The 57,196-nt window shown below is 58.7% G+C and carries 55 protein-coding genes (2 of these 55 only partly in view); 28 read left to right on the top strand and 27 right to left on the bottom strand.

Annotation, left to right across the window (positions count from 1 at the left end; genetic code table 11):
- The 3 genes in view from otsB to CKA81_RS16460 are tightly spaced (at most 40 nt apart) and all read left to right on the top strand, a layout consistent with a single transcriptional unit that may run on beyond the window.
- Window positions 1-614, top strand: partial view of a trehalose-phosphatase gene (otsB, locus tag CKA81_RS16470; RefSeq protein WP_164878433.1) — the 3' portion only. Its footprint begins 226 nt before the window's first position; 614 of the gene's 840 nt are visible here — the last part of the coding sequence; its start codon lies off the left edge, out of view; its stop codon occupies window positions 612-614.
- Between the two features lie 40 nt (window positions 615-654).
- Window positions 655-2,022 carry an alpha,alpha-trehalose-phosphate synthase (UDP-forming) gene (otsA, locus tag CKA81_RS16465; RefSeq protein WP_128356275.1) on the top strand — a complete coding sequence of 456 codons (1,368 nt, stop codon included), beginning with the start codon at window positions 655-657 and terminating at the stop codon, window positions 2,020-2,022.
- 18 nt (window positions 2,023-2,040) lie between these two features.
- A complete protein-coding gene (locus tag CKA81_RS16460; RefSeq protein WP_128356274.1) occupies window positions 2,041-2,544 on the top strand; it encodes a CinA family protein in 504 nt (167 codons plus the stop codon).
- Here CKA81_RS16460 and CKA81_RS16455 read toward each other — a convergent pair.
- Both CKA81_RS16455 and nadE read right to left on the bottom strand, forming a co-directional pair.
- A complete protein-coding gene (locus CKA81_RS16455) occupies window positions 2,541-3,284 on the bottom strand; it encodes a sulfite exporter TauE/SafE family protein (protein WP_199287553.1) in 744 nt (247 codons plus the stop codon). The two genes, CKA81_RS16460 and CKA81_RS16455, sit on opposite strands and share 4 nt — an antisense overlap.
- A gap of 5 nt (window positions 3,285-3,289) precedes the next feature.
- Entirely contained in the window at window positions 3,290-4,096 is an 807-nt protein-coding gene (gene nadE, locus CKA81_RS16450; RefSeq protein WP_128356904.1) for an ammonia-dependent NAD(+) synthetase, read from the bottom strand.
- 99 nt (window positions 4,097-4,195) lie between these two features.
- Between nadE and CKA81_RS16445 the strand changes: the two genes are divergently transcribed.
- Window positions 4,196-5,398: an MFS transporter gene (locus CKA81_RS16445; protein ID WP_128356273.1), complete on the top strand. Its 1,203-nt coding sequence runs from the start codon at window positions 4,196-4,198 to the stop codon at window positions 5,396-5,398.
- 7 nt (window positions 5,399-5,405) lie between these two features.
- Here the strand turns inward: CKA81_RS16445 and ilvD are convergent, their stop codons facing one another.
- Entirely contained in the window at window positions 5,406-7,091 is a 1,686-nt protein-coding gene (ilvD, locus tag CKA81_RS16440; protein ID WP_128356272.1) for a dihydroxy-acid dehydratase, read from the bottom strand.
- 187 nt (window positions 7,092-7,278) lie between these two features.
- Here ilvD and CKA81_RS16435 point away from each other — a divergent pair, with 187 nt between their 5' ends.
- From CKA81_RS16435 to ppc, 3 genes are all read left to right on the top strand, one after another.
- The gene (locus CKA81_RS16435; RefSeq protein ID WP_128356271.1) at window positions 7,279-8,028 is read left to right on the top strand and encodes an SDR family oxidoreductase; all 750 of its coding nucleotides are present in this window, start codon (window positions 7,279-7,281) and stop codon (window positions 8,026-8,028) included.
- 3 nt (window positions 8,029-8,031) lie between these two features.
- Window positions 8,032-8,397 carry a Rieske (2Fe-2S) protein gene (locus CKA81_RS16430; RefSeq protein ID WP_128356270.1) on the top strand — a complete coding sequence of 122 codons (366 nt, stop codon included), beginning with the start codon at window positions 8,032-8,034 and terminating at the stop codon, window positions 8,395-8,397.
- Between the two features lie 99 nt (window positions 8,398-8,496).
- A complete protein-coding gene (gene ppc, locus CKA81_RS16425; protein WP_128356902.1) occupies window positions 8,497-11,337 on the top strand; it encodes a phosphoenolpyruvate carboxylase in 2,841 nt (946 codons plus the stop codon).
- Between the two features lie 49 nt (window positions 11,338-11,386).
- On the opposite strand, the gene CKA81_RS17375 is transcribed toward ppc, so the two are convergent.
- The 3 genes from CKA81_RS17375 to CKA81_RS16415 all read right to left on the bottom strand — a co-directional run bounded on the left by CKA81_RS17375 (window position 11,387) and on the right by CKA81_RS16415 (window position 14,027).
- The gene (locus CKA81_RS17375; RefSeq protein ID WP_394342521.1) at window positions 11,387-11,518 is read right to left on the bottom strand and encodes a putative transporter small subunit; all 132 of its coding nucleotides are present in this window, start codon (window positions 11,516-11,518) and stop codon (window positions 11,387-11,389) included.
- Between the two features lie 12 nt (window positions 11,519-11,530).
- Window positions 11,531-13,225: a sodium:solute symporter family protein gene (locus tag CKA81_RS16420; RefSeq protein WP_128356269.1), complete on the bottom strand. Its 1,695-nt coding sequence runs from the start codon at window positions 13,223-13,225 to the stop codon at window positions 11,531-11,533.
- 373 nt (window positions 13,226-13,598) lie between these two features.
- Window positions 13,599-14,027, bottom strand: coding sequence for a hypothetical protein (locus CKA81_RS16415; protein WP_128356268.1), 429 nt, complete (start codon window positions 14,025-14,027; stop codon window positions 13,599-13,601).
- A 105-nt stretch (window positions 14,028-14,132) separates the two neighbouring features.
- Between CKA81_RS16415 and CKA81_RS16410 the strand changes: the two genes are divergently transcribed.
- Window positions 14,133-14,852, top strand: coding sequence for a DUF2238 domain-containing protein (locus CKA81_RS16410; protein WP_128356267.1), 720 nt, complete (start codon window positions 14,133-14,135; stop codon window positions 14,850-14,852).
- A 3-nt stretch (window positions 14,853-14,855) separates the two neighbouring features.
- Here the strand turns inward: CKA81_RS16410 and CKA81_RS16405 are convergent, their stop codons facing one another.
- Both CKA81_RS16405 and CKA81_RS16400 read right to left on the bottom strand, forming a co-directional pair.
- On the bottom strand, window positions 14,856-15,818 hold the full coding sequence (locus CKA81_RS16405; protein ID WP_128356266.1) for a C-terminal binding protein: 963 nt from the start codon (window positions 15,816-15,818) through the stop codon (window positions 14,856-14,858).
- Window positions 15,819-15,853: 35 nt separating this feature from the next.
- A complete protein-coding gene (locus tag CKA81_RS16400; RefSeq protein WP_228255865.1) occupies window positions 15,854-17,413 on the bottom strand; it encodes a UxaA family hydrolase in 1,560 nt (519 codons plus the stop codon).
- A 162-nt stretch (window positions 17,414-17,575) separates the two neighbouring features.
- Here CKA81_RS16400 and CKA81_RS16395 point away from each other — a divergent pair, with 162 nt between their 5' ends.
- The 7 genes from CKA81_RS16395 to CKA81_RS16365 are packed head-to-tail and all read left to right on the top strand — an operon-like array spanning window position 17,576 to window position 23,968.
- Window positions 17,576-18,544 carry a tripartite tricarboxylate transporter substrate binding protein gene (locus tag CKA81_RS16395; RefSeq protein ID WP_128356265.1) on the top strand — a complete coding sequence of 323 codons (969 nt, stop codon included), beginning with the start codon at window positions 17,576-17,578 and terminating at the stop codon, window positions 18,542-18,544.
- Between the two features lie 51 nt (window positions 18,545-18,595).
- Window positions 18,596-19,069 (top strand): tripartite tricarboxylate transporter TctB family protein, encoded by a 474-nt coding sequence (locus CKA81_RS16390; protein WP_128356264.1) that lies wholly within the window; start codon window positions 18,596-18,598, stop codon window positions 19,067-19,069.
- Between the two features lie 15 nt (window positions 19,070-19,084).
- Window positions 19,085-20,581: a tripartite tricarboxylate transporter permease gene (locus tag CKA81_RS16385; protein WP_128356263.1), complete on the top strand. Its 1,497-nt coding sequence runs from the start codon at window positions 19,085-19,087 to the stop codon at window positions 20,579-20,581.
- Between the two features lie 44 nt (window positions 20,582-20,625).
- Window positions 20,626-21,384: an SDR family NAD(P)-dependent oxidoreductase gene (locus CKA81_RS16380; RefSeq protein WP_128356262.1), complete on the top strand. Its 759-nt coding sequence runs from the start codon at window positions 20,626-20,628 to the stop codon at window positions 21,382-21,384.
- Complete coding sequence (locus CKA81_RS16375) at window positions 21,384-22,439, top strand: Ldh family oxidoreductase (RefSeq protein ID WP_128356261.1); 1,056 nt, start codon at window positions 21,384-21,386, stop codon at window positions 22,437-22,439. The genes CKA81_RS16380 and CKA81_RS16375 overlap by 1 nt, the downstream gene beginning before the upstream one ends.
- Window positions 22,440-22,442: 3 nt before the next feature.
- A complete protein-coding gene (locus tag CKA81_RS16370) occupies window positions 22,443-23,213 on the top strand; it encodes a FadR/GntR family transcriptional regulator (protein WP_128356260.1) in 771 nt (256 codons plus the stop codon).
- Complete coding sequence (locus CKA81_RS16365) at window positions 23,213-23,968, top strand: SDR family oxidoreductase (RefSeq protein WP_128356259.1); 756 nt, start codon at window positions 23,213-23,215, stop codon at window positions 23,966-23,968. The genes CKA81_RS16370 and CKA81_RS16365 overlap by 1 nt, the downstream gene beginning before the upstream one ends.
- 5 nt (window positions 23,969-23,973) lie before the next feature.
- Here the strand turns inward: CKA81_RS16365 and CKA81_RS16360 are convergent, their stop codons facing one another.
- From CKA81_RS16360 to CKA81_RS16335, 6 genes are all read right to left on the bottom strand, one after another.
- The gene (locus CKA81_RS16360) at window positions 23,974-25,305 is read right to left on the bottom strand and encodes a four-carbon acid sugar kinase family protein (RefSeq protein ID WP_128356258.1); all 1,332 of its coding nucleotides are present in this window, start codon (window positions 25,303-25,305) and stop codon (window positions 23,974-23,976) included.
- A gap of 1 nt (window position 25,306) precedes the next feature.
- A complete protein-coding gene (locus CKA81_RS16355; protein ID WP_128356257.1) occupies window positions 25,307-26,575 on the bottom strand; it encodes a ribulose-bisphosphate carboxylase large subunit family protein in 1,269 nt (422 codons plus the stop codon).
- Window positions 26,576-26,616: 41 nt separating this feature from the next.
- Window positions 26,617-27,156 carry a VOC family protein gene (locus CKA81_RS16350; protein WP_128356256.1) on the bottom strand — a complete coding sequence of 180 codons (540 nt, stop codon included), beginning with the start codon at window positions 27,154-27,156 and terminating at the stop codon, window positions 26,617-26,619.
- Window positions 27,157-27,181: 25 nt separating this feature from the next.
- Window positions 27,182-28,462: a TRAP transporter large permease gene (locus tag CKA81_RS16345; protein WP_199287552.1), complete on the bottom strand. Its 1,281-nt coding sequence runs from the start codon at window positions 28,460-28,462 to the stop codon at window positions 27,182-27,184.
- Window positions 28,459-28,992, bottom strand: coding sequence for a TRAP transporter small permease (locus tag CKA81_RS16340; protein WP_128356255.1), 534 nt, complete (start codon window positions 28,990-28,992; stop codon window positions 28,459-28,461). The genes CKA81_RS16345 and CKA81_RS16340 overlap by 4 nt, the downstream gene beginning before the upstream one ends.
- Window positions 28,993-29,057: 65 nt before the next feature.
- A complete protein-coding gene (locus CKA81_RS16335) occupies window positions 29,058-30,074 on the bottom strand; it encodes a TRAP transporter substrate-binding protein (protein WP_128356254.1) in 1,017 nt (338 codons plus the stop codon).
- Between the two features lie 126 nt (window positions 30,075-30,200).
- On the opposite strand from CKA81_RS16335, the gene CKA81_RS16330 reads away from it, so the two are divergent.
- Entirely contained in the window at window positions 30,201-31,241 is a 1,041-nt protein-coding gene (locus tag CKA81_RS16330) for a LacI family DNA-binding transcriptional regulator (protein ID WP_128356253.1), read from the top strand.
- A gap of 253 nt (window positions 31,242-31,494) precedes the next feature.
- Window positions 31,495-32,457 (top strand): hypothetical protein, encoded by a 963-nt coding sequence (locus tag CKA81_RS16325; protein WP_128356252.1) that lies wholly within the window; start codon window positions 31,495-31,497, stop codon window positions 32,455-32,457.
- A 5-nt stretch (window positions 32,458-32,462) separates the two neighbouring features.
- Here the strand turns inward: CKA81_RS16325 and CKA81_RS16320 are convergent, their stop codons facing one another.
- The 11 genes from CKA81_RS16320 to CKA81_RS16270 form a co-directional block, all read right to left on the bottom strand.
- Window positions 32,463-33,806 (bottom strand): amidase, encoded by a 1,344-nt coding sequence (locus CKA81_RS16320; RefSeq protein WP_128356251.1) that lies wholly within the window; start codon window positions 33,804-33,806, stop codon window positions 32,463-32,465.
- Between the two features lie 28 nt (window positions 33,807-33,834).
- A complete protein-coding gene (locus tag CKA81_RS16315; protein WP_128356250.1) occupies window positions 33,835-34,524 on the bottom strand; it encodes a DUF2848 domain-containing protein in 690 nt (229 codons plus the stop codon).
- A gap of 32 nt (window positions 34,525-34,556) precedes the next feature.
- Window positions 34,557-35,840, bottom strand: coding sequence for a TRAP transporter large permease (locus tag CKA81_RS16310; protein WP_128356249.1), 1,284 nt, complete (start codon window positions 35,838-35,840; stop codon window positions 34,557-34,559).
- The gene (locus CKA81_RS16305; protein ID WP_128356248.1) at window positions 35,837-36,460 is read right to left on the bottom strand and encodes a TRAP transporter small permease subunit; all 624 of its coding nucleotides are present in this window, start codon (window positions 36,458-36,460) and stop codon (window positions 35,837-35,839) included. The genes CKA81_RS16310 and CKA81_RS16305 overlap by 4 nt, the downstream gene beginning before the upstream one ends.
- Window positions 36,461-36,527: 67 nt before the next feature.
- The gene (locus CKA81_RS16300) at window positions 36,528-37,586 is read right to left on the bottom strand and encodes a TRAP transporter substrate-binding protein (protein WP_128356247.1); all 1,059 of its coding nucleotides are present in this window, start codon (window positions 37,584-37,586) and stop codon (window positions 36,528-36,530) included.
- A gap of 27 nt (window positions 37,587-37,613) precedes the next feature.
- Entirely contained in the window at window positions 37,614-38,423 is an 810-nt protein-coding gene (locus CKA81_RS16295; RefSeq protein WP_128356246.1) for a putative hydro-lyase, read from the bottom strand.
- A 94-nt stretch (window positions 38,424-38,517) separates the two neighbouring features.
- Complete coding sequence (locus CKA81_RS16290) at window positions 38,518-39,423, bottom strand: LysR family transcriptional regulator (protein WP_128356245.1); 906 nt, start codon at window positions 39,421-39,423, stop codon at window positions 38,518-38,520.
- Complete coding sequence (locus tag CKA81_RS16285; RefSeq protein WP_128356244.1) at window positions 39,401-41,482, bottom strand: putative bifunctional diguanylate cyclase/phosphodiesterase; 2,082 nt, start codon at window positions 41,480-41,482, stop codon at window positions 39,401-39,403. The genes CKA81_RS16290 and CKA81_RS16285 overlap by 23 nt, the downstream gene beginning before the upstream one ends.
- A gap of 288 nt (window positions 41,483-41,770) precedes the next feature.
- A complete protein-coding gene (locus tag CKA81_RS16280; protein ID WP_128356243.1) occupies window positions 41,771-43,066 on the bottom strand; it encodes a PQQ-dependent sugar dehydrogenase in 1,296 nt (431 codons plus the stop codon).
- Complete coding sequence (locus CKA81_RS16275; protein ID WP_128356242.1) at window positions 43,053-43,490, bottom strand: DUF2231 domain-containing protein; 438 nt, start codon at window positions 43,488-43,490, stop codon at window positions 43,053-43,055. Before CKA81_RS16275 ends, CKA81_RS16280 begins: the two co-directional genes overlap by 14 nt.
- 83 nt (window positions 43,491-43,573) lie before the next feature.
- Window positions 43,574-43,996: a winged helix-turn-helix transcriptional regulator gene (locus CKA81_RS16270; RefSeq protein ID WP_128356241.1), complete on the bottom strand. Its 423-nt coding sequence runs from the start codon at window positions 43,994-43,996 to the stop codon at window positions 43,574-43,576.
- A gap of 151 nt (window positions 43,997-44,147) precedes the next feature.
- Between CKA81_RS16270 and CKA81_RS16265 the strand changes: the two genes are divergently transcribed.
- Window positions 44,148-45,503, top strand: coding sequence for an NTP/NDP exchange transporter (locus CKA81_RS16265; RefSeq protein WP_128356240.1), 1,356 nt, complete (start codon window positions 44,148-44,150; stop codon window positions 45,501-45,503).
- Between the two features lie 2 nt (window positions 45,504-45,505).
- Complete coding sequence (locus tag CKA81_RS16260; protein ID WP_228255747.1) at window positions 45,506-46,438, top strand: SDR family oxidoreductase; 933 nt, start codon at window positions 45,506-45,508, stop codon at window positions 46,436-46,438.
- Between the two features lie 21 nt (window positions 46,439-46,459).
- Here CKA81_RS16260 and CKA81_RS16255 read toward each other — a convergent pair whose 3' ends face one another.
- On the bottom strand, window positions 46,460-47,617 hold the full coding sequence (locus CKA81_RS16255; protein ID WP_128356239.1) for a baeRF3 domain-containing protein: 1,158 nt from the start codon (window positions 47,615-47,617) through the stop codon (window positions 46,460-46,462).
- Window positions 47,618-47,661: 44 nt separating this feature from the next.
- A complete protein-coding gene (locus CKA81_RS16250; RefSeq protein ID WP_128356238.1) occupies window positions 47,662-48,018 on the bottom strand; it encodes an HPF/RaiA family ribosome-associated protein in 357 nt (118 codons plus the stop codon).
- Window positions 48,019-48,171: 153 nt separating this feature from the next.
- Between CKA81_RS16250 and CKA81_RS17130 the strand changes: the two genes are divergently transcribed.
- The 9 genes from CKA81_RS17130 to CKA81_RS16210 all read left to right on the top strand — a co-directional run.
- Entirely contained in the window at window positions 48,172-48,360 is a 189-nt protein-coding gene (locus CKA81_RS17130; protein WP_164878432.1) for a hypothetical protein, read from the top strand.
- Window positions 48,332-49,903: a sensor domain-containing diguanylate cyclase gene (locus CKA81_RS16245; protein ID WP_128356237.1), complete on the top strand. Its 1,572-nt coding sequence runs from the start codon at window positions 48,332-48,334 to the stop codon at window positions 49,901-49,903. Before CKA81_RS17130 ends, CKA81_RS16245 begins: the two co-directional genes overlap by 29 nt.
- 17 nt (window positions 49,904-49,920) lie before the next feature.
- Entirely contained in the window at window positions 49,921-50,481 is a 561-nt protein-coding gene (locus CKA81_RS16240; RefSeq protein ID WP_228255746.1) for an SDR family NAD(P)-dependent oxidoreductase, read from the top strand.
- A gap of 266 nt (window positions 50,482-50,747) precedes the next feature.
- Window positions 50,748-52,493 carry an FAD-dependent oxidoreductase gene (locus tag CKA81_RS16235; RefSeq protein WP_199287550.1) on the top strand — a complete coding sequence of 582 codons (1,746 nt, stop codon included), beginning with the start codon at window positions 50,748-50,750 and terminating at the stop codon, window positions 52,491-52,493.
- Window positions 52,494-52,530: 37 nt separating this feature from the next.
- Entirely contained in the window at window positions 52,531-54,252 is a 1,722-nt protein-coding gene (locus tag CKA81_RS16230) for an FAD-dependent oxidoreductase (protein ID WP_128356236.1), read from the top strand.
- Complete coding sequence (locus CKA81_RS16225; RefSeq protein ID WP_128356235.1) at window positions 54,249-54,440, top strand: hypothetical protein; 192 nt, start codon at window positions 54,249-54,251, stop codon at window positions 54,438-54,440. Before CKA81_RS16230 ends, CKA81_RS16225 begins: the two co-directional genes overlap by 4 nt.
- Window positions 54,441-54,613: 173 nt before the next feature.
- Entirely contained in the window at window positions 54,614-55,858 is a 1,245-nt protein-coding gene (locus CKA81_RS16220) for an ABC transporter substrate-binding protein (RefSeq protein ID WP_128356234.1), read from the top strand.
- A 106-nt stretch (window positions 55,859-55,964) separates the two neighbouring features.
- Window positions 55,965-56,906, top strand: a complete 942-nt coding sequence (locus CKA81_RS16215) for a branched-chain amino acid ABC transporter permease (RefSeq protein WP_128356233.1) — start codon at window positions 55,965-55,967, stop codon at window positions 56,904-56,906.
- A 2-nt stretch (window positions 56,907-56,908) separates the two neighbouring features.
- Window positions 56,909-57,196, top strand: the start of a protein-coding gene (locus CKA81_RS16210) for a branched-chain amino acid ABC transporter permease (RefSeq protein ID WP_128356232.1). 960 nt of this gene lie beyond the right edge of the window; 288 of the gene's 1,248 nt are visible here — the first part of the coding sequence; it begins with the start codon at window positions 56,909-56,911; its stop codon lies off the right edge, out of view.

The raw sequence follows: 57,196 nt of genomic DNA, 5'->3' as shown, positions 1-57,196 counted from the left end.
TGCTCCGACATCTGCATAACGCCTGCAACGGTGCCGTAGCAATCATTTCAGGCCGGGACGCCCCCGACATCGACCGCATGCTGTCCCCGCTGACGCTGCCTTGCGCTGCCCTGCACGGGGCGCACGTCAGAAACACGCAAGGCCAGGTCAAGCGCGTGGCCATCGACCATGACGCCTTGACGGGGATTGCCAGCGCGCTGGCGCGCGATGCCGCATCCATGCCCGGAACCCTGCTTGAACGCAAGGCCTTATCCGTGGCGTTCCACTATCGCAACGCGCCGCATCTGGCCGCTCAGGTCCAGGCGTCGGTCCTGCGCGCCCTCGCGCACCACGGCCATAGCTTCGATCTTCAAAAGGGAAAGATGGTGGTAGAGATAAAGCCGCGGGGCGTCAGCAAGGGCACAGCGGTAAGCGCATTTATGAGCACGCCACCGTTTAGCGGCCGCATGGCGCTGATGGCCGGTGACGATCTGACCGACGAATCGGCGTTTGCCGCCGTCAACGCCATGGACGGCATCACAATCAAGATCGGCGGCGGCCCGACACAAGCGCGCTCGCGTCTGCCCAACCCCGAAGCCCTACGCGCCTGGCTGGCCAGCCTACCGTCGGCATGACACAGCACGCCGGACCAGCCACCGGAAACAAGGACCAAGAATGAGCAGGTTGATCGTTGTATCGAATCGTGTGGCGCCCATCACTGAAGGCAAGAGCACGGCGGGCGGCCTGGTAGTCGGCGTGCTTGATGCGCTGCGCGAGACGGGCGGCATCTGGCTGGGCTGGAGCGGCGATATATCGGGCGAGCCTTCCACGGCGCCCGTCACCGAGACCGTAGATAACATCGACTTCTGCACCATACCGCTGACCCAACGCGATTACGACCGCTACTATCGGGGGTTTTCCAATGGCGTCTTGTGGCCCACATTTCATTACCGTATTGACCTTAGCCAGTACAACGGGGAAGACTACAAGGGCTATGTCGAAGTCAACCAACGGTTTGCCGCCTTGCTGGCGACGCTGGCCCAGCCCACGGACCGCCTTTGGGTGCACGATTACCATCTCATCCCTTTGGCTCAGGCCTGCCGCGAACAGGGCCTGGACAACCGCATCGGTTTCTTCCTGCACATTCCCTTCCCCAGCCCTTCGGTGCTGCGGACCATCCCGCGGCACCGCGAGCTGGTGCTGGCACTTTGCCAGTACGACCTGGTCGGCTTTCAGACCCAAGGCGATACCCAGGCCTTTGTCGATTACGCCACTCGCCATCTGGACGGCGTCCTCGAAGGAGACATACTGCAAGTGGGCGAGCGCCGTATCCGGGTGGGCAGCTACCCGATCGGCATTCATCCCGACCAGGTGAAAACACTGTCCAAGCAATCAGCGCGATCCAAGCAACTGGACGCCCTGAAGGCCGGCCTGCAGCATCGCAAGCTTATCGTGAGCGTTGATCGCCTTGATTACAGCAAAGGGCTGGTACAGCGCTTCGATGCCTTCGACTGCTTGCTGGAAACTGCGCCGCAACATCGCGGCAAAGTGACACTGGTGCAGATCGCCCCGCCGTCCCGCCAAGACGTACAGGGATACCGGCAAATTCGGCGCCAGCTGGAAAGTGCTGCCGGACGCATCAACGGCAAGTGGACCGAGCTTTCCTGGACACCCATACGCTACATGAACCGGTCTTACGAACGTAGCTTGCTGATGTCGTTTTTCCGCGCCTCTCAGGTGGGCCTGGTCACACCCATGCGTGACGGGATGAACCTCGTTGCCAAAGAGTACATTGCCTCGCAACCGGCCGATGATCCCGGGGTACTGGTGCTGTCCGAGTTTGCCGGTGCGGCCGCCGAAATGCAGGATGGCGCGATCATGGTGAACCCCTTCGATACCAAAGCCATGGCCGACGGCCTGGATCTTGCTCTGCGCATGCCTTTGCAACAGCGCAAGAAAAGATACGAGCACCTGATGGAAGTCTTGCGCGCCAATGATCTGTCGCGCTGGCGGGACCGCTTTCTTGGCGATCTGGAAAGCTAGCGGAACAAGGAGCACCCAATGAAAAACATGGAAGAGGTTGCCGGGTTCATGCGCGAACACGACCTGATGCTGGTGACGGCCGAGTCTTGCACTGGGGGGCTGATAGCCGCCACGCTGGCCGACATCCCGGGCGCGGGAAAATTGCTGGATTGCGCCTTTGTCACCTATTCGGTCCAGGCCAAGCAGCGTTGTCTGTCGGTCTCGGACCAGACACTGGAGCGCTACAACCTGACCAGCGAAGAAGTCGCGCGCGAGATGGCTCAAGGCGCATTGGGCAATAGCCGCGCCAATGTGGCTATCTCGAACACGGGGGTAACGGACGACGTCGACGACGACATCCCGGCCGGAACGCAGTGCTTTGCCTGGGCTTTTCGTCGTCATGATGGGGATAAGCCGGGCGATGCCGTCCTTTTCAGCGAGACACGCCGCTTTCCGGGCGACCGAACGGAAATCCGGCTCGCGAGCGCCGAATATGCCTTGCAACGGATACCCCACTACTTCGGGCTGCTCGACGCAAGCTAGCGGGTAGCCAGCACGTAGATGCCCTGGGTCAAATACACCGAGCCTATCACCATGACAAGGCCCTGGGTCCAGCGCCGGAACTGATGATCCGAAAGCTTCTCCAATACGAACTTGCTCAGGGTCGTACCGGCGATGGCCATGGCGACGGCAACGGCCATCGCTATGTATTCGACGCCGCTCTCGCCGCCCATGGCATAGCTGAAGTAAACCAGCTTGGCCGCGTGGGACAAGGTCTGGCACGCTGCCTTGGTTGCGACCACTGCCCTGCGATCCATCGGACTTCGTACGAAAAACACATCCAGCAAGGGCCCTGATACGCCGGCAATGAACTGCATGCATGTGTTCAGAAAGCCGCAGACCTCAGCGCCATAGCGCGTGCTGGCCTGAGGCACATAGCGCCCCGGGATCAACACCGCAAGAAACGGAATGATGCCCAGTGAGATCAGCACCAGAGCACGATCGGGAACAAAACCTATGAAGCTGAACAGCAGGCCTGCCGCAAGCAATCCCACTATATAGCGGGCGAATATGCGGTAGTCGGTATTGCGGCGCCACAACCAGGCGCGCCAGCCGTTGGATGTCATTTGCGCGGTGCCATGCAATACCATGGCAGCGGACACCGGCAAAAAGGCAACAAGGATGCCCATCAGGACCATGCCGCCGGCCATGCCGAACACACCAGACAGGAACGACGTGCCCAGGACGGACAGCGCCAGGAGAAACAGCAGTGCGACTTGCAAGGAAATCAGGGCGCTATGGGCAGCGAGCGTTTGTGTTCCGACCTGCGATACGTTAATAAGATGACGTCGGCTGCAGCGGCGGGGATGTCCTTGCCTTCGAGGAAGTCGTCGATCTGGCCGTAGGTAACCCCGAAAGCGTCCTCATCCGGCTTAAGCGGCGACAACGACTCCAGGTCGGCCGTCGGTATCTTCATGACCAGCGCTTCGGGGGCTCCCATGGCCGCCCCCAGCGCCCGTACGCGGCGCTTGTTCAGCCCAGCCAGTGGCGTGATGTCGGCCGCGCCATCGCCAAATTTAGTGAAAAAACCCATCAGGGCTTCTGCCGCATGATCGGTTCCCACCACCAGGCCGCCATAAGCGCCGGCCACGGCATATTGCGCGATCATGCGTTGACGCGCCTTGATGTTGCCCAATAAAAAATCTTGCTCGGTGGCGTCACGAAACGCCGTTCCGCCTTCGACCAGCGCCTGCAGCATGCTGTCGCTGGCTGCCTGGATATTGACCGCCAAGGTCTTGTCGGGACTGATCACCTGCAGGGCTGCCTGAGCGTCGGACTCGTCGCGTTGCTGGCCGTAAGGAAGCCGCATGGCAATGAAGGTGGCCTCACGCCCGCGGTTACGGACCACATCGACTGCCCGCTGCGCCAAACACCCTGCCACCAGCGAATCGACCCCGCCGCTGATACCCAGGACCAGGGCACGTGTATTGGTCTCGACCAGATAATCGGCCAGGAAGGCGACTCGGCGCCGGATCTCGCTTTCCGCATCGAAATCGGCCTTCACGTTAAGTTCATTGATGATGTCGCGCTGCATCGCGCGCTGTTCGTCAGTTAACACGGTATGTCCTGGTGTAGTGTGGCAGCTGGCTCAAAAGATTATGATACGCCAGGTAGCTAACGCAGAAAATAAAACATGAATCCTACTCCGTCGGCAGGCCTGGTGCTCGCGGCGACTCTGACCGTGCAGTCCTTGGTGGCGATGTCCCTGCTCACGCTGCCGGTCGTCGCGCCCGCTGTGGCTGCCACCCTGGAAATATCAGCCGCCTATGTCGGGCTTTACATCGCGCTGGCCTATGCCGGCGCAATGACTGCCAGCTTGCTGTCGGGCGGCGCAGTACGGCGCTTTGGCGCCATACGTGCCAGCCAGACCGGCTTGCTGCTCTGCGGCGTAGGCGTCGCGGTGTGCACCATCGAGTCACCCATCGCCACGGCTCTGGGCGCAGTCCTGGTCGGGCTGGGCTACGGCCCGATCACGCCATCCAGCTCCCACCTGCTGGTGCGTAGTACACCCGCTCACCGCATGTCTTTCGTATTCTCGATCAAGCAAACCGGGGTACCACTGGGCGGCGTGCTGGCCGGCTTGATCGTACCCGGTCTGGCCGACCTGATCGGCTGGCAAGCGGCATTCCTGACTGTCGCCGCCGCCAGCATCCTTTGCGCGGTAGCGATCCAGCCCTTATGTGCAACGCTGGACGCGGACAAGGACAAAACCCAGCGCCTGTCGTTCGGTAGCGGCCTGGCCGGACCCCTGCGCCTGGTGTTCAGCCATCGCAGCCTGACGGTACTGGCCGCGGTGTCCTTCATGTTCTCCATTGCCCAGTTGTCGCTGTCGACTTACCTGGTGACCTTTTTGCACCACGACTTGCTGATGGGACTGGTGCTTGCGGGCTTCGTCCTGGCGGTGGCCCAGGCGGCGGGGGTTGCCGGTCGCTTGCTGTGGGGCTACGTGGCCGATCGTTACCTGGGTTCGACCAACATGCTGATTGTGGTGGCGCTGCTGATCATCTTATGCGCCGTCATCACACCCTTTCTGGGCCGCATCGACTCGCACGTGGCCGTACTGATCGTCGTGGCGGTATTTGGCAGTTGTGCCGTAGGCTGGAATGGCGTTTATCTGGCTGAAGTGGCGCGCCAGGCGCCGCCCGGCCAAACCAGCATGGCAACGGCCGGCACGCTGTCCATGACATTTATGGGTGTCGTCGTCGGACCACCCCTCTTTGGTTTGATCGCTACCGCGCTGGGCAGCTATGGCCTGGCTTTCGCCTCGCTGGTGGTGCCGTCCGGTATTTGCCTGTGGCTGCTGTGGCGCTACCGGACGGCTTTCGACGCCGAATAAGAACGCGCTAGAAGTTATCCAGAACCGCCCCGGTGCTGGCCGTGGACGCATTGAAAGCGAACTTGGCCTGTACCCCACGGGTATAGCGTGGTGCCGGCGCAGTCCAGGACTGACGGCGCTGCTCCAGCTGGTCGTCCGATACGTGCAGCTGCAACAGCAACTGGTGCGCATCGATGGTGATCGAGTCGTTCTCTTGCACCAGGGCTATCGTGCCACCCACTGCCGCTTCCGGCGCCACATGCCCCACCACCATGCCCCAGGTACCACCCGAGAAGCGGCCATCGGTGATCAAACCTACCGAATCGCCCAGGCCGGCGCCGATGAGGGCGCCTGTAGGCGCCAGCATCTCGGGCATGCCGGGCCCACCCTTGGGTCCGAGGTAACGCAAAACCATGACATCGCCCGCCTTGATCTTGCCAGCCAGGATGGCCTGGAGGGCGGATTGCTCGTCGTCGAACACACGCGCAGGGCCGGTGATGACAGGATTTTTCAAGCCCGTTATTTTGGCGACAGCGCCTTCCGGCGACAGGTTGCCCTTCAGAATGGCCAAGTGGCCCTGCTTGTATAGCGCCTTGTCGACCGGGAAGATGACTTTCTGGTCGGCGCGTGGCGTATCGGGAATGTCCTTGAGCACTTCGGCTATGGTCTGACCGGTAATGGTCATGCAATCGCCATTGAGCAAACCAGCCGCAAGCAGCACCTTCATCACTTGCGGGATGCCGCCGGCCTGGTGCAGGTCGACCGCCAGATAATGCCCGCTGGGCTTCAGGTCGCAAATAACCGGAACACGCTGGCGCACGCGCTCGAAGTCGTCGATGGTCCACTCGACGCCTGCTGCATGGGCAATCGCCAGGATGTGCAGCACGGCGTTGGTCGAACCACCCGTGGCCATCACGACGCTGACTGCGTTCTCGATGGATGCGCGCGTGACGATGTCGCGCGGCTTGAGATCGAGCTCGATAGCCTTCAACAAGACCCGCGCCGACTCGGCCGCAGAGGCGGTTTTCTCGTCGTGCACGTTGGCCATGGTGGACGAATACGGCAGGCTCATGCCCAGTGCCTCGAAGGCGGAGCTCATGGTGTTGGCCGTGTACATGCCGCCGCAAGAGCCCGGCCCCGGTATGGCGTGCAATTCGATTTGCCGCAGTTCCTGATCGCTCATGCGGCCGGCGGCGTTCTCGCCCACGGCCTCAAACACGCTGACGATATTGAGGTCTTTGTTGTGCAGGCGGCCAGGAAGTATGGTGCCGCCATAGACGTAAATGGATGGCACATTGGCGCGCAGCATGCCCATCATGCCGCCTGGCATGTTCTTGTCGCAGCCGCCGATAACTACGACGCCGTCCATCCACTGGCCCTGCACGCAGGTTTCGACGCAATCGGCGATAACCTCGCGGGAGACCAGCGAGTACTTCATGCCTTCCGTGCCCATGGCCATGCCGTCGGAAATCGTTGGCGTACCAAATACCTGCGCATTGCCGCCTGACTCTTCGATTGCCGCAATGGCGGCGTCAGCCAGCTTCTGCAGACCGCTGTTACAGGGGGTGATGGTGCTATGCCCGTTGGCAACGCCCACCATGGGCTTGTTGAAATCTTCTTCCTTGTAACCGAGCGCGTAGTACATGGACCGGTTCGGTGCGCGGGCTGGACCCTGTGTAATGTTGGCGGATCGCAGGGGTTTGGTTTTGCTCATGTTGTTCCTTTCAGCTTTCAAGGGAGGCGGCCAGCGACGGGAAGGCTCGGTCGCCAAGCATTTTATAGAGTTTACCCCCGCCCGGCGCGAACGTCTTGATGACCCTGCAGACGCTACAGGCACCGACGCGGCGACAATTGTGCACTAGGGATAGAATGCAAAAATCGCTCAAGCTACAGGAAGCCGCATGTCACAGCTCACCCCCACCGTCTTCATTACCGGCGCCAGTCGCGGGATAGGCGCGGCCACCGCAGTTGCCGCTGCGCGACTGGGGTTCAATGTTGCTGTCAATTACAGGCAGGACCAGGCCGCCGCTCTCGAGGTGGTCAAAGCCATTCAGGCGGAAGGCCGCAAGGCTATCGCGCTGCAAGGCGATGTCGGCAAGCCCGCCGACATCGCTCCGATGTTCGAGCAGGCCGAGCGAGTGCTGGGCCCTCTGACTGCACTGGTAAACAACACCGGCATTACCGGTCCCATAGGACCTTTCTCGCAGACAACGGACGCCACCATAGAGCAAGTCTTCCAGGTGAATGTTTTTGGCACCATGCAGTGCACCCGCATGGCCCTGGCCTGCTTCGCCCGTAGCGGCCAACCCGGAGTCATCGTGAACGTATCGTCGGTGGCGGCGCGCACTGGCAGCCCGGGCGAGTACGTGCACTATGCAGCCAGCAAGGCGGCCATAGACGCCTTTACGATAGGCATGGCGCGCGAAGTCGCCGCAAGCGGCACCCGAATACTGGGCGTCGCGCCCGGCTCCACCTTGACGGAAATCCATGCCACGGCCGGTGAGCCGGGTCGGCCCGAACGCGTGGCGCCCAAGATCCCCATGGGGCGGCTGGCCCACCCTGAAGAAGTCGCCGCCACGATAGTGTGGGCGCTGTCCCCGGCCGCCTCATACGTTACCGGGACGGTCATCCAATGCGCGGGAGGCCTGTGACGCATGGTCGCTGAAGCCATAACAGTCTGCCCGTCGACAGCGCTCGTGGACGGGGGGCTGGCGCATAAGCTGGACGTGCTCCATGCCGGCGAGCCGGCCACCGCTTTCTTTATCCGCTATCGGGGCAAGGTGCACGGCTACCTGAATCGTTGTCCACACATGGGTGCGGAGCTCGACTGGGAAAACAGCGTGTTTACGCGTGCCGGAGACCAATTGATGTGCGCGCGCCACGGTGCCACCTTTGTCCCGGATACCGGGGTATGCACCGGCGGCCCATGCCAGCCGAGCAAACTGGTGGCGCTGCAGGTATCGGAATCCGCGGCCGGCGACGTACTGTGGTGGCCGGGCGGCAAGACTGCTCCAGCCTGACGCCATACGGATGCAAACTTTCGATAAAAACAGGTAGCGCCTTCTGAGCGCCCAAGCAATCTTCTGGGAGACTTTGTGAATCAAAAAGCAGCAGGCAGTATGGAACCCACCGCCCTACGCCAGGACATCCGGCAGTTGGGCAAGACCCTGGGCGATGTCATTCGAGAATGCGAAGGCAAGGCAATTTACGATGTCATCGAGAAGTTGCGCCGGGCAGCCGTGAAGTTTCGCCGGGAAGGCAATATTCGTGACAGCCAGATCCTGGAGCGCCAGATCGCACGCTTGGCCGATGCCGAGGCCAATTCGGTAGCGCGCGCGTTCAGCTACTTCCTGCACCTGTCCAATATTGCCGAGGACAGGGACCAGAACCGGCGGCAGCGTCAACACGAATTGCAGGCCGAGCTGCCCATGCGCGGCAGTCTGCAGCACGCGCTGGACTTGCTGCAGCAAAACGGCGTGGGCCGCCGGAAGGTGTTGCGCTACCTTGAACAAGCCTGCATCGTGCCGGTACTGACAGCGCACCCCACCGAAGTCCAGCGCAAAAGCACCCTGGACCTGCACCGGGAAATCGCCCGCCAACTGAATCAAAGCGACGCCACACTTACGCCATCCGAACAACGCTTGCTCGAGCAACGCCTGACGGGTCTGGTTGCGACCCTGTGGCAGACGCGTATGCTGCGCCGGCAAAAGCTGACGGTGCTGGACGAGATCGACAACGCGCTAAGCTACTACACCAGCACCTTCCTGACCGCCATTCCGCGTCTGTACCAGGATCTTGCCATGCGGCTGCATGCACCGGGACGCACGCTGTTCGATGTCTCGACACGACCGTTGCCCGCCTTCCTGCGCATGGGAAGTTGGATAGGCGGCGACCGCGACGGCAACCCCAACGTGGACGCCGCCACGCTCGAGCAGGCGCTGTTGCGCCAATCTACCCACGTGTTGCGTCATTACCTGCAGGAAGTCAAAGACCTGGGTACCGAGATATCGCTGTCCCGTACCCTGGGTAGCGCCAGCCCGGAGCTGCTGGCCCTGTCCATGGTCAGCGAAGACAGCTCGGCGCACCGCGTCGACGAGCCCTACCGGCGCGCCTTCATTCATTTGTATGCCCGGCTGGCGGCCACCGCACGCAAGCTGACAGGCAGGCAGTTGGCCCTGCGCCCTACTTACGACGCCCCCGCCTACGGCAGCCCGGATGCCTTTCAGCAAGACCTGCAAACCATTGCCGATTCGCTGGATCAGCATCATGGCAGCCTGATCGCCCAGTTGCGCCTGTCTGGCCTGGTGCAAGCGGTAAGCATTTTTGGCTTTCACCTGGCCACCGTCGATCTCCGCCAGAGCTCTGACGTACACGAACGTGTGCTGACCGAATTGTTCAAGGCGGCAGGCGTTCGCTTCAAGGGCAAGGCAGTTGATTATGGCCGCTTGTCCGAAGACGAGCGCGTCGCCTTGCTGCGCGAGGAAATTCAACAGGTTCGTCCGCTGGTTTCACCATGGATGAGCTACTCGGCCGAAACCCAGAAGGAACTTGCCATCCTGCGGATGGCCGCGAACTGCCGCGCAAAATACGGCTCGGCTGCCATCCAGCAAGTCATCGTCTCGCACACGGAAACGCTTAGCGATCTGCTGGAAGTGCTGGTGCTGCAGCAAGAGACCGGCCTGATAAGCCCGCCGGGACCGTCGGAGGGGAGCAGCCGGCCAGCCGACGGCCTGATGGTCGTGCCCTTGTTCGAGACCATACCTGACCTGGAACAGGGCTCGGCCATCATGGAGCAATGGCTGGGCTTGCCCGAAGTGGCCGCAAGGGTACGCCATGCGCAAGACGGCATACAGGAAGTGATGCTGGGTTACTCCGACAGCAACAAGGACGGCGGCTATCTGACCTCCAACTGGGCCTTGTATTGCGCCGAGCGCGAGCTGGTACAGGTTTTCAAAAAGAGCAAGGCCAGGCTGCGTTTGTTCCATGGCCGCGGCGGTTCGGTGGCACGCGGCGGCGGCTCGAGCTTTGATGCCATCCTGGCGCAGCCGCCCGGGACAGTCAACGGCCAAATCCGCCTTACAGAACAAGGCGAAGTCATACAGGGCAAGTACAAAGATGCGGAAGTCGGTCGCTGGCACCTGGAAAACTTCGTGGCCGCCACCCTCGAAAGCAGCCTGGCGGCCAATGCTGCGCAATCCCAGTCGGAAGACGACAACATGGCCCATTACGGCGCGGCCATGGATTTCATGTCCGGTGTCGCTCAGGAAAGCTATCGGGACCTGGTCTACGGCACAGCCGGTTTCAATGATTACTTCTTCGCTTCCACACCCATACTCGAGATCGCGGGACTGAACATCGGTTCTCGTCCTGCAGCACGCAAGGCCAGCCAGAAGATCGAAGACCTCAGGGCGATTCCGTGGGGATTTTCCTGGGCGCAATGCCGCCTGATGCTGACCGGCTGGTACGGCGTGGGTACCGCTATGCGCACCTACGTGGACCAGGGTTGCGAGGGAGCGCCGGCAACGCCGGATCAGCGCCTGCACCAGTTGTGCCAGATGGCGGAAGCCTGGCCGTTCTTCCGCATCCTGCTATCCAATATGGAGCAAGTATTGGCCAAGACCGACCTGGGCATTGCCCGTCGCTACGCCAGCCTGGTACCGAACAAGAAGCTGCGGGAAGAGGTGTTTGGTCGAATTCAGGCAGAGTTCGAACTTACCGTGGCGATGTTCCGGCAGGTAAGCGGCCACGAATTGTTGGCGCGCGATCCCTTGCTGGGGGCGGCCCTGAGCGAACGTTTTGCCTACATCGACCCGCTGAATCATCTGCAAGTTGAGCTGTTGCGCCGCCATCGTCTTGCACACAAAAAGGCCGGCAAGGCCGGCGATGAAGAAAGCCGCATCCAGCGCGCCATACACATGACGATCAATGGCATAGCGGCCGGATTGCGCAACTCGGGATAAACGGACCGGCCACGCTGACGCATCGGTCAGCGTGGCCCATCGTCACCCGTCAGACCATGGTTTCGCCTTCCTTGCTGGCAGCGCGCATGTCGCGCACCAGGGCCACAATGAGTACGAGCAGTACGGCGGCCGATAGCACCGGCCAAACCAGGATATAGAAAGTAAGCCAAATACTGGACATATGCAGTTCTCCTTAAGTGCGGGCGGTTGCAACGCCGCCTACAGGTATCGCGACGGACTCCTTGCCGGCGACAGGCTCCTGGTGGAACGAGGTAACACGCTCCGCCAGCAGATCGAAATCAAAGCGCTCTTTATTGCGCCAACTCATGGCCACACATACCGCCGCACTGACCCCATAGGCAGTCAGCGAGCTAAGCAATACGGTGTAATCGCGCAGGAAGCCCACAGCGAAGGGCATGCCCCCAATGGCGACGGCCAGGCCCATTGTGATGGCAGCCTTACGATTGAAGAAGGCGAACGTCATCAGCCCGATCACCACCCCTGCACCCACGGAGGCGCTAAGCTCGAAAAACACAGCCACGATGCCTTCCAGCGGCAGCAACTCGAAGCGTGCGACCGTAAACGCGGTCACCGCCGCGGCAACTGCCATCGTAAATGCCTTGTTGCTCACCTTGTCCCAGTAGAAGCTGATGATGACCGGGAAGACAATGGCGCCCCATAACGCTCCCACGAAGACCAGCATCACCAGAATATCCAGCCGCAAGGTGGCAAAGATTACGCCCATCATGGTGGCGACGATCATCGTTACGCGGCCCCACCACAGCATGCGTCGGGGGTTGGGCTTGCCTCGTGCCAGATTCTTGCCGTAGATGTCCGTCATCACGATGGCCGACAGCGCGGAAAGGTCAGAGTCCGCAGTCGATGACAAGGAGCCGACCACCAGTATGAAGAACAGCGCAATGCCAAAGGGCGGCAGGTATTGCAAGGCCATTTGCGGGATGATGTTGTTCATATTGCCGTCGACCGGTTGCAGCCCGGTGAATAGCGCCAGCAAGCCCAACATACCCAGACCAATCACCACGGCACCATAGCCAATGGTGGCGGTGATGAAGGTAGGCTTGATCAGGTCTTCGCGAACGGCAAAGAGGCGCTGCGCAATCGTCTGGTTGCCAATGGCGTAGGCCAGCACCGCCACGAAGTAAGGCGCGCCCTGCTCCAGTATGGCGGTCATCGAGAAGAAATTAAGCTGCTCGCTGCTCAGGTTGGACATATTGGCCACCAACATGTCCGTGCCCCCGGCGTTAAAGAAAATCAAGGGAATAATCACCACCGCCGCGAGTATCATCGCGATCAGTTGCGCGAAATCGGTCATGACCGACGCGCGAAATCCCGACCAAAGCGTGTAAGACAAAACCCCTAGTCCGGCAATCAGTACGCCCTGGATGAAGCTTAGCGGGCTTAGCACCGATACCAGCGCGCCGGCTGCCGTAAAGTTGACCATCAGGCTGATGCAGCTGCCTATCAGGTTGGACACCGCCATAATCATCTGGCTGGAGGTGCCGTGTCTGGCCTTGATGACTTCGGCCAGGGTATGCGCTTTGGGGGCCAGCTTGCGAAAGCGTCTACCGAACGGGTAGATAAAGAAAATCATCAAGGCGCCCCAGAAGCCGTAATGTATCGGCCCGGAAAGCCCATATCGATAGCCTGAGGTTGCACTGGCATAGAAGGATGCCGCCCATATCCAGGTGGCAATCATGCTGGCCGCCGCCAGTCCAAATCCCACGGCGTTGTTCGAGACCATATAGCCGTCGACGTTTTCTCGCTTCTTGCCGATCAATAAAGACAGCAGAAACGTCGCGCCGTAGAAGCCGATAAGCAGCACCAGCGCCATAGGCATCGACAATTGAAAAAAATCAGCGTTTTCCATCCTTTTTTGTCCTTGTATTTCCGCCGAAACGCGCACGCTACGCCCGGGCCATGCCCGGGCACAAAAGCGCCCCGGTTTACCCAGACAAGTTCACAAGACAGGCGTCTCGTTTCAGCGTACACAGGCAACGACTGCGCCCCTGGACAGGGGTAAGCGGGTAAGCCTGCGAAGCTTCGGTGTCGGCTACGTGTAGCCAACCTGATTGTTCCGCGACCCTAAGGGGTCGGGCATGGTGTTTCGGCTAAAAAGCCGGGCCACTGCGTAGCGGCCTTGTGACGGGGGAAACTCCCCCAAAGGAGGGTATTGTATGCTGATATGGTGCCTGAAGTCCAACCAGCCGCCGGGGCGGGCGGGCGGCCCACCCCGGTAAATACTAGGAATTGGGCGAAGTTGCTACTGCATTGCAGTCTTTTACCAGAACATTGCTGACTGTAGCGTTCTGGCCAGTGATCGTCTGGGTGTTGTCCTGGGTCAGCATTTTGCCGTGGGCCTCATGCACATTCCCATGGTTGAATTTATCGGTTGTCCAGGTGTAGCCGTTGCCACGGAAGGTATTACCCACCATGTCGGCATTGCTGGTCGTAGCCCGCGTCAGGTCCACAGCCTGATTGTTATAAATGACCTTGGCGGCCAAGGCTTCGTAGCCCTGGAAGGTATATTGCACCGTCACGGGTTGGTTGCTGGTTCCGCAGGTGTACTCCACGGTTTTCTGCGACAATTCCTGAGCGTCTTTAGGAGCCGTGCATGCCGCCAGGCCGACACACATCACGACACCCGCTATTGCTGTTAGTTTACGTTTCATGGAAAGTCCTTTTAGGTTCCAGGCCTAGGCCTGCTCTCAATTTTTTATACCACCGAGCCACAAGGCGGCCTGTAAGCAGCCGTGTCGAATTGAAAATGGAAAGCCATGTCTGAACAGGCGTTTGCCCCGCCGCCGCTGGCCCGGCCCGCGCTTGCCAAGGCGGTGCGCGTTGCGGCCGGCGCCTATGTGCTGTTGTGGCTTTTTCTGGCGATCAACCCGCACGACCGTCCGGCATGGGTGCTCGAAAACGCTTTGGTGATCGGGCTCTTCGGCTTGCTCTGGGCAGTTCGCCGACAGTTCCGGTTTTCGGATGCATCGCTGTTGCTAATCTTGTTTTTCCTGGCGCTGCACACCCTCGGGTCGCACTACACCTATTCGGAAGTCCCCTACAACGCCTGGTGGGAAGCACTTACCGGTCACACATTCAATAGCATGTTCGGCTGGGAACGTAACCACTACGATAGGCTGGTCCATTTTTCCTATGGACTCTTGCTGTTCTACCCGATAAGGGAGTTCTTCCTGCGCGTCGTCGAGGTCCGCGGCTTCTGGGCGTATGTTCTGCCGCTGGATGTCGCACTCAGTACGTCAGCGCTTTACGAGTTGATCGAATGGGGCGCGGCCATGCTGTTTGGGGGCGACCTGGGCATGCAATACCTGGGCACCCAGGGCGACATCTGGGATGCCCACAAAGACATGGCCTTGGCCGGCCTCGGGGCGCTGCTGGCCATGTTGATCACCATCGCGGTCAACCGACGCCTACGGCGCGATGTGGCCTGGGAGTGGGCACAGAATCTCAAACGACCGCCAGGAGCGGCCGCCGAGTAGCGGTCAGGGCTGGCGGCTGCCTTCCACCACTACGTAAGACGGCCTGCCCGTGCGCGCCCAGTCGATCAGGTTTTGGGCGGCTTTTCGGCGCAGCTCTTTCTCGGCCGTCTGCGAATAGAAAGCGGCATGAGGCGAGACCAGCACCCGGGGATGCTGGACAATGCGCGAGCTGAAGTCGGGCGGCTCGACAGGCAGCACATCAAGCCCAGCCCCTGCGACCCGACCGTCGTCCAGGGCCTGAACCAGGGCGTCGACATCGACGACCGGCCCGCGAGCGGTATTGACCAGCACACTGCCCTGCTTCATCAAGCCCAGCATGCGCGCATCGACTATGCCACGCGTTTGGGCAGTTAGCGGCACATGCAGGGATATCGCGTCACTGCGCTCAAACAAAGTTGGCATATCGACGCGCTGCACGTAGGCGGGAAAATCGCCATCAATAATGTGCGGGTCGCAAGCGATGACATCCTTGAAACTATTGCGGGCAATATGCGCCATGCGCTTGCCGATGCGGCCCAGTCCCAGAATACCCAGCGTCATGTCGGACACCCGCTGCAGCGGCCCTGACGAGGTGAAGTGCCAGGTGCCTGCCTTGATGTCCCTGTCGTAGAAGGTGATATGGCGCAATAGATCGAGCATCATGGCGAACGCGTGCGTAGCCACCTCGCCCACGCCGTAGTCGGGCGAATTGGCCACCCACACGCCGTGCGTGCCTGCATCGGCGACGTCTATGGTGTCGTATCCGGCGCCATAGCGGCTGGCGATGCGGATCTCGGGCCTGGCGGCAAACACCTTGGCATTGACCGGCGCGTACTGCACCAGCAAGCCCTGGCAGCCGGCGGACGCCTCGATAACGTCGTCCTCAGTGCGGCACTGGGCCGTAACGACTTCGATGCCGGCATCGCGATACAAAGCGAGCTCCAGCTCGAGATCAGGGAAATCGTAATCAGTGATCAACACCTTCATGCAAACGTATCCTTGTGATTATTTTTTGAACAGACTTACATTGTGGGGCCCAGCACCCACGGGGCGAACTCGTCTTCGCCGAACCCGTGAAGTTCGCTTTGGCTGCGCTCGCCGGACGCGATTTCAATAATGCGCCGGAAGATCTCTTCGCCAACCTGCTGCACCGACTTTCCGCCATCCAGGATGTCGCCACAGTTGATGTCCATGTCTTCGCTCATCCGGTGGTACATCAGCGAATTGGTTGCCAGTTTGAGCGATGGCGTGGGCTTGCAGCCGTAGACCGAACCCCGTCCGGTAGTGAAGCAAATGACGTTGGCGCCGCCTGCCACTTGTCCGGTGGCGGAAACGGGGTCGTAACCCGGGGTATCCATGAACACCAGCCCTGATTCGTTCACGGGCTGGGCATACTCGACCACATCGGCCAGGTTGCTGGCGCCAGCCTTGGCCACGGCGCCCAACGATTTTTCCAGGATGGTGGTCAGGCCCCCGGCCTTGTTGCCGGGAGAGGGGTTGTTGTTCATTTCGCCGCCCAGGCGCTGGGTATATGCTTCCCACCAATGGATGCGCTCGATCAGCTTTTCACCTACCTCGCGCGACACAGCGCGACGCGTCAACAGGTGTTCGGCCCCGTAGATCTCGGGTGTCTCGCTAAGGATGGCCGTACCGCCATGTTGAACCAGCAAATCCATGGCGGCGCCCAACGCGGGGTTAGCGGTTATGCCGGAGTAGCCGTCGGACCCACCGCATTGCAGGCCTACGGTGATATGACTGACGGGTACGGGCTGGCGGCTTACCTGGTTGGCTTGCGGCAGCAGGCTGCGCACTAGTTCGATGCCGTGCTCTATGGTCTTGCGGGTGCCGCCCATGTCCTGGATGGTCATGGTGCGCAGCCGGTCGGATTCCTGCAGGCCTTCCGCGCCCAGCAATGCAGAAATCTGATTCGACTCGCAGCCCAGCCCGATGAACACGACGGCGGCAAAATTGGGGTGCCGGATATACCCCGCAATGACACGCCGAAGCAGATCTATGCCTTCACCTTGCGATGCCATGCCGCAGCCGGTTTTGTGGGTGATGGACACTACGCCGTCGACGTTAGGGAAGTCGGCCAGCGCATCGCCGCGGAAGGCGTCCGAAATCTGGCGACAGACCGTTGCCGAGCAGTTGACACTGCTGATGACGCCTATGTAATTGCGGGTGGCAACCCGGCCATCGGGGCGCACGATGCCATTGAAGACCAATGCCTCGGCCGGCGGCTCTTGGAGTCTGGCGTCGGCACAGAAAGCGTAATCGCGCTCAAATTCGTGCATGGCCAAGTTATGCAGGTGCACATGACGGCCGGCGCCGATATCTTTGGTGGCAAAGCCAATAATCTGGTTGTAGCGCCGCACTGCCTCGCCAAGGGCGATGTCGCGCGCCGCCATCTTGTGCCCCGCCGGCACCGCCTCGGATGAGGTTAAAGATTCGGCCGGTATGACAGTACCGGGCTTGATGTCGCGGGTGGCGATCAGAACGTTGTCGTCCTGCCCCAGCCGTATGGCCAAGGGGGCCAGATCGGAACGGGTCACAGTACTGATCGGCACCAAGGTTTCGTGCACCACGCTGTCTCCTGCAAGAGGTTCGAAAGGATCAAGTATAGAGATTTAAACAGGTAAAGTGGTAATACCAAATGCTTGACACGCCGTAGTCGATGTGAAATTCTTGAGCCGCAGAACCGCCGTATACCAATAACACGTGACCACCATCCTGAGGACGACAACATGAAGCTCAAATCGCTGCTTAACGTCACCGCTGTCACTGTAGCCATACTTGCTTCGGGAACGGCATCTGCCGCCTGGCCCGAGCGCCCCATTACTCTGATTGTGCCGTGGGCGGCCGGTGGCGGTACCGATGCTACTGCCCGCATCGTCGGCTCGCTGTTGGAGAAGGAACTGGGCAACCCGGTCAATGTCGTGAACCGCGTGGGCGGCAACGGCGTCGTGGGGCACCAGGCCATTGCCAGCGCCAAACCCGATGGCTACACCCTGGGCATGCTTACCGTGGAAATTTCCATGATGCACCACCAGGGCCTTACCGAACTCACGCCCAAGGACTACACCGCCCTGGCCCTAATGAACGTCGGTCCTGCAGCGGTCACCGTCAGCGAATCCTCGCCCTACCAAAACATGGACCAACTGTTGTCAGCCATCAAGGCCGACCCCGGCAAGCTCAAGGCTTCGGGCACGGGCCAAGGCGGCATCTGGCACATCGCACTGGCGGGCATGCTGAAAAGCCTGAATATAGACATCAATGCCGTGCCGTGGGTCCCTTCCAACGGCGCAGCGCCAGCCATGCTCGAACTGGTCGCCGGCGGTGTGGACATTGTTCCGGCGGCACTGCCCGAGGCCCGCGCCATGATAGACGCCGGCAAGGCCCGACCCTTGGTGGTCATGGCCAAAGAGCCCGCAGCCCTATATCCAAAAGTGCCTACCTTGAAGTCGGCAACCGGCAGCGACTGGACCACAGGGGTATGGCGCGGCATTGCCGGCCCCAAGGGTCTGCCTGATGATGTCAGTGCGAAGCTTGAAGCAGCGCTCGAGAAGATCAACAAGAGCGACGAATACAAGCAGTTCATGGACAAGCGCGGCTTTGGCATCGCCTACGCCGATGGCGCCGGCTTTGCCAAGTTCATGGATGAAGGCGATGCCAATATGGGCGAAACCATGCGTGCACTGGGCCTGGCCAAGTAAACCCACCACCCCGTGAGCCGGCTGTCAGCCGGCTCACCATGGAGAGGCATCATGAAAATCAGCGACCTGCTGGCCGGGCTGATCGTGGGCGTTCTGGGCTTGGGCATGATCGCCTATGCGCTGACACTGCCGCTTATGCCGGGGCAAAACGTCGGGCCAGGCATGTTTCCGACGCTGATCGGCTCGGGCTTCGTCATTTGTGCAGTACTACTGGTGGCGCGCCATGTAAAAAACATGCCGCGTGATCCTTGGTTACGGCTGGATCCGGCACTACGCAACGGCCGCATCCTGACCGGATTTCTATTCATCCCCCTGACCCTGCTGCTATATATCGCTTTCTCGGAAAGCCTGGGGTTCCTGGTCTGTGCCTTCGTCTTCCTGCTGGCCTTGTTTCTGGTGTTTCGAGCCAAACTCAAGCTGGCCGTGCTGGTCGCCCTCATCGGGTCTCTGCTCATCCACTTTCTGTTCTACAGCTTGCTGGAGGTTCCGTTGCCTTGGGGTGTACTTGAATCCGTGGCGTGGTAAACGAAGGAAGCCCTCATGATAGACACCCTCGCCGCTGCATTCGAGCAGGTTTTTCAGCTGAACGTCATGCTGGTGGTGCTGTCCTCGGCCGCTTACGGCTTGTTTGTCGGAGCGATACCGGGGCTTAGCGCCACCATGGCTGTCGCACTCTTGGTGCCCGTCACCTTTTTTATGCAGCCGATACCCGCCATTGCCGCCATGGTGACAGCCACTGCGATGGCCATCTTCTCCGGCGACGTTCCCGGCTGCCTGTTGCGCATACCCGGCACACCGGCCTCGGCAGCCTATGCCGACGAAGCTCACCTGCTGACCAAAAAAGGCAAGGCCGAACTTGCCCTGGGCGGCGGCCTGGTGTGTTCGTGCATAGGCGGATTGTTCGGCACCGCTGTACTGATTATCGGTGCCCCCGCCCTTGCGGAATTGGCGCTGCGATTCTCATCGTACGAATACTTCTGGCTGGTGTTGCTGGGCCTGACCTGTGCGATCTTCATCGCTTCGGCCGACCCCCTGAAGGGTTTCGTATCGCTCTTCCTTGGCCTGGCCATAACAAGCGTCGGCATGGGCAACCCCACTGGGTATCCCCGCTTCACCTTCGGCAGCGACAATCTATTGGGCGGCCTCTCGTTAATACCCATCATGGTCGGCATGTTCGCCGTTTCCGAAGTCCTGCGCTACGCCATCGCGTCAGCCAAACCCATGCAAGCGGTGGACAGCGCCATAACCAGTGTATTTGGCGGCGTTTGGAAGCTGCTTGTCAAATACCCGAAGTCAGTACTGCGGGGCAGCGTGCTGGGCACCATCGTGGGTGCACTCCCCGGGGCAGGGGCGGATATTGCCGCGTATATGTCGTATGCCGTCAGCAAGAAGTTTTCCAGAGAACCCGAAAAATTCGGTACCGGCCACCCCGAAGGCATCGTCGAGGCCAGTGCCGCGAATAATGGTTCGTTGGCGGGCGCATGGATACCCGCACTGGTTTTCGGTATACCGGGCGATTCCATTACAGCCATCGTGATCGGCGTGTTGTACATGAAAGACCTGAACCCGGGTCCCATGATCTTCATCAACAACGCAGTGTCGATGTATTCGATTTTTATCGTCTTCATCGTGGCCAACCTGCTGATGCTGCCCTTGGGCTACGCGCTGATCAAGCTTGCCAAGCATATACTGCGCACCCCCCGCCAATTGCTCATGCCACTTATCCTGGTGTTCTGCATCGTCGGCTCATACGCCATCAACAACAGCATCTTCGACGTCGGGGTCATGCTTGCCTTCGGCGTGTTGGCATATCTGATGGAAGAGAACGGCTTTCCTATCGCTCCGACCATACTGGGCGTGGTGCTGGGCACCATGCTGGAAGAGAACTACATCAGCTCGGTCATCAAATCGGATGGCAATATTATTGCGTTCTTCGAGCGCCCTATTGCCGGAACACTCGGTGTCGTCACGATACTGATATGGACCGCCCCGCTGCTGCTGCGCTACCTGCGCAAGCGGAAAAGCACGGCCGGCTGAATGAACAACCCCAACCATTGCACCATCACGCATCAGGAGTAACCATGGCAGCACGCAATCATTACGACTTTTCGGGCCGCCACGCGGTCGTTACCGGCGGGGCTGCAGGCATCGGCCTGGCGATCGCCACCCGACTGCAACAAGGCGGCGCGCGCGTCACCTTGTGGGACCGCGACCCGGGCGCCCTGCAGCAGGCTGCCAAAGCCCTGGATAAAGAGCTGCTGCATACGCAACAAGTCGATATTTCGGATGAAGACGCCGTCAACGCCGCTGCCGACAGCACGATGGAAACAGGCGGCAAGATAGACATCCTGGTGACCAGCGCCGGCATCACCGGCCCGAATGTCTCCGTCTGCGACTACCCGGTGGCTGCCTGGGACCAGGTCATGAACGTGAATTTGCGTGGGCCATTCCTGTGCTGCCGCACGATCGCTCCGCGCATGCAAAAGCATGGGTATGGACGCATCGTTAATATTGCGTCGATCGCGGGCAAGGAAGGCAATCCCAATGCCTCGGCTTATAGTGCGTCCAAGGCGGGCGTGATTGCGCTGACCAAATCGCTGGGCAAGGAGCTCGCGCAAACCGGTATCACCGTAAACTGTGTGACGCCGGCTGCCGTGCGCACCGGCATATTTGCTCAGATGACACAGGAACATATCGACTACATGCTGTCCAAGATACCCATGAACCGATTCGGTACTACCGAAGAAATCGCCGCGCTGGTGGCCTGGCTGTGCTCCGAAGAATGCTCTTTTTCCACTGGCGCCGTGTTCGACGTTTCCGGTGGAAGGGCCACGTACTGATGGCCACACCACGCTACGACGCCGATGCGCTGCGCGACTATGCCGACCAGTTGCTGCAGGCCGCCGGCATGGAGTCCGACAAGGCTGCGACGGTTGCCGACATACTGGTCGAGGGAGACCTGCTGGGCCATGACACGCATGGCCTGGCATTGCTGGCTCCGTATATTGCACAGATCGAAAATCATGGCATGACCGTCAGCGGCTCGCCGCAGGTGTTATCCGACAGAGGTGCAGCCTTGCTATGGGACGGTCGCCGGCTGCCGGGCCCCTGGCTGGTCCGGCACGGCATCGAAACCCTCGCGCCACGCGCACGACAGTACGGCACTGCCAGCCTGGTCATCCAGCGCAGCCATCACATTGCCTGCCTGGCCGCCTACCTCTTGCAAGCCACGGACAGCGGCCTGCTGATCACCCTGGCCAGCTCCGATCCCGCGTCTGCCAGCGTCGCGCCGCATGGCGGCACCAAGGCCGTGTTCACGCCCAACCCGGTGGCCATGGGCATACCTACTTCCACCACCCCTTTCCTCGTCGACATCTCCGCGTCCATCGTCACCAACGGCATGAGCACCAGGCTGGACAAGGCCGGCCGCCAGTTCGACCATGAATGCCTGTACGACGCCCAGGGCAATCCCACCGCCGACCCACGCGTGCTGTCTGCAGATCCACCTGGAACCGTCATGCCGCTGGGCGGGCCGCGATCGGGCCACAAGGGCTACGGCCTGGCCCTGATGGTGGAAGCGATGACCGCGGGGCTGGCTGGCTACGGTCGAGCAGACCCGCCCGAGGGCTGGGGCGCCACGGTTTTCCTTGGCCTGCATGATCCAGCCGCATTCGGAGGCACCGACGCGTTTGCCCGGCAAATGGACCACATCGGCGACGCCTGCCGCAGCAGCCCACCGCGACCCGGTGGCGATCCCGTGCGCCTGCCCGGCGATCGCGGCCTGGCCTTGCGGCAAGAGCAACTTGGCAAGGGCGTGGCGCTGCATCCCACCATACCCGAGGCGCTTGCCGCTTGCGGTAAGCGCTATGGTGTCGGCTTTCCGCCCGCGCGCTAAAGCATGCCCATCAAGATCATCGAGCCGCAACGCCTGTATCGACAGATCAGTGAACAATTGCGCAAACTGATCCTCGCGGGCGAGTTCCCCGCAGGATCGCGGCTGCCTGCCGAGCGGGAACTTGCCGTCCAGTTAGGGGTCAGCCGGCCTTCTCTGCGGGAGGCGCTGATCGCCCTGGAAGTGCAAGGCTATATCGAAGTGCACATGGGGTCCGGCATCTACGTGTGCGATCCCCCTGCCCGCCCCCGCAAGAAATATGATCTCTCCCACGAGGAAGGTCCGCTTGAGGTCGTGCGCGCTCGCGCGTTACTGGAGGGTGAGGTCGCCGCCATGGCGGCCCGCGTGGGCACCCGCGCCCACTTCAACGCCATCGCGGAAGCCATCGACATCATGGAGGTCGAGGCGCAATCGGGTATTGTTCCCCTTGAGGCCGACCAGTTGTTCCATGTGCGCATTGCGGAAGCCACGGGAAACAGTGTGCTGATCGGCGTGGTCAAGCAGCTTTTCGAGTTTCGCATGGGCCCGCTGTTTGATCATTTGCATCGCCATTTTGAGTCAGCCGATATATGGTTGCAGGCAGTCGCCGAGCATCGCGACATTCTCAAGGCACTGCGGTCGCGCAACCCGGATCTGGCTCGCGAAGCCATGCAGCAGCACATGGGCGTGGCCTTCAAGCGGCTGACTTCCAGCCTGATCGCCCGCAAACCGCGTGCGGCTGCAGCCCGGGATCGCAAGCCAGGCAAAAAACCATTAACAACAAAGGACGGACAGTAATGAGTACACAGCAATACGCTTTAGTCACAGGTGCGGGATCAGGGATCGGGAAGAACATCGCGCTGGCTCTGGTGGAAAAGGGCTACGCCGTGGCGCTGGTAGGCCGGCGCAGAGAGGCTCTGGAAGCCACAGCGGCTGCGGCTGCGGGCTTGCCCGGCAAGTGCCTGGTGCTGCCTGCCGACGTCAGCGATCCCAATGCCGTTACACACCTGTTTGACGAGATTAAAAATCAATTCGGTCGCCTGGATTTGCTGTTCAACAACGCCGGCATCTTCGCTCGCTCAGCATCGCTGGAGGAACTCAGCTACGACGAATGGAAGGCTGCTGTCGACATCAACCTGACCGGCGCCTTCCTGTGCACACAAGGCGCGTTCCGGCTCATGAAAGACCAGCAGCCGCGCGGCGGCCGCATCATCAATAACGGCTCTATCTCGGCCCATGCGCCCCGGCCCAACGCCGTGTCGTATACCGCCACCAAACACGCCATAACGGGGCTGACAAAAGCCACCTCGCTGGATGGCAGAAAGTATGACATCGCCTGCGGTCAGATCGACATCGGCAACGCGGCCAGCGACATGACGGCAGTCATGAGCAAGGGGGTATTGCAAGCCGACGGCACAACGCGGCCGGAACCCGTGATGGACACATCGCACGTGACGCAGGCCTTGCTGTATATGGCCAGCCTTCCGCTTGATGCCAACGTGCAGTTCATGACGGTCATGGCTACCAAGATGCCTTTCGTGGGGCGTGGGTAGAGCGCTTATGAGGCGATCAGGCGCTCGAAGGCCTGATCGGATCCCATTTGGCCGCCCTTAAGCATGATCTCCACCCCCGCGAGCGCAGCGTTGTCAGCATGCGTGCGGCACAGGGCAATACCGGGCTCGATTTGCCTCAGGTAGCTCAGTCCCCAAACATCCAGGGCCTGCATGGCGTAGCTGGAAGTGTCTCCGCCGGCCACACCAACGCGGCCCACTTCAGACTGCTTCAGCACGCGGGCCAAAAAGTGACCGCAAGCGCGCGCCAGTGTCGCGGGCGCAATCCCGTGCTGTCGTTCGCCTGCTTCGCCGCGGGCCGTGTAGGCTAGAACATGACGTCCTCGACCAAGGCTGTCGCTTATGCGGGCCAGCAACGGCTCCAGTACCGTAAGCTGATTGCTTACCAGCGCATCGACGTCAATGGCGATGCGCTCGTACGAAACCGCCGCGTCGATCTGGCGTGCCGTCACGGGAGACATGCTGCCCGACAACACGAACACAGGGCCGCGCACAGCGGCCGACTCCGCTTGCAAGGCAGCAGCGGCGTTGGGCCTCGCAGCGATGACATCAGGAGTATCCCAGTGCGCCAGTAGCGCTTGGGCCACGCTGCTGGCACCCACCGCCAATACGGGGCCCTGACCGGCCCGCAGCCAGATTTGCCGTCCGATGACGGGAAGATGCGACGCATGACCCACATCGAAGAGCACCCCATCGGGCGCCGCCTCGATACAACTGTCCACCAGCGCGTCCAGTTCGTCTGCGGGCAAGTCGTAATGGGTGTAAGCAACGGACTCCATGCCGGGCAGCCCCTGTTGAGCCAAATGTAGACGCAAATCGGCTTCGCGCATGGGCGTCACGGGATGCCGGCTCATGGTGGGGTGCCTGTCCAGCCGAAAAACCGGCCCGCCGGTCTGGAAAGCGGCAAACAAATGGCCGAAGACGCAATAGCGTCCAAGATTGGGCTGGCCGCCAACGAAAGGCAGGAAGTTCGCCTGCAAGCTATCGCGCAGTATCCCGACAGCCCGCCCTATGCTGCCAATGTCAGGCGAACTATCAAAGGTCGAGCAAACTTTATAGTGGTTAACTGCAGCCCCCAGGCGCGCCATAAAGGCACCGATCGATGTCATCTCCGACTGCTGTTCTGCAGCACTCATCGAGCGAGCGGCTCCGGCAATACCCACGCAATCCAGCGCACCGGCAGAGGCCAGTTGAGCATCGTCGGGCACACGCAAAAAAAGCAAGGCGTTCTGACCAGCGCCCGCCAAGGTAGCCAGCGTATCGGTCGCGCCAGTGAAGTCGTCACCGTAGAACGCCAACCTGGGCCTTGATACTTGCATGCTAGCGAGCGCCGAAAAATTCCAGCGCGCGCCGCAGGGCCGGGGCTTGCGTCGCGAAAACAGGCAAAGCAATACCGTTCTTCGCCGCTTGCCAAGCTTCACGCAAGCTCGCCACGCCGGCTGCTGGTCCATCGGGATGTGCCAAAATGCCCCCGCCCGACATGAAAAGCAAGTCGTCGTGGCCGATGGCGGCGTAGGTCGCCGGTACGGTGCCCGCCCATTGGCCGGACGAAAAGGCGGGCATCACGACGTCATCGATATCTTCGGCAAGAGGCGTCAGGCAGTCACGCGCCGATTCCACAACTTCCTGGTCGGATTGCGAAAATTTGCCTTGCAAGCCATGCACGTGCATATGATCAACACCTGCCAAGCGCCATAAGGTTTGATACGCCTGAAACGACATGCCGAGCAGCGGGTGGCGCGACAAGGCGCCATAACCGTTGCGATGCCCATGCAGCGCCAGCGGTGTACTGCGCCGCAACGACTGGATGGCAGAGTACCCGCATGCATTGAGGCTCGCCATGACGCAACTGCCGCCTTCGCGCTCCACCAGATCGGCGTGCCGACGCATGGCGTCCGTTTCGTCGCTGATATTGAAGGCAACCATGACATGCTTGCCGGTTCGTTGCTCATGGTCGCGTATCACGGCCATGACCGCTGGCACGCGTGCCGCCAACGGTGCATACACGGGGTCGGCGCATATTTCATCGTCTTTAATGAAGTCGACGCCGGCCTCGCACAGTTGCCGCACCAGCGCGGCCGTCTGATCCACATCAAGGCCGACGTTGGGCTTGATAATGGTGCCTATCAAGGCGCCTGCCGCCACCCCCGTGGCTTTGCGGGTGCCCGGGATGCCGAAGGTCGGGATGTCGAAACGCCGTCGATACGCCGTTGACAACTGTAATGACTCCAGACGCATGCCGGTGGCTTCGCCCAGGTCGTACAGATTGCCCGCTACCGTTGACGCCAGCGTCGGCAAATTGGCGCCGATGTTGTCGCTGGGAAACGAGATGCGGATGCGAGCGCGTTGCCATGGCCCCGGGTTGCCCTGCCGAGCAAGCCAGGCGTTGGGCAACGAAGCCTGTTGCGCCTCTTCCAGCAGTTCGACGCTCTCCACCGTAGCTCGCGCCCGTTCCCGCAGCTCATCAGTTTCGCCCTGCACCCGCGTGAAGGTCCCGCAAGATTGTTCACCCGCCATGATGTCGGCCACGCGGGCCGGCTCGAGCGGTGTTTCAATCAAATAGGTGGCTTGGAATCGATCAGCGTTCATGGTGGCATAAAATCTTCAAATGGAGAGGCGGGGCAGCGCGTCTAAAGGCTGCCCAGATCGGGAAACTGGCGCACGGGATCGCTGCCGTCCCAATCAAGCGAAGCGTTGCGGATGAGGTCAAACATTTTGCCCTTGGGGCCAGCGACCTCCGACAGCTCGATAACCGTGCCCGGATGGTATTCAGTATCGAAGTACACGAAACGGCCGCGCTCGCCGACTTCGCCGCTCATGACAGGCCTGAAGCCTTGGCTGATTGCGCGGTGCAGGTCGGCGTCGTAATCTTCGGTCCAGTAGGCCACGTGCTGCAAGCCGGTACGCCCCTGCAGGAGAAAATCCCGATACATGGACGGTACGTCGTTGCGAGTCTGTATCAGCTCGACCTGCACAAAACCGGAGTTGGCCAAAGCCACCGAGTTATGGGGCTCGTATTGCTTGCCTTCGTAATGATAATTGCGGATGGGTACCTGCGGGTTGTAGAACCAGGGACCAACGCCCAGCGTACCGCTCCAGTACGCCATGGCCGCCTCGATATCGTGCACCACATAACCCAATTGGCGAATCTCGCCGAAAAAACGACTCATGTCTGTCCTTGAAAGCAGAAGTGAATTAGCCCAGGAATACGCCGGGCAGCCAAAGCGAGACGGCGGGAACCAGTGTGATCAGCAGCAAAGCCAGCATCAGCGGCACGAGAAACGGAACGGCACCGGCAATGACGCGATGTAGCGGCATCTTGCCCACAATGCTGACCATGTAAAGACTCATTCCTACCGGTGGTGTCAGCAGGCCTATCATCAGATTCAGGACCACCACCACGCCCAGTTGTATGGGGTCAACCCCAGCCGCCAACAACGCAGGCGTGAGGATCGGCGCAAGAATCAGAATGGCAGCGATGGACTCCATGAACATGCCCACTACCAGCAGTAGCCCATTAACGATCAGCAGCAATACGATGGGGTTGGCCGACAACGCCAGCAGAAGATCTGTAGCGATCATCGGCACTTGATCAATGGTCAGTACCCAGGCGAACAAGGCAGCGGCGCCTACAATGAACAACACACTGGCGGTCGAATGCACTGTCTCGCGAGCGGCATCGATTACCGCCCGAACGGTCAGTTGGCGATACACCACAGAACCCAGGAACAATGCATAAAGTACGGTGATCCCTGCGACTTCGGTTGGTCCGAACAAACCGCTGACCAACCCGGCAATCAGGATCAGGGGAGCACATAGCGCCGGTGCTGCGACGAAGGCCTTGCGGGCTATGAGACGGCGGCTGGTTTCGATAGTGTCGCGTGGCAGATTCTGCAGCCGCGCCATGATGGCAATTTGAACCATCAACATGATGGTAATCAGCAAGCCCGGAATTACACCTGCCACCAGCAGCTTGACGGCCGAAATTTCGGCGGCCGACGCAAAGATGATCAAGGGAATGCTGGGTGGAAAAATCGGCCCAATGGTGGCGGACGCCATGGTAATGCCCGCTGCGAACTCATCCCGGTAGCCCTGCTCTCGCATGAGGCGCATCTGTGTGCCACCGAGCGCACCGATGTCGGCCAGTGCCGCACCGGACATCCCCGAGAAGATCAGGCTGGTCAGCACCGAAACCTGCCCCAGGCCGCCGCGTATGCGCCCAACCATCAGGCGCACCAGATCGAACAGATGGCCGGTGATGCCCGATGCATTGAACAAGCTGGCCGCAAAGATGAACATTGGCACGGCAAGTAGTGGCGTGGAGTCCAATGCATTAGTCATGCGCTGCGCCAAAACCGACAGGGGTAAGTCATGCCACCATATAACCATGCCGGCCGACACGCCCATGGCCACCGCAATCGGCACGCCCATCAACATGATGACCAGGAACAACACCAGTATGGACAAGCTCATCATGATGTCGATTCCTGCCCGCTGTTGACGACAGGGCGACGATTGACCGCCCGCCACAGGCGTTGTACCGCGACGGCGGCGAACAACACCATGCCGATGGTCGTAGGAAGATAGAAAACCAGGTTGGGCATGGAGAGCGCCGGGGTAGTGAACTTACCCGCGCGCGACAGGAACTCGTATCCCGCTACCATGAAGAAGCCAGAGAACAAAACGATGATGGCTTCGGACAGAACTTGCAATGCATAACGCGGCCCACCTCGCAGCCGGGAAGAAATGATATCCACCGCGATGTGCTTGTCATGCAAAAGCAACAAGGGGATGGCCAGATACACAATGCCCAAGCCGCCGTAGCGTGCGAGTTCATCAGCCCATGGCAAGCCGGCCAAAAATAGATTTCGGCCAAAGACCTGAAGCACGACGAGAAAGGTAGTGATCAGCAGCATGGCGATGGCTACGCGCTCGAAGAACCGGCACAGCACATCCAATGCACGGCTGATCGCGCCGGACTGCGGCGTAGGCGTATGAGAAGACATGGTTTAGCTCCGTACGGATAGAGCGCTGCACAAGTGTGCAGCGCTTGCCAGGCTGGCTGCGACCGTTATTTGATCTCGCCGATCTGCGTGTAGATTTGCCCGTATTTACCGGCAAAACGTTCGTTTACCAGCTTGTTGGCAGCAGCCTTGAAAGCATCCAGCTCCAATCCCTCGTCCGGACCGATCACTGTCATTTTGAGCTCCTTTAACTTTGCGAGCTCTTCCGCTTCTTGTTGCTGCACCATATCGGTTGCCTCGGCCCGGACTTCAAGCGCGGCTTTCTCAAAGGCCTGGCGCTGTGCATCGGTCAATTTCTTCCATACGCCTTGGTTCATCACGATGACTTGCGCGTTCATGATGTGACCGGTCAGCATCAGGTGGGACTGCGATTCGTAAAGCTTGTTGGAGAGCACGACGTTTACCGGATTCTCTTGGCCCGATACCTGGCCCGTCGCCAAAGCGGTGGGAACCTCCGACCAGTCGACGGGTACCGGCACAGCGCCCAGCGCTTCGACCCCTGTCATGTATATGGGAAAGGGCAAGGCACGGATTTTTTGTCCGCTTAGGTCCGCCGGCGTCCGTACCGCCTTGTTGGTCGTAAGGTGGCGCGTACCGAAGTAATAGGTATAGAGCACCCTGACGCCAGCCGCGTCGATCAGCCCTTCGTTCATCTCTTGCATCAAGGGGGAATCGCTGGCCGTCACCTTCATCAAATGATCGACGTCGCGATACAGATACGGAGTGTCGAACGCACCGAACGGCTCGTAAAGCGAACCCGTGCCTCCAGCCGTATTGTGCGAGATCGCGATTACGCCGGTTGAGGTGGCTTCCGCCATTTCTTGCATCTTGCCCAACTGCGACGACGGATACACCTTGATGGTGACTTCGCCATTAGTGTACTTAGCCACCTTGTCGGCAAACATTTGCGCCTGCATACCAGCCACGCTATTAGGCGAATTCATGTGGCCATAGCGAAGCTCCATCGACTTGGCGCTGAGAGCAGGAGCGCAGGCGCCCATGACCAGGAGTACAGCCGCACGAAAAAGCGTCCTGCGGGCAATGCGGGGCAGATGAGTGATCATGATGTCTCCTTGATTAGTTTTGATGTAACATTATCGTAATGTCTCAGTGATTGAGGCAGATTCTGCAGCTATTGGCGTATTACGTCAATCGTACCCCATGATGGTTTTTGATGTGATTAATATAAAATGAAAGGCCCTCAAACATCTCGGGTGGTGATTGCTGATGTCGCGCAACAAGCCGGGGTGTCGACGGCAACCGTAGATCGCGTGCTTAACCATCGCCCCGGAGTCAGGCCGGCAACCGTACAGCTGGTTCTCAAGGCAGCGGCACAACTGGGCTATCTGCCACAGGACGACTTGTATAAAGCCTTGCGTCCGCAACCTTTGCGCCTGGCGTTCATCTTGCCTGCAGGCACGAACCGCTTCTTGAACATGCTCGGCGATTACGTCGACATCGCGCATGAACAGTTCGAGCCCTTTAACGTGCAATGCCGCTGCCGCTATGTCGAGGGGTTCAACCCGCAAGTGCTCGTGGACACCCTGTTGCGAGAGGGGCGGCGTGTAGACGGCGTCGCCTTCATGGCTTTGGAGCATCCTTTGGTGCGCGAAGCAGTAAATACGCTCGCCGATAAGAACGTACACGCTGTGACTCTTATTTCCGACCTGTCCAGTTCCCGCAGGGCCGCCTATGTTGGATTGGACAACCGTGCCGCAGGACGAACTGCCGGTTTGCTGCTGGGCCGCTTTATCGGGCCGCGTTCCGGCAAGGTGGCTATGATCGCCGGCAGCCGACACTATCGGGGACATGAGGAACGCGAGATGGGCTTCCAACACATTCTGGAAGAGAAGTTCCCCAGCTTGCAGGTGGTAGGACTACGCGAAGGCCATGATGACGCCGGCACCAATTACCGCCAGACTCGTCAATTGCTTGAGCAGCACCCTGAACTTGCGGGCATCTATAACATTGGCGGCGCGTCCGATGGCGTCGCGCGCGCCCTCAAAGAAGTCGGCCGGGATCAAAGTGTGGTGTTCGTGGGCCACGGCCTGACACCCGATACGCGCGCGCTCCTGGTGGACGGATCTATGGATGCACTGATCAATCAAAACCTGCACTCCACCATCATGAACAGCGTGCGTATCTTCGCCAATTTACGCGAAGGCCGCGAAGCCATGGCGGGGGTTGAAGCCATGCAGATCAGCGTGGTCTTCAACGAAAACCTTCCTTGAGGCCCCTCCCTATGGTGTGAACTGTTGCTTTCGCGCCCGCCAGTTAAACAAAACGTGTAAGTGCGTATCCATTAACGATGTAACACCGACCGTAGGGGCGCCTCCCTCCTACAGCGCCCATGGCAGATCCAGCAAGAACCGCTGTTTCTGGTTACATCGACCTTGCCCTTTCATAGATACAGTCAATCATCAAAACAACTCGTTTCGCCTTGCTTGCACTTGCCCTGCACGCGAAAGCGCCAGAGAGGTTTTCATGAAGACGACAGACCATGAAGGGCGGGAGGACCACGCGGCCGACTCTCCACGCGCCCTGCTCGGCCCCGAAGGGGAGGCCGAATTCGCCGACCTGACTGCAGAAGAAATTCAATGGCGGGTACGCCTTGCCTACATGCAGCACTCCCTCCGCGATCGCATGCAGCAGTATGTTGGACTGCCAGTGGACCGCTTGCTGTTCCAACGTTGGCTGGAGCAAAGGGCGGGTAGCCGATACATAGAGGCGCAAGGCTTGCCCCGTCGCTCCTTGGAAGCTGCCCTGGGCGATGAAGCCCTGACGCTGCACGTTGACCCGCGCAAGCTGATACGCATCGCCGTGCGCATCAGCACCGATGGCGAGAAACGCCCCTCGTCCATGTTCTTCATCTGGGATGGGAACTGGGATCAGCGCCGCGAAGATCTACGCGTCGGCACCCGCTACCGCCTGATCTCCGACCTGGACGAGAACCGGCACGATTTGACACGCACCGAGAGGTATCAGGAACTGCTGTCCGCGCTGGAAAGCGGTCAGCCGTGGTGTTCGCATCAAGAAGGCATCTTGCTGGACACGCCGGAGAAGATATTGCGCTATCTCGAAGTCTATGTGGGGTTTCTGGACAGCATGGTCACCGAGGGCTATCGACCCGAGCGCACCCGCGACGAGATCGGCGTGGCCATCTCGCGCCAAGGCCGCATCCTGAAGATCAATCGCGGCTTGCACCGCCTGGCAATGGCCCAACGTGTCGGCCTGCCTTCCATACCCGTGCGTGTGCGCTGCGTCCACCGCGAGTGGTGGAATAAAATCGTGGATGGCGCATGGGGTGAAACCGCCCTGGCCCGCGTACGTGCGGCACTGAAGGACTGCGTGCCCGAAGAACGACCCGGGCCTTTGGATCTGGACGCTGCGCCGCTATTGCCGGAGGATTTTTGGCCGCCGGCAAGAGGCGCGGCCGCCCAGCCGTAATCAGATCACGTCAGCGCGCGTTCCACCGCCGCACCCACATTCAATATATGCAGGTCGCGCATGGCCGGGCCGGCGATCATCAAGCCGACCGGCGCGGTGCCTGGTGCATGGCAAGGCAGCGACAAGGCGCAGCCATCGAGGAAGTTGATCAATGTCGCGTTGCGCAGGACCAAGCCATTGGTTTTGTAATAGCTCTCGTCCGACGCTTCGAGATCCTTGATGACGGGTGCGACGACGGGCACCGTGGGCATGAGGATCGCATCGTAGTGCTGCAAGCGCTGCTCTACTGACGCTATCCAAGCAGCACGGGTCTGTTGCAGCTCGATATAGTCGGCCGCCGACATGTCTCGGCCCCTTTGCATGCGCGACGCGACACGCGGGTCGTACTGGTCTGCATGATCGGCAAGCAGATTGCGATGCCAGGCCCAGGCCTCCGAGCATACGAATCCACCCAGGCGGTTGATGTAAGCCAGTTGCTGGAATTCCGGTAGCGAAATGACCTCGATTTGTGCGCCCTGATCGCGCAAGCGGCCAAGTGCCGATTCAAAGCTGCCGCGCACATGGTCGTCGGCGCCGTCCAAGACAGTGTCTGCAGGTACGGCGAACCGAAGCTGGGAGGGCTGGGGCGCCTGCGGAGCAGTGTAGGCAGCGCCGGACAGCACGGCATCCAGAATGGCGCAGCACTCCACACTGGCAGCCAGCGGGCCTATGGAATCGAGGCTGACGGCCAGCGGCAAAGATCCTTGCGAAGGCACACGACGAGCCGTCGGCTTGAAACCGGTAAGGCCGCAGAACGCCGAAGGTATCCGCACAGATCCGCCCGTATCCGTTCCTATGGCTGCCACCGACATCCGGTCGGCCACAGAAACCCCTGCTCCCGAGGAAGACCCACCGGGTATGCGACCGGTTTCGCGGTCCCACGGACTGCTGGGCGTACCGTAATGCGGATTCAAGCCCAGGCCCGAGAACGCGAATTCGGTCATGTTGGTCTTGCCCACGATCACGGCACCGGCGTCCACCAGGCGTTGCACAATGGTCGCGTTCTTTTCTGCGGCAGGAGCATCCTTCAGTACGACCGAGCCGGCCAGCGTGGTTTCGCCCGCCACATCGAACAAATCCTTGATGGATATGGGCAAGCCATCAATCGGCGAGCGTGTCAGCCCCGCCCCGCGCAAGATGTCCGAAGCCTGCGCCGAGGCCAGCGCTTGGTCGCGATAAACGCGAGTAAACGTACGTTTGCCCTCGCCGTCGGGATCGTCGATGCGCGCCAAGGCGGCCTGGGTCAATTCGGTGGACGTCGTGGCGCCGCTGGTCAGGGCCTTCTGCAGCTCAGTAATCGTAGGTAGCATCGTTCTCTTATCGGGGGGAATAGCAGGGTCAGGCCACTTCGGGCAGGATTTCAAGCGTATAGCGGTGCTTGAGGCTGCGCTGGAGGCGGGGATCGAAGAGCTCCATCATAAAGGATGGCGCGTGGCGTATGCCGCCGATGGCGCCCATCGTGCCGCAGGTCATCCCACTGTGCTCGGGGATGATGTCCTGGCCGAAGTAACCCTGGATCAGGTCTTGTGGATGGCGCAACTCTGCCAGCGTCCCTTCCTGGTACAGCACGGTCTGGCCGCTTTCTTCGATCCAGGACCGCAGAACCAGTTCGTCCCAGTGGTCCGCCACATCGTCGAAACGCCATGCCTCGCGCCCCACCGGCTTTACGCACAACTGCTTGGACAACGCAATGCTGTGGGATTCCAGCTTGCGATCGGTATGATCGGAAACCAGGCTGACATACATGCGGCCTTGGTCCGAGAAAACAAAGACCTCGACCTCGCCCGATGAACCGTCTCCGACCACTTGCACCGAGTGTTCCTGCGTAAGCTGATTGGAAGCAATGCGGTAATACAAGGGCACAGCGCTGGGCCGCGGGACGCCCAGCTCGGCCAGTTCCTCGATGTGGTGCTCGATGGCGGCCTGGTCGCGTCCGGCCCACCCGGCGACGATGCAGTTCGTGATATCAACCGTAAGATCGCCGGCGACCGGCTGGCCAATGGCTGCTAGTTGGAAGGAAAGATTCATGATCGTGTACGCGTAGTAGAGTAAATAAGGTGTTAGCTGAAGACCCGAGGCAGCCAAAGCGCCAGATCGGGAATCCAGGCCAGGAAACCAACCATGCCAAGCAGCATGATGACAAAAGGCAGGCTGCCTATCATGACGTCATTCATGCTGCCGCTTTTGCGCAGGCTTTGAACAACGAACAGATTCAAGCCGACTGGCGGCGTGATCAAGGCTGCTTCGACCAGAATAATGATGACAATACCCAGCCATACCGGATCGAAACCCAGCGCGATCATGATGGGTGTCACGATCGGGATGGTCATGATCATCATGGACAGGGTTTCCATAAAGCAACCCAGCACCAGGTAAAACACAACCAGGATCAGCAGCATCGTTGTGGGGCTAACGTCCAACCCGGTGATGGTGCTGGTCAAGGCATTGGTCAAGCCGGTGGCCGACATGATGAAGTTTAAAAAAGCAGCGCCGATAACAATCAACATGATCATGGCGGTTGATTTCATGGTGCCTTCAAGCACTTCCCGCAGCATCGCCAGCGTAAGCCGACGCGCGAAAGCGGCAAGGATCAGCGCTCCGACCACGCCCAGGGCAGCCGCCTCGGTTGGCGTCGCAACGCCAGCGTAGATCGACCCGACCACCAGCACAAAGATTGCCAGCGGCGGAACCAGATGAACCAGGCTGGCCATGCGTTCCTTCCAGCTAGCGGAGATCTTTTGTCCGCCCCATGCCGGCCTGGCCATGCACGCCAAGGCAATGGCAAGCATGAATAGTCCCGCCATGGCCAGACCAGGAATAATCCCTGCCAAATACAAGCGTGGCACCGAGGTGTTGGTGAGGACCCCGTAGATAATCAGATTAATGGATGGCGGTATCAGGATGCCCAAAGTGCCGCCGGCGGCCAGACTTCCCAGAAATAGCGATTCGTTGTAGCCCTTCTTCTCGATCTGCGGTATGGCGACAGTACCCACCGTTGCCGCGGTTGCCACGCTGGAGCCCGATGTGGCGGCAAACAAGGCGCTGGCACCGATATTGGCGTGCATCAAGCCGCCCGGCAGCCACGACAGCCACAGGCTCATGGCGTTGTACATTTTTTCGGCCAGGCCAGAACGCAGCAAAATTTCGCCCAGCATGACAAAAAGCGGAATGGCTACGAGAAGGAACTCATTGCTGGTGGCCCAGGATATCTCGCCAATGGCTCGCGAGAGCGGCAGCATGGAATACAGGGGATCCAGGATTAGCCCCAACAGGCCCAGCGCGGCGCCAACCGGGATGCTGATGCCGATCAGGACAAGCAGCAGCACAAGCGAGGTCGTAATCATTGAAAGTCTCCTCGCACCATGCGTCGGCCCGCGTCGGCCTCTTCGTCGGCTTCTTCTTTCGAGCTGCGGATGCCGGAAATCGCTCTGACAGTAACAAGGTCGCCGGTAATCAAAGCGATGGATGAGCGTATCAACATCAATGCCAGTACGAGGCAAAGCCAGACCAGCCCGATGACCCAAAGCGACTGCGGTATCCACAGCGGCGTTGCCATCACCGTATTCGCAGTGGCGTTTCGATCCCAGGACAGCAGCGCGACATCCGCAGCGTAACGTGTCAAGTAAATAATGAAGACGGACAAGCCCACCAGGGCGATCCAGTCGAGCAGCGCGCACAGGCGCACTGGAAGAAGCTGGTAGAGCGCATCGATGCGTATGTTGGCACGCTGCAGCGTGGCAAATGCCAGCGCCCACGAAATACTGATGGCAAAGGCGTAGCCGGACAGCTCGTCGGAACCGCCCAGCGCGATACTGAAAAACTTTCGGGTAATGACGTCGGCAGTGATGTACAGGGCACTTGCCAGGGTAAGGCTGCCCGCGACCCATATGGCCACGCGCGAAAACGAGTTGGCTGCCCGCAGCAGCCGATCCAGCAAAACGTAGCGTTCGGTCGTAATGTTCATGGCTATCACCGGTGGAGCGCGGCCGGCCCGATCCGGATGGATAGGGCCGGCACACGCGTCATACTGACTATTTGCTGGCTGTGATGCCCAGTTTTTTACCTATGGTTTCGTTAAAGCCTTTGACACATTCATCAGAGCAGCGAGCCGCCCATTTGGGAACAACGGTTTCAGCCGTGATTTTCTTGAGCAGTTCGCGGTCGGCTGCTGTGGGTTCGACCAACTTCATCTTGCCCTTGACCGGCTGCGAGCAAGCCGCAGCGCCGGTATTGCAATCGTAGCCTTCCTGGGTTTCGCGGCCCGCAGCTTCCCATATCTGGTCGGTCATGACATCGATATTCTTCTGCACGAAGTCCTGCACCTTGGGATCAAGCTTGTTCCAGTAGTCCAGGTTAGCGGCGTGAATCTGTTGATTCCAGTTGATAGGCAGGGCATACAGGTGCGTGCTGACTTCATACCATTTTGCCGAATACCCGGACATGGAGCCGGTAATCGCGCAATCCACCACCCCGTTCTGCAAGGCCGGTACGACTTCGCCGAAAGGTATGGTCACGCTGGTACCGCCCAGCGCCTGCACGAACTCTGCTGTGGTTCTGCTGCTAGTACGCACTTTCTTGCCCTTCACGTCGGCCAGGCCAGAGATCTCGGCATTGCAAAAAAGTACCTGACCGGGGTAGGTGGACAGGCCCAGCACCTTAATGTTGTTCTTGCCATAGAACTCTTCATAGACCGGCTGGAACGCGTCGGTGACTTCGCGTGCGACGTCCACATTGGGAGCCAGGCCGGCCAGATCGATTGCTTCATTGATCGGGTTGTCGCTGGCAAAATACGCCAGCGTGGCCGTACCGATGGGTATGACGCCCTGCCCGATTAGGCGCAAGATCTCGGGACCCTTCAGCCCCATCTCGTTAAAGCCCTTGATGTCGGCCGTGACCTGCCCATTCGACAGTTCCGGTATGGTCTTGGTCCACATCGGCTGCTCGAAATTCTGGTAAGCCGTCAGGTTGCTCAAGCCGCCCACGACTTGCAATTGGGTCTTGGGCAGGTCGGCAACTTTCTCTTGCGCGATGGCGGCGGTGCCAAGCAGCATGGTGCTGGCGGCCAGTGTTGATAAAAGCACTTTTTTCATTGAAGTCTCCTCAAGGGTCTACAAAAATCAAAACGAAGCCAGGCTGGCATTGCTCACGTCCGTAATCAGCATATGGCCGGGAGCGTGGGTGATACTGAACCGGGGTTTGACGGTGCTGATGATGGATTGCGGCGTGACGCCGCAAGCCCAGAAAACCGGTATCTCATCGGGCTGGATATCGACCGGATCGCCGTAGTCGGGCTGGTCCAGCCGCGCGATGCCGATCAAAGCGGGATCGCCCAGGTGGACCGGAGCACCGTGGACGGCGGGAAAGCGGGAAGTAATCTGAATCGCGCGTATTGCATCCTTCGCCTTCATCGGTCGCATCGATACCACCATGGGCCCGTTCAGCCTGGTCGTGGCAGCGGTCGGTATGTTGGTGCGATACATGGGCACATTGGTGCCTAGTCTGATATGGCGTACGTCGATGCCATTGGCCAGCAGGGCCTCTTCGAACGAAAACGAGCAGCCGATCAGAAAGGACACCAGGTCATCCTGCCAGACATCGTCCAGACTTGTCGGTTCCGACGCCAGTTGCCCGTCGCGCCAAACGCGGTATTTGGGCAGGTCGTTGCGAATATCGATATCGCGGCCCAGTGCTGGCACGTTATAGCGGCCTGGTTCCGTAACCGCCAGCAGCGGACAAGGCTTGGGATTACGCTGGCAAAACAACAGAAATTCGTCGGCCCACGAGGCCGGCAGTATCATCAGATTGGCTTGCACACAGCCTGCAGCAAGACCGGCTGTCGGTCCGGCGTATTGCCCCAGCCGAATCTGCCGACGGCAACGCTCGGCTTCTGCGGCAAGGGTCGGGGAGACATCAGTGGACGGATTCATGCAGCGCTACGCCAGTAATGAGTATCTCTTTATTGCATCCTATCTCGTGCCTTCCGTCCAATTGTATGTACGCATGCGGGGCGATAAATTTTTCTTATGTCTCCGTAGGCTCGTTTGCCGCCCGCTTTGCAATACGCTGTGCCAACCTGGCCACGGTGCGCACCGTATGGCTATCAGGCGACTCTACCCAGCACGCATAAAAACTGAGCGGTGCCGGCGTTTTGTCCACATCCAGCACAAATAGCTTCCCTTCCGCGACTTCTTGGCTGATCAGCGCCGACGCAATAACACTGGGCCCTATGCCTCGCAAGGTCATCTGGACTATCGTGCTCATGGACGCGCTGCCATAAATGCGTGGCGACTTGATACCCGCCTCCTGCAGCAAGGTTCTAACAGCATGGTAAGGCAGGCTGGCGGAGGGATAAGTAATGACAGGGTACTGACCCAACTCTGCAACGGTTACCGGACGGCCATGCAGTTTCAGGCCGGGGCTGGCGACCCAGGCCAGATCGTAATCACATAGATGCAGGTCGCTTTCACGCGGCTCGTGCGTCGGCCCCACCAACATGGCCAGGTCTATCTGGTGTGCCGCCAACTGGCTGCGCAGAACATGGGTCGTGTCCACATGGAGCTCTACTACCAGCGCAGGATACCTCTGGTGCAGCTCATCGATAAGGTGGTGCAACCAGGTTTGCACCAGGGTCTCGGAGCTGCCCAGGCGCAAGGTGCCGCGCACGGCATTCTGCGCCTTGGCGACTGTCATCATTTCGTTGCGCAGGGCCAGCATGCGCTGGGCATGGGACAAAAGCTCCTGGCCTTTCTCGGTTAGCTTTATGCCACGCGCGCCCCGCTCGAACAGGCGCACGGCCATGGTGGCTTCCATCGCCGCAATACGTTGCGAGATGGCCGGCTGGGTAGTGTTTAGCTTCTCGGCGGCCGCGCGAAAGCTGCCCAGCTCGGCAACCCATACAAAGGCGTCAATTTGTTTGAAGTCGATCATCTGCCGCGCACATGAAGTCATCAGCCGCCATCGGCCTTCCGAGCAGATAGCCCTGCAATGAATTGCAACCCAGTTCGGCTAACAGCTTTTGCTGCGACATGGTTTCCACGCCTTCCGCGACCACATTCAGGCTGAGCGCTTTTCCGAGAGCAACAATCGCCGATACGATGGCCGCGTCTTCGGTGTCTTGCTTGAGCTCGCGCACAAACCCGCGGTCAATTTTTAGTTCGTTGGCCGGCAAGCGCCTTAAATACATCAAGCTGGAATAGCCGGTGCCGAAATCGTCGATGGAGATCTTGACCCCCATTTTAGCCAGTTGCTGAAGTATCGCCAGACTTTCTTCGACATCCCGCATCGTCGTAGTCTCTGTGATTTCCAGGATCAAACTACGCGCTGGCAACTGATGACGGTCCAAAGCCTGCCTTACGGTTTCTATAAGCTGGGGATGACGGAACTGTACGGCAGACACGTTTACCGCTACCGTCCAATCGGCACCCAGTTCCGTATCACGCCATATCTTCAGTTGGCGGCAGGCCTCGTTGAGCACCCAATTGTCGATTGCGGTGATTAAACCCGTTTTCTCGGCCACCGGGATGAAGTCATCAGGCAGCACTAAGCCGCGGCTTGGATGGTTCCAGCGTACCAGCGCTTCGGCTCCCACCACCGGCTGGGCCGGATCATCGAACTTGGGTTGGTAATGCAAAACCAGTTCGCCGCGCTCGACTGCAAAGCGCAAGTCGTGGATCAGTTGGAGATACTCCTGCGCATTGGCATTCATGGACGAATCGAAAAACGAATAGCCGTCACGCCCCAAGTCCTTTCGATGGTACATGGCAGCATCGGCGTTGATCAGCAGGGTGTGCGTGTCCATCCCGTCCTCAGGATAGATGGCGATACCGATACTCATGGAAAGACGCAGCTCGCAAGCGTGCACGGAAAATGGCTTTACCGTCTGCTCAACGAGCCTGGCCGCAAGCGTGGCAACCTCATCGGGGTCGGAGACTTCAGTCAATACCACGAACTCATCGCCGCCAAGGCGGGCAACCGTGTCCTCCGAACGAAGGCAGTGCTTGATTCGTTCAGCGACCTGGACCAGCAGTGCATCGCCCACTGCATGCCCATGTGCGTCATTGACCGCCTTGAAGCCGTCAAGATCCATGAAGAGCAAGGCGAAACGACTGTGATTGCGCTGTGCCGCGTTTATCATCTGCTCGGCCCTGTCTTCAAGCAAGGCACGATTAGGCAAGCCGGTAAGCGCATCATGCAGCGCCAGATGCCGCAGCTTCCTGTTTGCCTCGCTAAGCGATTCGTTCAAGACACCGGTATGCGATTCGTGCCGTCCATCCAGCACCGAGATGATCAGCGTGATGCCCAGTACGGCGACGGTTACCAGGGTGACCAATATGGACAGCCAGTTGTTATCCATACCAAAGCGTGCCGCGCCACAGATACTTCCTAGCGGAAACTGCGCTGCAGCCATACCGCTATAGTGCATACCAACGATGGCACAACCCATGATGACCGCCGCGCCGCAGCGAAATAGAATCGCATGGGATAAGCGGTAGCGTAGCCGGAACGTCATCCATAATGCCGCGCCCGACGACATCACGGCGACAATCACTGAAAGGACGAATAAGCCGGCGTCGTAAACAATGGCAGGCGCCATGAGCATGGCATGCATGCCCGAATAATGCATCGCTGCGATTCCACCACCCAACACCAGCGCGCCGCAGCACAATCTGCGCCAGTCCAAATGCTTTCGGCTGCTGGATATCCACAGCGCAAACGCAGAGGAAGCAATAGCCACGACCAGCGAGAACAGTGTGATCCATGGGTCGTAGCCCAAAGCGATCGGCAATTCAAACGCCAACATGCCAATAAAGTGCATGGACCAAATGCCCAGGCCCATGGCGAACGAGCCGCCCAGCCACCACCATAGTGCCGCAGGTTTTTTAGCCGTGCTGATACGGCTACCCATATCCAGGGCGGTATACGCGGCCAAAATTGCGACGAGAACTGATAGGACGACGAGAACGTCGCTGTAGCTGCTTTCTAGCATGAGATATATTGGACCGCGCCGCAGCACGCGCTATTGATGGCCCGACATTGATTGTCGGTCAAAACTCAGGGATCTAGGCATGCACCCACAACACATCGGTCGTGCTTCATAGACAAGGTCCCGGGCATCACCAGCTCGGGACCGTAAACATAACACGCCAAATTACATAGATGCGGCGACCTATACCGATCAACCGGCTTTGGTGCCCTGGGCGGGCTGGCTTAAAACAGCGACCGCCGGTAACCGACGGCCGCTGCCAGCTTTCGCTGCTCTACGGAGGCTTAGAATTTATCCGCCCTGTGCTCGCGTTACGCGCCAGATAGTATTGGACAAGTCGTCTGCAACGATAAGCGCACCGCGTGGGTCCACCGTTACACCGACCGGGCGGCCACGTGTCGTGCCATCCTCGTCACGAAAGCCTGCCACGAAATCGACCGGCGGCCCCGAAGGACGACCGTCGGTGAACGGCACGAACACAACCTTATAACCAACGGGATCCTTACGATTCCAACTGCCATGTTCGCCCACGAAGACCCCATCCGTGAAGTCGCCACCCATCGCCTCTTCGGAAAAATCGACCCCTAGCGCCGCAACGTGCGCGCCCAGGCTGTAATCGGGCGTGATTGCCGTAGCGACTTTCTCCGGGTTTTGCGGGCGGACGCGATCATCCACGTTCTGACCCCAATAGCTGTAGGGCCAGCCATAGAAGCCGCCTTCGCGTATCGTGGTCAGGTAGTCAGGAACCAGGTTCGGTCCGATCTCGTCGCGTTCATTCACCACTGCCCATAGCTGGCCGGTATTGGGCTGTATGGTCAGCGCCGTGGGGTTGCGCACGCCGGTGGCGTACTGCTTATGCTCGCCCGTCTTGGCATTGACCCGCCATATCACGGCGCGGTCGACCTCTGCCGTCATGCCGCGCTCGGTGATGTTGCTGTTGGAACCTATGCCCACATAAAGATAGTTGCCATCTTCACTGGCTGCCAACGCCTTGGTCCAATGATGATTGATAGCCGACGGCAGAGGCGTCACGGTTTCTGGCGGGCCGCCAGCTTCGGTCTGGCCTTCCTGATAATCGAATCGCACCAGAGCATCTTGATTGGCCACATAAAGATTGTTGTCCACCAAGGCCATGCCATAAGGCGCATTCAGGTTGTCGGCAAAAACAGTTTGCAGCTCGTACGTGCCGTCGCCATCGGCATCGCGCAACAAGGTCAAGCGGTTGCCGCCCGGGCCCGGACTATTGCCTTGGGCCTTGATATAGCCGGCAATGACGTCCTTGGGTTTCAGATCGGGCGCGCTGCCGCCCCTGCCTTCGGCCACCAGTATGTCGCCGTTGGGCAGTACCAATGTCTGGCGTGGAATCTTCAAATTAGTGGCGATAGCGCTAATCGTATAACCCCCAGGCACTGTGGGGACCTTGTCGCCCCAGGCCGCCGGCTTCGCAATGACCATGTCGGGCATCAAGCCGCGTTCAGGCTCAGGCAGTTGCGGCGCAGCGCCATACTGCAGCGGTTCCGTCTCGCCTCCGCAGGCGGCAAGCAAGGCAGAAAGCGTGACTATCGTGATTAGGCTATAGCGTCTCATTTCGTCCTCCGATGCGCGGTGTGCAAAAGCCGAACCATGTCGCCACGCAGGCCAGCAGGGCAACAACAATTGACAGGACCAAGCCGGAAGGCATGCTTGCCCAGGCGTCGCGGGCGTGCATGAGCGCATTCAAAAACCCCACCACCCAAGTCACGAGCAGTATTACCGTGTACACCACAGCGCCCTTGGAGCGTCGATGGGCGATGCACAGGTCGACGATTGCAAAAATCAGTGCAATACCAGCCAGCAGCAAGCCGCCGGCTATGAGCCAGGACGCAAAATTATTCCATTGGATGTTGTAGGAAGACGCGTAGGCGGCATCGCTCAGTGCCGCCCCGATAAACAGCGGAACGGTCCCGGCCAGCAACACGGCATGCAGCGGGTAGATCGTTCGAGAATATCGGTGTTCGATGATGTGGGCCACTATCTTCTCCTCCTCGGGTGCATGCGCCATGCGCTGCGTAATACGGGAGCCCACCAGCAAGCCGCGTGCCGAGGGTCAACGCGTTAGTTCTTCGCCAGGGCCCGCTTATCAAACCGCGCGCGTGCTTCTTCGATAGTGTCCAGGTTCTGCTCCGCCCAGATCCACACCCCGCAGAACGCCGCGCCCAGGCTCAAGCCCAGATCGGTCAGGCGGTACTCGACCTTAGGCGGTATTACCGGATGGACAGTACGTATTACCAGACCCTCGCGCTCCATTTCGCGCAGGGTCTGAGTGAGCATTTTTTGGCTGATACCGGTCACCAGCCTGGACAGTTGCGTGAACCGCAGTTCACCATGCTCCGCGAGAACATCCAGGATGATCATGGTCCACTTGTCTGCGACGCGGGCGATGATTTCAGTGACCAGCATTTCGACACGCGGGTCGAGCTTTTGCTCTTCGGATAACTGCTGCCGGACGGCGAGGTGTTGGGCGGTATTCGTAGCCATGTTCATTCTTCCAATACTTAACAAGAGCCTTCCCACCGAGAGAAATGGGGCTCGCTTTCCACCTGGTTAGTATATAACTTTTTAGTGCCTACTTCCCAAAAGAGAGTGTCGAATTTAATATCCGTCTAACGAGCATCGACGGAGAATTGAGATGGCTGCATCTTCCAGCGCGGCACCACGGGGTATTGCAAGACTGTTCAATGTCGAACAGCGGGAAGTCCAGGCCGTGTTGGCCGGTCTGTTGATGTTCTTCCTGCTGTTCACCGCCTACTTCATGTTGCGCCCGGTGCGCGAAACCATGGGCATAGCCGGCGGCGTACGCAACCTGCAATGGCTGTTTACCGGAACCTTCGTTGCCACCCTGCTTACCTTGCCGATATTCGGTTGGCTGGCTTCCAAGTTGCCAAGACGTACCTTGCTGCCATGGGTTTATGCCGGATGCGCCGCAGTGCTGCTTGGCTTCGCAGCAAGCTTCTGGGCAACGCCCGGCAATGTCTGGTCGGCACGAGTCTTCTACATCTGGCTGTCGGTCTTTAACTTGATAGCGATATCGCTGGCGTGGAGTGTGCTGGCCGATGTTCTGGTCGCCTCGCAAGCCAAGCGCACGTTCGCACTGATCGCCAGCGGCGCCAGCATAGGCGGGCTGGTCGGGCCGATACTGGGCGCGGTCTTGGTCGGCCCCATGGGCCATGCCGGCCTGCTGCTGATTGCCGCACTACTGCTGCTTGCCAGCGCAAGCGCCGCAGCATGGCTGCATCGCTGGAAAGACGCGCACCCTCTGGAAGAAGATGCAGATACTCCGGTAGAGCGACGCAAGCCGCTGGGCGGTAACCCATTCGCGGGTGCCACAGCGACACTGCGCTCCCCCTATCTATTGGGAATCACGCTGTTCGTCATCCTGTTGGCCAGCATCAATACTTTCCTGTATTTCGAACAAGCCCGTCTGGTTGCCCAGCACTTTCCGGATCCCACCCAACAAACCCGCGTCTTCGGCCTGATAGATACCGTGGTGCAGGCCTTGTCGCTGCTTTGCCAAGTGCTGGTTACCGGTCGATTGGCAAAACGACTGGGCGTGGGTGTTCTGCTGGTATCTGTGCCGGTGGCCATGGCCGTGGGGTTTGTGGCGCTGGCCATCGCACCCATGTTCGCCATCTTCGTCGTCGTCATGGTGCTGCGCCGCGTAGGCGAATACGCCCTGGTCCGACCCGGACGCGAGATGCTCTACACCGTCATCCCGGCTGAAGAGAAATACAAGGCCAAGAACTTCATCGACACTGTCGTCTATCGCGGCGGGGACGCCGTAAGTGCCTGGCTGAAACGCGCCATCGACGTCGTCAGTGACAGCCCCGCCGCCGCCATGGTCATCGGCGCCTTCCTCGCCGCGGGCTGGGGACTTTGTGGTTTTTTTCTCGGACGCCGCGAGCGGGCGTTGGAGGCATCGCAAACGCTCAATAAACATTCAACCGCAACAGGCGCCATGGCTGACGCCTACCTCGAACGGAGATAATCATGTCGTACATAAGCTTGACAACCCTGCGCAGGGTCTTCCTTCCGATCAGAACCGCAGTTACAGCGGCGACCCTAAGCGCGACGATCTTTGCAGGCGCCGCGCATGGTTCGGAAACCCAAAACTCGTCGGCCCGCCAAGCCGAACCCGCTGACACCATGCAATCAGCAGGCAACACCATTCTTATTACCGGCGGAGGTTCTGGCATTGGCCGCGAACTGGCAAGGCGCTTCAATGATCTGGGCAACACGGTTATCGTAGCCGGGCGCAGCATGGCCCCGCTGCAAGAGACCATTGCCGACCGCCAGAACATGCACGCCTACACGCTGGATGTTGACGACCCCACTGCCATCAGCACCTTCTCGCAGCAAGTCGTGAAGCAGCACCCCGAGCTTAATGTCTTGATCAACAACGCCGGCATCATGCGTTTTGAAGACTTGAGCAAGGCCCGCGATCTTGATGATGCCGAGGCGCAGATCACCACCAACCTGCTCGGACCCATCCGCCTGACCAATGCGCTGATCAATCATCTGACTACCCGAGCAAACCCTGTGGTGGTCAATGTGTCGTCCGGCCTGGCCTTCGTATCGCGTTCCGATGCCGGCACTTACGGCGCCTCCAAGGCCGCCATCCATTCCTACACCTTGTCGCTACGGGAGCAGCTTAAGGGACAGGTGAAGGTAATCGAGATCATTCCACCCGCCGTCCAGACCGAACTTACGCCCGGGCAATCCAGCCGAGAAGACTATATGCCGCTGGATGACTTCATGGATGGGGTGATGGGACTGTTCGCTCAGCAACCCACACCGGACGAGATCGTGGTGCCGCAGGCGGGGTTCTTGCGTTGGGCCGAGCGGGAGGGGCGGTTTGATGATGTGTTTGGGCGACTTAATGCTCAAGCGATCCGAAACAAAGCAGCCGCTACTGTCTCTTGATGTTGGCGGCTGCTGCTTGATCTAAAAGCGATAAATCGCGGCCAAGCCCGACGTAGTGGGCATGCGCTCGGCCGGCACCATAATTACCTCGGCACCGGTTCGTAGCGCTTGCTCTGCCAGATCATCGAGCATGTCATCCGTCCCTGGGGCACCTTCCGAGTGCAACGCACCCGTTTTCGGGTCTATGCGCCCGGGCAACTGCCGACCCGCCTCGAGCAATAGTACGCTCACCCGGCCCGCTATGGCGGCGGCTGCTACATCGGACAAATCAGCGCTGGCTTGCTGCGCATTCCGTGCAGCGTTGAACTCATCGATAAACCCGGCAAGCCGACCAATATAAATCGGCTCCATCGCTATCCAGGACCGCGAACGTAACTCATCGATGGACAAAGAGTCGGGATCAACTTGAATACCTTCCTCAAGCAGTTGGTCGTTATGGCTCACCGCTCGGAACATCGCGGCGTTTTCTGGCAATGCCACAAGAACGAGTGGCAAGCCGGATGGCTTGGAATGGTATGTTGAGATGGCACGGTCGACTGCCCGGAAGAAACGCTCGGTCTGCGGATCGATGACCTCTTCCTTTGCTCCATGGGTATAACGCACATCACCTGTAGCGCGATTGCCGCCTCCGGCCGGACTCGCACCCACCGTACGCATACGGCTCGTTGGCTCGGGCAAATCATCGCCGATCACATCGCTGGCGCTCGTCGGTACGTCGGCGGCGAGCTTCACTTCATCCAGTTTGTCCCGATTGCCCTCAAACAGTCGGATCGACTGCCGATTAACACTGAGAACCTGAAAACGATCGGCGGACTGCAGGACGCGCAAAATAGGCTTGATATGAAAGCTGTCGGCGACAATCGCAAGCGGCGCCGTAGGCCTTTGAAGATGCATGACCCGAAAGAAATCATTGCCGCCAAATATGGCCACCCCGTCAGTGGTGTGGTTCCAAAAGTTCGCATCGGCGGCCAAAGCATAAAAGGGCACAAGCATCTGTGCTACGTCGCCTTTTGAGTGTTGGGCGATCAACGAGTCTTCGGCCTGTTTGACCAGGTTGCGAAACAAAATCGGGTCCTGCTTGTTATCGGGGTGCTGCCGGTGAGTCGGTAGATAAATGGAAACACATGGACCTGCCTGCGCCGGGTCCAATAACTCATTCAGCCTTTGAAGTGTTGGCATAGATATCTCTCCTGTAGAACACGAATTAGCACTGCAAGATCATCCTAGGCAGGGTCGGTATCATCCAGCGGAACTATTGGATCGTGCCGCGCGGCGTCGCGTTTGCCAAAGGCAGTATCGAGAGCACTTGCCATCCTTTCACCGGCTCCATCAATTGCGAGAGCCAGTGTTGGCGCCTGGTGGCTGGCCGAAATGGGTTGCAGCCCCGCGACTCGCGCCTCCACCAAGCAGCGCTTATCGTCCGGCCCGGTTTTCGTGCTGTTCAAATCGCTCAAGTGAACTTCGACCCGAGTCACACGATCAGCAAAGCGCTTTAGCGTGCCACCAATTTTTCGCTCGACTTCCGCAGTAAGTGCTTCCGAGCCCACGATATGGCTATCAGTATTGAGTTGGATTTTCATTAGTACCCCCTAATCTTCAGACGCAGGCTTGAGGCGTGCAGCGCGTCATCTCAAGAACGTGCCTCAGTTCTGCATAACTCGCGCTGACTTAGTCAGTTATACACGCTTTGCAAAGGTTAATCCCTGCAGAGCACCACTCTTCTCGTGTTCTATATGCTCAAACCGATTTTGCCCCAATACAAATACTCGGCGGACATGGCAAAATCCGTGATGGGGCCAGCGTTGCAGCAGGCGGAAGCGCCGGGCGAGGTTCGGGAGCTTTATAGGTTGGTGCAACGCGAGCGTACCGAATACAAAATATACATGGCCATCAATGAGCTCACGTCGTTCCTCCAGGCTTAACCTTCGTCAGTTGATAGTGTTCCTGTCGGTAGCGGGCATATTGGTGACCTTGGCCAACAGCCTTTATGCCATCTACCAGGTCCAGCGAAATGAACTGATATCGAATGCGCTGAACTCTAACCTGGCATATGCCAACAAGCTGGCCGAAATCAGCGATGCCTTTCTCCGATCGGCCCGTAAGCAGCTGGCATACAGCGCCACGCTGCTTCCCGACCTATTGAACGACGAGCAGGTGTTGGATCAGGAAACAAGCCGCCTGCTCAGCCAGGCCAACGCTTTCAACGCTGTCGTGGTCGTCAATGCCGATGGAGTAATTGTTTCGGCTGCACCCGCCACGCTGGCAATCGAAGGCGTAAAACTTGGCACGGCCAACGCCATGCAATCGCTGCACGCCAGGCGGCCTATCGTCACCGATCCTTTCGTTTCTCCGGCGGGCAACTATGTCGTCAGCATGTCCCATCCGCTATTTGCGGTGGACGGCACTTATTTGGGTTATGTCGCTGGCGCAATCTACCTCGAAGAACAAAATCTGCTGCATAACGTGCTCAAGTACCATCACTATGAAGACGGATCCTATGTCTACGTGGTGGACCGTAATAAAACCCTGATCTACCACCCCGAAATGCAACGCGTGGGTGAAATCATTTCGGGCAATCCTGTGATTGATAGGGTCGTTCTTGGCCAGCACGGCGCGATGCCCGCGGTCAACTCTAAGGGCGTCGCGATGCTGGCCGGCCACGCACCCGTTACAGAAGCCGGCTGGGGCATTGTGATGCAGCGCGCCAGGTCGTCTACCCTGGCGGCACTGGACGACTTTGTGTTCGATGTCTTTTCCAAGATTGCGCCGCTGGGCTTACTGACCCTGCTTCTGACATGGATAGCCGCAAACGCCATCGCAAAGCCATTACGACAATTGGCCCGCCATGCCAGAAACATGAACAACAAAGATGCCGAGGGCTCCATCGCCACCACGCGATCTTGGTATTTTGAAGCCGATCAATTGCGCCGCGCACTGCTGAAGGGCGTGAAGTACATGCAGGCCAAGATAGAGCGGCTGCATGCGGACAGCTCTACCGACCCCTTGACCGGTTTGCTCAACAGGCGCGGTCTGGAAGAGGTTCTTGTACGCCACGCTGCATCAGGCGTACCGTTTTCCATCATTATTCTGGACGTCGACCGCTTCAAGCTGATCAACGATACCCACGGGCATGGCGTTGGAGATGATGTGATCCGGGCCCTGGCGGATTTGATGCGGGCCAACACCGGGCAAGGCGACACCTTATGCCGTGCCGGCGGTGACGAATTTTTGCTGCTGCTGCCCGGAGCCGACACGGCCACTGCCGCTCTGACTGCCGAGCGCCTGCGCGCTGTAGCGGCAAACACCAGCATGACTGAAGTAGGCAAGATCACGCTGTCTTTGGGCATTGCGTACTGGCCGGGAGGCGACACGCCCATCAGTACGACCTTGAAGGAGGCCGATGATGCGCTGTATGACGCCAAGCGTAGTGGGCGGGATCAATACAAAATAGCAACATCGGCTTGACACAGCCGGTTTGGACGTTGAGCACTCCGGGCGCCGTGCATGGCCCTGAGAACCATAACTCGTCGGCCAGCCAAGCCGAACGCGTTGACACCATGCAATTAACGGGCAACACCATTTTCATTACGGGTGGAGGCTCTCGCATTGGCCGCGAACTGGCAAGGCGCTTCAATGATCTGGGCAGCGCGGATCGTAGCCGGGCGCAGAATGGCCCCGCTGCCATCAGCACCTTCTCGCAGCAAGTCGTGAAGCAGCACCCCGAACTTAATGTCCTGATCAACAACGCCGGCATCATGCGTTATGAAGACTTGAGCAAAGCCCGCGATCTCCATGATGCCGAGGCGCAGATCACCACCAACCTGCTCGGGCCCATCCGTCTGACCAATGCACTGATCAATCATCTGACGACGCGAGCGAACCCTGTGGTGGTCAATGTATCGTCCGGCCTGGCCTTCGTGCCGCGATCCGATGCCGGAACTTACGGCGCCTCCAAGGCCGCCATCCATTCCTACACCTTGTCGCTACGGGAGCAGCTTAAGGGGCAGGTGAAGCTAATCGAGATCACTCCACCCGCAGCTTAATGCTCATGCAGCGTGGGTGAAGCAGAGCGCCGAGATCGGAGCAACTTTGCGCGGTCACGTCGGTACGTTCCAACACGGCTGGCTTCCGATAAATGCCGACATGCGTCGGGCCCGCATATCGCCTTATGGAGGCGCCAATTATCACCGAATGATATTTAAGATAGAGAAGACACCCTTTACCCGCATAATTCTCTCTGCTAACCTTACGACTTTCGCAATAATTGATAAAAATGTCGAACAAGACGATATACGGGGGAGCGATGAGGATGACAACAGACTATGATTTGATCGTAGTAGGCTCGGGCGCTGCGGGCTTAGCGACCGCGATTACAGCTGGCCATTTTGGTCTATCTGTTCTGATTCTTGAAAAAGCAGACGTCATTGGGGGCACCACGGCATTGTCCGGGGGCTGGCTTTGGGTCCCCGGGAATGAATTGGCCCAAGACGCTGGCGTCAATGATTCCTTAGCGGCGGCACGCACGTATATCGCCAATGAAGCAGGGCCTCACTTCGACGGGGAGCGTGTAGACAGCTTCCTTGCCCACGCGGGAGAGATGGTGAGTTTCTTCCGACAGCATACAGCTGTCGATTTCAATTTCGGCAACAACTACCCAGACTATCACCCCGATCACCCCGGGGGAGCGCAACAAGGAAGGTCGATACATCCCAAGCCGTTCGACGGCGCGAAACTGGGTAGGGCATTATCACAGCTCGCTCGGCCCATGCCCGAGTCCACCTTCATGGGGATGGGACTTAACAGCGGGCCTGATTTAAAACATTTCCTGAATGCAACGCGTTCCTTACGCTCAGCGGCCTTCGTGATGGGAAAAATCGCGGACCATATGTTCTCCATCCTGCGCCACGGACGAGGCACCCGGTTGGTCAATGGGAACGCGTTGGCGGCGCGATTGTTCCGCACTGTTCTCGACATGCAGATCCCTTACCGAACATCAACACGTGTCGTTGATCTCGTTCGCGAAGACAACACGGTGGTAGGCGTTGTGGTCGACGCAAACGGTGAGCGCGAGAGAATTCTCGGCAAGCACGGCGTTGTTCTGGCAGCTGGCGGCTTTCCACAAAATTCGGAACTCAAAGCGAAGTATTACGGCCACCCTACCGAGCGGAACCATCACGTCTCGTTAGCGCCTTTTGCTAATACAGGGGACGGAACCTCAATGGCTATCTCGCACGGTGCACGCATCAATGAAAACCTCTCCTCCTCCGCTGCGTGGGCGCCTGTATCAATCATAAAGAGGCCAGATGGATCCACGGGAAGATTCTTCCATTTGATTGATCGAGCCAAGCCTGGAGTGCTGGCTGTGACCGTAGATGGCGAGCGGTTCGTCAATGAAAGTACAAACTACCATGATTTCGTTCGAGCCCTGATCGATGCATGCGATGGGCGCCAAGACGTCCAATGCTTCATGATGTGCGACCATCGCGCGTTACGTCGCTACGGACTTGGTGCGGTTAGGCCGTCGCCATTGGGCTACAAATCATTCATTCGCTCTGGCTATCTACTGCGGGGAAGCACGGTTGAGCAGTTAGCGAGATGCGCTGGCATCCAACCTGGCAGGCTAGAGGCCACCGTGGCGCGCTTCAACGCGGACGCCAGGGAAGGCCGCGACGCACTGGGAAAAGGTTCCACATCCTATCAGCGCCTGCTTGGCGATTCCGACTTTACCCCGAACCCTTGTGTGGGCGAGATGAAGGATGGACCTTTCTATGCGGTGAAGGTACTTCCGGGAGACTTGGGCACCTACGTTGGTATCGACACTGACTCGGAAACGCGCGTGCTGGATATCCATGGTCAGCCAATTCCAAATCTATACGCCGTGGGCAACGATTCTGCGTCGATTTTCGGTGGCGCATACCCAGGCGCCGGCGCTACGCTTGGTCCCGCTATGACCTTCGGCTATCTCTGCGGCAAGCAGGTGGCAAGAGCCGCTTCGTCTGAGCAAGGCGCTACTTCGAGCAAAGCGGCGATCTCGTCAATGACGACCTTTGCGTAAACCTTCACGATTACTGCATTACAGGATTACAACCGGCATGAGCTATCAGTTCGCAGATTACCCTTTCAAAGCTAAGACCTATCAGGCAACGTTACCGGTCCTTGTTGACGGCAAAGAAGCAGAGCGCAAAAAGGTCATTGTGGTGGGCGGAGGTCCTGTGGGACTTTGCGTTGCCTTAGGGCTGGCTAACCATGGCATTCCTTGCGTTTTAATCGAGGCAGACGATTCTGTCTGCTCCGGTAGTCGTGCGATTTGCATCTCGCGTCGTAGCCAAGAGATCCTGGAGCGCCTGGGTGCTTTGCACGGTTTCACAGAAAAGGGGCTGCCATGGACCGGGGGGCGTAGCTACTACCGTAATACTGAGGTGCTGCATTTCAAGATGCCCCATGACGACAACCAGAAACTTCCCCCAATGCTCAATATCGAGCAGTTCTACATTGAACAATTTCTGCTAGACGAAGCAGAACGTCGGTCAGACCTTATTGACATCCGCTGGGCGACTCGCGTCACCGAAGTGCACGCGCTTGACGATAAGGTGACATTGAAATTGGTCTCTGACAAGGGCGAGCACCTGATCGAGGGAGACTGGCTGGTCGCGGCCGATGGCGGCAGAAGCATAGTTCGCGAGGAGTTAGGGCTCGAGCTCAAGGGAACCAGCTATGAAGGACGTTATGTCATTGTCGATATAGCGCTAGAGACAGACTTGCCTACGGAGCGATTGGCCTGGTTCGACCCCCCATCTAATCCTGGTTCTTCTATTTTGATGCACCGGCAACCAGACGGAGTCTGGCGCGTTGATTATCAGATCGGCCAGAACGAGGATCCTGACGAAGCAATAAAGCCAGAGAACGTGATACCGCGCGTACAAAGCCATCTGGAGATGATAGGCCAATCCGGTCAATGGTCACCGATCTGGATCACCATGTATAAGGCGCATGCGCTTTCCCTGGAGAAGTATCGGCACGGTCGCGTATTGTTCGCTGGGGATGCAGCGCACTTGGTGCCTATATTTGGTGTGCGCGGTGCGAATTCGGGTATCGATGATGCAGATAATCTTGCCTGGAAGCTTGCCTATGTCATAAAAGGCCTGGCCGATGAGCACCTGCTCGATACGTACTCGGAGGAGCGGGTTTATGCCACCCGGGAGAACCTGAGCTACGGTACGAAAAGCACCGAATTTATGGCACCGCCAACGTTCGCTTTCGAGCTAATGCGTACGGCGGTCTTAACACTTGCGCTAAACCATTCTGAGGTTCGCCCGCTGATAAATCCTCGCCAGACTGCGACGATAACGTATTTGAATTCTCCCCTGAACCATCCAGATGTTGATAAAGAGTGGTTCAGCAATGGACCGGTCCCTGGTGCTGTGCTGGTAGAAAGCCCCGTAACCATTCAAGACGATGATGAGGCATCCCAAGCACACTTGACCGATCTGATAGCACCAGTATTTACGGTAATGCTTTTCACGGACGGCAGAGGTGGGTCGGCAGATACGCTCAAATTGCAAAGTGCTATGGATACCAGAGGCGTGCCGTTTCGCGTATTGACGCTCGCTGCCACTGCAGCCAAAGATGCCTCAGTGGACGCATGGGATGAAAGTGGCCGCTTATTTCAAATGTATGGCGCTGCCTTGAACACATGTTATCTCGTCCGGCCCGATGGCCATGTGTTGGGTCGTTGGAAAAATTTCGAACCAGCAGTGATTGAGGCGGCAGTCGAAGCCGTTCTTGCCACCCGCGAACTGGAGGTTGCAGCATGAAACCAGAAGATCTTGATCTCGTTTATACCGAGCTTTGTAACACCATGACGGAGGCCGGCAAGGAGCGGGCAGAGCTGTTCTTGGCGCGCCTTGCTTTGCTATTCATTATCAACACGACAGATCTAGAACAAGTGCGCAAGCTGATCGCGGAGGCCGCTGCAATTGAGCCTATCCAAACAACAGGGTAAGTCGGCCTCGCAAGCAGTAGGGTTTTCCCGTTCAAAGAAAAAGATCGCCCCTAAATTTATTGCTATATGATAATCTCACGTCAAATACGTGTGAGTTAGAAGTTTTATCGCATTATTCGATATCCAAAAACCAGTGAATGCGTCTCAAACCAAAAGTAATGGAGAGGAGTTACATGCCCAAGAAATTTTTGCTAAACGCTGCTGCAGTAAGTATTGGCCTAGCCGCTAGCGTAAGTGTCGCCGCACCCTTAAAGATCGCAATGATCGAAAACTTTACTGGCCCCATGGCTCAGACCGGCATCCCATTTGTTGAGGGGGTGCGATATGGTATTGAGAAGGCCAACGAAGACGCGGGAACGAAAGGGCCAATCCTTGAACTCATCGAGCTCGATAGCAACGGCGGGCCGACCGTCGTGTCGGACCGGCTTAAGAGTGCCATTGCTCAAGGCGCACGCGTTGTATCTTCGGCAGCCTCTTCAGTCGTTGCCGCCCAATTGAGCGAAGAGATTCGTAAGTTCAATATCAGGAATCCGGGAAAAGAGGTCATCTACTACAACGTGGGATCTGAAGCGGCCGAACTCACCGGAGAGAAATGCCATTACTGGTCATTCCGGCTTGGCACGAATCCGTACATTCGTATGGGGGCTCTCGTCAAAGTCATGAAAGAGGAAGGTGTTCTAAGCGACAAGATCTTCTCGATCAATCAGAACTATTCATACGGTCATGACATGCAGAAGGCACAGGCACAGGCAGTAGAAAAATGGGGGGGAGAAATAGTCGGATCCGTGCTGCATGACACAAATAAAATTCAGGACTTCTCACCCTATGTGGCTCGGATCAAGGCATCAGGCGCAGAAACCATCCTGACTGGGAACTGGGCGAACGACGTCATACTGCTATTGCGGGCTGTCGGTGCGGCCGGCCTCGACGCTCGCATTGGCAATACGTCGCTCGATACCACTGGAACCCTTAGCAACGCGGGCCCCGCCGCCTTGGGTGCTTATCTCGTGAAACCTTACAACATTGAGGCCGGAGGCGAACAAGGCACTGCGTTTATCGAGGATTTCAAAAAGAAAATCGGTCACTATCCGACGTCGGAAGAGCCGACGAGTGCATTCGCTATTTCATTGTTGAACGCAGCGCTTCAGCAAGCTGACTACGATGGCAAAGAAGATTTTCCCATGCTGAAGTTGGTACAAGCACTTGAAACGACGACCTGGAAGTCTCCGCTCGGCGAGATGTCGATCCGTTCGGAAGATCATCAAGCGCTTTTGCCAATTACAGTCAGCACGGTGAGTAAGGACGCAAAGTTCCACGTGGACGGAACAGATATGGGCTTCAAGCTGATAAAGGTGGTATCTGCGGAAGACGCAGCAGCTCCGCCATCTCAGCAATGCAAAATGCAGCGTCCGAGTTAAACCGGCCACCGGCAGGGGCATGGCAAAGGGGTACGCAACCTAACTGACCAGCGTATACCCCAAGACGTGGCCCTTGCCGTTTTGTTCCCTGGCTCAAGGATCATCGATGGAATTCATTATTACCTCCGCGTTAAACGGACTGGTTTACGGCTTGTTGCTGTTTGTCGTCTCCGCCGGATTGACGCTAATTTTTGGAATGATGGGTGTACTTAACTTTGCGCACGTCTCGTTCTATATGCTCGGAGCGTACTTGGCGTATACGTTAAGTGGCTTTATAGGTTTCTTCTGGGCGCTGGTCGTTGCTCCCTTGCTGGTCGCGGCTCTTGGAATTTTCGTAGAGCACTTCATGTTGCGCCGGGTGCACCGCCATGGGCATGCCCATGAACTACTGTTGACTTTTGGGCTTTTCTTTCTACTTCAAGAAGTCGTGAAAATGTTCTACGGCAATGCACCGGTAGCTTACCGTCCGCCGTCAGAGCTCGCCTTCACCGCGTTCAGTTTATTTGGAACCGACTTCCCTGCCTACCGATTGTTCGTAGGCTTGACCGCATTCCTTCTCTTTGTAATTTTATTTCTTGTCCTGCGTTATACCCGAGTCGGAATTATTGTTCGCGCCGCGGTACGTCGACCGGACATGGTTGCGGCACTGGGCCACAATGTCCCCGCTGTTTTTATGAGCGTATTTGGCTTAGGCGCTTGGATGGCTGGCCTTGCCGGCGCCGTCGGCGGGGCACTGCTAACTACAAACCCTAACATGGCCTTAGAAATGGGGCTCATCGTGTTCGTCGTTGTGGTTGTGGGTGGCCTAGGCTCTTTAGGAGGTGCCCTGATCGCGTCACTGCTGATCGGGATGATCACATCGTTCTCCGTCGGGTTGCAGTTCTCGTTGGCTGACGTTGCAGGGATATTTGGGCTGAATGAAACGGCTATGGCAATGGGCGGGCTAATGAATCTGGAACTCTCTACGTTCTCAGCTGCAATGCCTGTATTGCTTATGCTCGTTGTGCTTCTGGTCCGTCCCGCAGGTCTAATGGGCGAGAGGAATTGAAGATGAAGTTCAAAAGAAACGTGCCAATGTACTCGCTCATTTTGGCGGTACTGATGATTGTTCCCTTATTCCTCCCTTCATATGCCATCAGTGGCTTATCCAACGTACTAATTTCCGCCCTCTTCGTCCTTGCGTTCAGTCTCCTGTTGGCGCAGGGTGGAATGCTGTCTTTTGGGCATTCCGCATATTTCGCAATCGGAGCGTTCGCAACGCTTCATGCCATGAATGCAGTGGCTGATGGAAACCTTGCAGTCTCTACACCCTTCCTGCCAATTTTTGGGGCATTGGCT

The sequence above is a fragment of the Pollutimonas thiosulfatoxidans genome (genome assembly GCF_004022565.1).
Taxonomy (GTDB): Bacteria; Pseudomonadota; Gammaproteobacteria; order Burkholderiales; family Burkholderiaceae_B; genus Pusillimonas_D; species Pusillimonas_D thiosulfatoxidans.
The sequence above is the reverse complement of the archived record's forward strand: the minus strand, read 5'-3'. Positions and strand labels throughout refer to the sequence as shown.

Coding starts and splice junctions, on each gene's coding strand:
- CKA81_RS16375 (WP_128356261.1), top strand. CDS start 21,384: ATGGCCACACCACGCTACGACGCCGATGCGCTGCGCGACTATGCCGAC.
- CKA81_RS16315 (WP_128356250.1), bottom strand. CDS start 34,524: ATGAATCTTTCCTTCCAACTAGCAGCCATTGGCCAGCCGGTCGCCGGC.
- CKA81_RS16410 (WP_128356267.1), top strand. CDS start 14,133: ATGTCTGAACAGGCGTTTGCCCCGCCGCCGCTGGCCCGGCCCGCGCTT.
- CKA81_RS16435 (WP_128356271.1), top strand. CDS start 7,279: ATGTCACAGCTCACCCCCACCGTCTTCATTACCGGCGCCAGTCGCGGG.
- CKA81_RS16285 (WP_128356244.1), bottom strand. CDS start 41,482: ATGCTAGAAAGCAGCTACAGCGACGTTCTCGTCGTCCTATCAGTTCTC.
- CKA81_RS16225 (WP_128356235.1), top strand. CDS start 54,249: ATGAAACCAGAAGATCTTGATCTCGTTTATACCGAGCTTTGTAACACC.
- CKA81_RS16230 (WP_128356236.1), top strand. CDS start 52,531: ATGAGCTATCAGTTCGCAGATTACCCTTTCAAAGCTAAGACCTATCAG.
- CKA81_RS16350 (WP_128356256.1), bottom strand. CDS start 27,156: ATGAGTCGTTTTTTCGGCGAGATTCGCCAATTGGGTTATGTGGTGCAC.
- CKA81_RS16270 (WP_128356241.1), bottom strand. CDS start 43,996: ATGGCTACGAATACCGCCCAACACCTCGCCGTCCGGCAGCAGTTATCC.
- CKA81_RS17130 (WP_164878432.1), top strand. CDS start 48,172: ATGCTCAAACCGATTTTGCCCCAATACAAATACTCGGCGGACATGGCA.
- CKA81_RS16385 (WP_128356263.1), top strand. CDS start 19,085: ATGATAGACACCCTCGCCGCTGCATTCGAGCAGGTTTTTCAGCTGAAC.
- ppc (WP_128356902.1), top strand. CDS start 8,497: ATGGAACCCACCGCCCTACGCCAGGACATCCGGCAGTTGGGCAAGACC.
- CKA81_RS16365 (WP_128356259.1), top strand. CDS start 23,213: ATGAGTACACAGCAATACGCTTTAGTCACAGGTGCGGGATCAGGGATC.
- CKA81_RS16460 (WP_128356274.1), top strand. CDS start 2,041: ATGAAAAACATGGAAGAGGTTGCCGGGTTCATGCGCGAACACGACCTG.
- CKA81_RS16415 (WP_128356268.1), bottom strand. CDS start 14,027: ATGAAACGTAAACTAACAGCAATAGCGGGTGTCGTGATGTGTGTCGGC.
- CKA81_RS16370 (WP_128356260.1), top strand. CDS start 22,443: ATGCCCATCAAGATCATCGAGCCGCAACGCCTGTATCGACAGATCAGT.
- CKA81_RS16215 (WP_128356233.1), top strand. CDS start 55,965: ATGGAATTCATTATTACCTCCGCGTTAAACGGACTGGTTTACGGCTTG.
- CKA81_RS16330 (WP_128356253.1), top strand. CDS start 30,201: ATGAAAGGCCCTCAAACATCTCGGGTGGTGATTGCTGATGTCGCGCAA.
- CKA81_RS16320 (WP_128356251.1), bottom strand. CDS start 33,806: ATGCTACCTACGATTACTGAGCTGCAGAAGGCCCTGACCAGCGGCGCC.
- CKA81_RS16260 (WP_228255747.1), top strand. CDS start 45,506: ATGTCGTACATAAGCTTGACAACCCTGCGCAGGGTCTTCCTTCCGATC.
- otsA (WP_128356275.1), top strand. CDS start 655: ATGAGCAGGTTGATCGTTGTATCGAATCGTGTGGCGCCCATCACTGAA.
- CKA81_RS17375 (WP_394342521.1), bottom strand. CDS start 11,518: ATGTCCAGTATTTGGCTTACTTTCTATATCCTGGTTTGGCCGGTGCTA.
- CKA81_RS16250 (WP_128356238.1), bottom strand. CDS start 48,018: ATGAAAATCCAACTCAATACTGATAGCCATATCGTGGGCTCGGAAGCA.
- nadE (WP_128356904.1), bottom strand. CDS start 4,096: ATGCAGCGCGACATCATCAATGAACTTAACGTGAAGGCCGATTTCGAT.
- CKA81_RS16380 (WP_128356262.1), top strand. CDS start 20,626: ATGGCAGCACGCAATCATTACGACTTTTCGGGCCGCCACGCGGTCGTT.
- CKA81_RS16325 (WP_128356252.1), top strand. CDS start 31,495: ATGAAGACGACAGACCATGAAGGGCGGGAGGACCACGCGGCCGACTCT.
- CKA81_RS16300 (WP_128356247.1), bottom strand. CDS start 37,586: ATGAAAAAAGTGCTTTTATCAACACTGGCCGCCAGCACCATGCTGCTT.
- CKA81_RS16235 (WP_199287550.1), top strand. CDS start 50,748: ATGACAACAGACTATGATTTGATCGTAGTAGGCTCGGGCGCTGCGGGC.
- CKA81_RS16420 (WP_128356269.1), bottom strand. CDS start 13,225: ATGGAAAACGCTGATTTTTTTCAATTGTCGATGCCTATGGCGCTGGTG.
- CKA81_RS16360 (WP_128356258.1), bottom strand. CDS start 25,305: ATGCAAGTATCAAGGCCCAGGTTGGCGTTCTACGGTGACGACTTCACT.
- CKA81_RS16295 (WP_128356246.1), bottom strand. CDS start 38,423: ATGAATCCGTCCACTGATGTCTCCCCGACCCTTGCCGCAGAAGCCGAG.
- CKA81_RS16310 (WP_128356249.1), bottom strand. CDS start 35,840: ATGATTACGACCTCGCTTGTGCTGCTGCTTGTCCTGATCGGCATCAGC.
- CKA81_RS16395 (WP_128356265.1), top strand. CDS start 17,576: ATGAAGCTCAAATCGCTGCTTAACGTCACCGCTGTCACTGTAGCCATA.
- CKA81_RS16305 (WP_128356248.1), bottom strand. CDS start 36,460: ATGAACATTACGACCGAACGCTACGTTTTGCTGGATCGGCTGCTGCGG.
- CKA81_RS16265 (WP_128356240.1), top strand. CDS start 44,148: ATGGCTGCATCTTCCAGCGCGGCACCACGGGGTATTGCAAGACTGTTC.
- CKA81_RS16335 (WP_128356254.1), bottom strand. CDS start 30,074: ATGATCACTCATCTGCCCCGCATTGCCCGCAGGACGCTTTTTCGTGCG.
- CKA81_RS16255 (WP_128356239.1), bottom strand. CDS start 47,617: ATGCCAACACTTCAAAGGCTGAATGAGTTATTGGACCCGGCGCAGGCA.
- CKA81_RS16245 (WP_128356237.1), top strand. CDS start 48,332: ATGAGCTCACGTCGTTCCTCCAGGCTTAACCTTCGTCAGTTGATAGTG.
- CKA81_RS16280 (WP_128356243.1), bottom strand. CDS start 43,066: ATGAGACGCTATAGCCTAATCACGATAGTCACGCTTTCTGCCTTGCTT.
- CKA81_RS16390 (WP_128356264.1), top strand. CDS start 18,596: ATGAAAATCAGCGACCTGCTGGCCGGGCTGATCGTGGGCGTTCTGGGC.
- CKA81_RS16405 (WP_128356266.1), bottom strand. CDS start 15,818: ATGAAGGTGTTGATCACTGATTACGATTTCCCTGATCTCGAGCTGGAG.
- CKA81_RS16345 (WP_199287552.1), bottom strand. CDS start 28,462: ATGATGAGCTTGTCCATACTGGTGTTGTTCCTGGTCATCATGTTGATG.
- CKA81_RS16220 (WP_128356234.1), top strand. CDS start 54,614: ATGCCCAAGAAATTTTTGCTAAACGCTGCTGCAGTAAGTATTGGCCTA.
- CKA81_RS16340 (WP_128356255.1), bottom strand. CDS start 28,992: ATGTCTTCTCATACGCCTACGCCGCAGTCCGGCGCGATCAGCCGTGCA.
- CKA81_RS16430 (WP_128356270.1), top strand. CDS start 8,032: ATGGTCGCTGAAGCCATAACAGTCTGCCCGTCGACAGCGCTCGTGGAC.
- ilvD (WP_128356272.1), bottom strand. CDS start 7,091: ATGAGCAAAACCAAACCCCTGCGATCCGCCAACATTACACAGGGTCCA.
- CKA81_RS16290 (WP_128356245.1), bottom strand. CDS start 39,423: ATGATCGACTTCAAACAAATTGACGCCTTTGTATGGGTTGCCGAGCTG.
- CKA81_RS16355 (WP_128356257.1), bottom strand. CDS start 26,575: ATGAACGCTGATCGATTCCAAGCCACCTATTTGATTGAAACACCGCTC.
- CKA81_RS16445 (WP_128356273.1), top strand. CDS start 4,196: ATGAATCCTACTCCGTCGGCAGGCCTGGTGCTCGCGGCGACTCTGACC.